Consider the following 51,312-nt stretch of genomic DNA (forward strand, 5'->3'; position numbering starts at 1 on the left):
AGCCCGGTCGTCGAGGCGGTCGCCAGCCAGAGCGGTGAGGCGACGGAGGTCGCGAGGCCGACCGCGGCCAGGCTTCCCGCAGCGACCCGCGCCGCACGCGAGGTGCGCGGGACCGGGGCCGGCCAGAGCAGCACCAGGAGCCGGGCGAGGAGGAGCAGCACCGCCGCGATCGCCAGCCCCGAGAGCAGCAGCCGGCCGAGCGGCTCGAGCGTGTCGTCGCGGAACTCCGCCCAACCGCTCTCCTCACGCCCCGCGTCGTCCAGCGGGGTGTCGTCGTCGAGGTGGCGGGCGGCCCGCTCGAGCAGCGCCTGGGCTTCCTCGGTGTCCGCGTCCGCGGCGAGCGCGGCCTCGGCGTTGCGCCGGACGAACTCCCAGTCCGCGAGGTGCTCGTCGGCCTCCAGCGAGGCCCGGGCCAGCGCGTTGGACGCGATGCGCATCGCCAGCCCGGCGTCGGCGCCCTCGTCGTAGCAGAGCTGCGGCTGGCCTGTGGCCCTCCGAGCGGCGACGACGAGGTCGAGCGCGCGTTGCGGTCGGTCGTCGAGGAGCTGGGTGCGCGCCGCCTCGCACAACGCGTCGGTCGGTGTCGTCGACGCCGCGACCGGAGAGCTCCCGGCGAGCGCGAGCACGCCGACGGTAGCCAGTGCCGCGCCCCCGCGCAGCACGGACGGCACAGCAGATGACGCTGATGACATGACCCCGCACCCCTCGCGTGCCGCCCCGCCCCACCCCCACGATGGGAGCCGGCACGCTCCGTGGCGCATTCTCCACGGGACCGTTCCGGTCCGGCAAGTCCGGGTACGAGGGGTGGACACTGATCTGCACCGATCTGGTGCGGACGAGCGCAGGGGGGGTCGATGGTGCGGTTGGTGCTCGTCGCCGATACCCACGTGCCCAAACGGGCACGCGACCTGCCGGACGAGCTGTGGGCTGCCGTCGAACAGGCCGACGTCGTCCTCCATGCCGGCGACTGGGTCGAACCCGCGCTGCTCGACGAGCTCGAGCGCCGCTCGCGCCGGCTCGTCGCCGTCCACGGCAACAACGACGGGGCCGAGCTGCGGCGCCGGCTGCCGCTGGTGGCCCGGGCCGAGCTCGGCGGGGTGCGGTTCGCGGTGGTCCACGAGACCGGGGACGCCAAGGGCCGGGAGCGCCGCTGCGAGGAGGAGTACGACGACGTCGACGTGCTCGTCTTCGGGCACAGCCACATCCCGTGGGACACCACGACCCCGCGCGGGCTGCGGCTGCTGAACCCCGGGTCGCCGACGGACCGGAGACGCCAGCCGCACTGCACCTACATGACGGCCACCGCCGCGGACGGTCGGCTGTCCGACGTACGGTTGCACCGGCTGCCGCCGCGGACCGCCGCGCCGCGCCGATCTCGTCCTCTCGGGTGAGGCGGCCGCCGAGCCGGCTTGCGACGATGCAGCCGTGAGGACGACTGCGCCGCCGGGCACCCCCGAGGGGCGGCTGCTCGACGCCGCCGTGGCGCTCGTGGTCCTCGCCCTCTGCTGCCAGCCGCTGGTGCTGGAGGGGGACGCGCCGTGGTGGGGGTACGCCCTCGTGGCCGCGCAGAGCGTGCTGCTGCTCGGCCGGCGGGAGCTCCCGGTCGTCGCCAACCTGCTGGTCGCGGCACCCTCCGCGGCGTACGGCCTGACCGACCTGCCCGACCCCGCGGTCCCGTTCGGCGCGCTCGTCGCGGTCTACAGCACGGCCGCCTGGGCGGGGCGAAGGGCGGTGCACGTGACCGCCGTGCTGGTCGTCCTGGTGCTCACCGTGGTGCTCTTCGTCGACCGCGGCAACGACGTCGGCGACGACGTGCTGGTCCTCTACCTGACGTTCGCGACCGCCTGGCTCCTCGGCTACAGCGCTCGCACCCGGCGTGAGCGGATCGCCGAGTCCGAGGAGCGGGCCCGCGAGCTGGAGCGCACCCTGGAGGCCGAGTCGCGGCGGCAGGCGCTCGAGGAGCGGCAGCGGATCGCGCGCGAGATGCACGACGTGCTGACCCACTCGGTGAGCATGATCGCGGTGCAGGCCGAGGCCGGCCCGCTGGTCGCGCGGAAGGACCCGGAGGCGGCCGCGGCGATGTTCGAGACCATCAGCGGCAGCGCCCGGCAGACGATGACCGAGCTCCGCGGGCTGCTCGGGGTGCTGCGCGGCGACGACGGCGAGCCGGCCGCGCGGCTGGCCCCGCAGCCGACGCTCGAGCAGGTGCCGGCCCTCGTCGAGGAGGTACGCGCGGCCGGGCTCCCGGTCTCTCTGCAGGTCGAGGGCGATCTCGCCGGCGCGGCGCCCTCGACGGGGGTGGCGGCGTACCGCATCGTGCAGGAGGCGCTGACCAACGCGCTGCGCCACGGGGACGGCTCCGGTGCGTCGGTGGCTCTCCGGCTCGACGGCGACGGGCTGGAGGTCGAGCTGGAGGTCGAGGTGGTGAGCGCCGGAGCGCCGCGGCCTGGGAGCGTGGAGGGACGAGGGGTGACGGGGATGCGCGAGCGGGCGGCCGCGGTCGGCGGCACGCTCGAGGCCGGGCCCGCGCCCCCGGGCTGGGCGGTCCGCGCCCGGCTGCCGCACGGCCGGCAGGAGCACCGGTGACCCGGGTGCTGCTGGTCGACGACCAGGCGTTGGTACGCGCGGGGTTCCGGCTGATCCTCGAGGCGCAGGACGACCTCGAGGTGGTCGCGGAGGCGGCCGACGGGGCGCAGGCCCTGGCCCTGGCCGAGGAGCACGGTCCCGACGTCGTGCTGATGGACATCCGGATGCCGGTGCTCGACGGGATCGAGGCGACCCGGCGGCTCGTCGCGTCGCAGCCGGGGAGCCGGGTGCTGGTGCTGACGACGTTCGACCTCGACGAGTACGTCTACGACGCCCTGCTCGCCGGTGCCAGCGGGTTCCTCCTCAAGGACGTGAGCCGCGACGAGCTGGTCAGCGCGGTGCGGGTGGTCGCCGCGGGCGAGGCGCTCCTCGCGCCGACGGTGACCCGGCGGCTGCTGGCCGACTTCGTGCGGAGCCGGCCACCCGCCGCGCCGACGCCCTCCCCCGGCGTGGCCGGGCTGACCGCGCGCGAGCAGGAGACGCTCGAGCTGCTGGCGCGCGGGATGTCGAACGCAGAGATCGCCGCCCGCTTCGTGGTCAGCGAGAACACGGTGAAGACCCACGTCGGCAACGTGCTGATGAAGCTCGGGCTGCGCGACCGCGTCCACGCGGTCGTCTACGCCTACGAGCACGGGCTGGTCCGCCCCGGCACCTCCTCCTGAGGGGCGAGCGCTCGGCGTCCTCACCCGTGAGGACGAGGCCGGAGACCGTCACCGCGGGGGAGTCGCCGGGGTGCGCCGCGCACCTAGCGTCGGGCCGTCCGTCCGATCCAAGGAGCCCGCCATGGTCCTCTCCCGCCTGTCCCGCTGGTGCCACCGGCACCCGGTCGTCGTGGTCGCCTGCTGGGTGGCGGTGCTCGTCGGCGGGGTGCTGTCCGCGCCCGCCCTCTTCGAGCGGCTCTCCTCCGACGCCGGCGACCTGCCGGGGAGCGAGGCCACCGGCGCCGAGGAGCTCGTCGACGCCGCCTCGCCCTCCGGCGACACGATCAGCGCGGTGCTCGTCGACGACGACCCCGCCGAGCTCCGCGGCGAGGTGCAGCGGGTCGCGGCCGAGGTCGCCGGGCTGCCGGGCGTGGCCGGGGTCGCCCACCCGTGGAGCGCCGACCGGCTCCCGGCCGCCGAGGACGGCACCGCAGCCCTGGTCTCGGTCGAGCTCGGCGGCGCCGAGGTCGAGGAGGTCGCCGAGGAGGCGGCCGGGCTGCTGCGTGGTGCCGACGTCGGCTCCGTCGAGGTCGGCGGCGGGCCGCTGCTCGACCTGGAGATGGAGGAACAGGCCGCGAAGGACCTCGCCACCGCCGAGGCGGTCTCGCTCCCGGTCGCGCTGCTGATCCTGGTCGTGCTGTTCGGCGGCATCGCCGGCGCCTCGGTGCCGGTGCTCGCGTCGCTGACCGCGATCGGTGGCACGTTGCTGACGCTCCTGGCGGTGAGCGCGCTGACCGACGTCTCGGTCTACGCGGTCAACGTGGTCACGATGCTGGGGCTCGGGCTCGCGATCGACTACGCGCTGCTCGTGGTCTCGCGCTACCGGCGCGAGCTGGGGCTCGGCTCGTCGCCGGCCGACGCGGTGGGCACGACGTTCGCGACGGCCGGCCGCACCGTGGTCTTCTCCGGGCTCACCGTGGCGGTCTCGCTGGCCGGGCTGCTGGTCTTCGCCGACCCGTTCCTCAGCTCGATGGGCGCGGCCAGCCTGGCGGTGGTGCTCCTCGACGTGGCCGCGGCGACGACGCTCGTCCCCGCGCTGCTACGGGTCTTCGGCCGCCGGATCAAGGCCGCCCCGGCCCCGCGCGGTGCGGGCCGCTGGGCGGGGTGGGCGCGCCGGGTCCGGCGTACCCCGGTGGTGGCGGCACTCGCCGCGGCCGCCGTGCTCGGGCTGACCGCCGTGCCCTTCCTCGGCGCGACGTTCGAGGACCCCGACGCCCGGTCCCTGCCGGAGTCCTCCGACTCGCGCCAGCTGGTGGAGACCGCCGAGCGGCACCTGCCCGGCGTCACCACCGAGCCGGTCACGGTCGTGGTCCGGGAGGAGCTCGGCCGGCAGGAGGCCACGGCGTACGCCGACCGGCTGGCCCACGTCGACGGGGTGGCCTCGGCACGGCTGCGCGAGGGCACTCCGGGGCTCACCGTCGTCGACCTCCTGCCGTCCGGCCCTACCCAGGGAGCCGTCGCCCGTCAGGTCGTGGAGGAGGTCCGGTCGCTGCCCTCGCCCGGGACGACGCTGGTCGCCGGCCCCGCCGCGGAGCTCGTGGACTACGGGGCGATGGTCCGCGACCGGCTGCCGCTGATGCTCGTCGTGCTCGGGGCCGGCACGTTCGTCCTGCTCTTCCTCTTCACCGGCTCCGTGCTGCTGCCGGTCAAGGCGCTGCTGATGAACACCCTGAGCCTGGCGGCCGCCTTCGGCGCGCTGGTCTGGGTCTTCCAGGACGGCCACCTGGCCGGGCTGCTCGGCACCGAGGCGGTGGGCAGCCTCAGCATCACCACCCCGGTGCTCGTCCTCGGGATCGCCTTCGGGCTCTCGATGGACTACGAGGTGTTCCTGCTCGGGGCGATCGGCGAGGCCCACCGGCAGACCGGCGACACCGACCTGGCCGTCGAGCAGGGGCTGCAGCGCACCGCCGGCATCATCACCGCCGCCGCGCTGCTGATGGTGGTCGTCTACGGCGCCTTCCTGCTCGGCGGGTTCGCCCCGGTCCAGCAGGTCGGCCTGGGGCTCGCGGTCGCCGTGGCGGTCGACGCGACCCTGGTCAGGCTGGTGCTGGTGCCGGCGGTGATGACGATGGCGGGGCGCTGGAATTGGTGGGCCCCCCGGCCGCTGCGGTGGCTGCACGACCGGGTCGGGCTGGTCGAGGGGTCACCCACCCTCGACGCGCGGTGAGGCGTCCTGGAGCTCGTCGATGAGCCGTGACGCGTCGGCCTTGCTGAGCCGCTCGGGCACCTCGGTGCCGCTGTCGGTGGCCAGCGTCTGCAGGTAGGACAGCTGGCTCGCGGTGGCCGGCTCGTCGCCGGTCACCCACTGGTCGGGGTCTTTCGCGGCCGCACCGGAGGTCTTCGGGTTCTCGTTCGCTTCGCTCATGTGTTCGAAGCTACCCAGGGACGTGGCGGACAACCTCGCGGTGCCGGATCAGTTCGAACGGCACCCTCGCGGCGCCGCCGAGGTGCAGCTCGAGCTGATCGATGATTCCGCGGCGGCCGGCACGTCCACAGCGCATGAGGACCTTCGTGCTCGTCCCCGGCGCCGGCGGGGACCAGTGGTACTGGAGCCGCGTCGTACCCCTGCTCGAGCGGCGCGGCCACCGCGCGGTCGCGGTGACGCTGCCCACAGGTGACGAGGGCGCCGGGCTCGAGGAGTACGCCGCAGCGGTGGTCGACGCGGCGCCTGACGGACCGGTGACCCTGGTCGCCCAGTCGATGGGCGCCTACGCCGCGAGCATGGCCGCGACACGGCTCGACGTAGTCGACCTCGTGCTCGTGAACGCCATGGTCCCGGCGCCGGGCGAGACGCCGGGGGAGTGGTGGGACGCCGTCGGGCAGGAGGATGCCGCGGCCCGGCATGCGGCGGCGGAGGGGCGCCCGCCGGAGTTCGACCCGATGGGCGACTTCTTCCACGACGTGCCCGCCGAGGTCGTGGAGGAGGCGATGCGGCGGGGCGAGCCGCGGCAGGCCGAGCGCCCCTTCGGCGACCCCTGGCCGCTGGAGCGCTGGCCGGAGGTGCCGACCCGGGGCCTCGCCGGCGCGGACGACCGGCTCTTCCCCGCGGAGCTCCAGCAGCGCGTGGCCCGGGAGCGGCTGGGGCTCGCGCTCACCGTCGTGCCCGGCGGCCACCTGCTCGCGCTCGCGCAGCCGGAGGCGGTCGCCGACTTCCTCCAGGGATCAGGCGGTCCGGCCGCCCAGCCGCGGGAACTGGCTCAGCGAGAAGACCACCTCGACGGGGACCTCGAAGAACTCCGCGATCCGTAGGGCGAGGTGCAGGCTCGGGCTGTACTCGCCGCGCTCGAGGTAGCCGATCGTCTGGTAGTGCACGTCGAGCGCGTCGGCCAGCTGGCGACGGGAGATCCCGCGCTCCGCCCGCAGCATGGCGATGCGGTTGTAGACGGTGTCGTTGCCCAGGGCCACCGGTCAGCTCCACGCCTGCAGGGCGGCCTGCTTGCGGCTCTCGACGGCCGAGCCGGACTCCTTGCGCGCCATCGCCAGCAGGATCCGTGGGGCGAGCGCGAGGCCGACGACGCCCCACAGCCCGAGGACGGCGAACGTCTCCCAGGTGTGGAACTCGCCGCCGAGCTCGGCCGCAGCGGCGGACTCGGGCAGGATCGCGTCGCGCATCCCCGCGCCCAACCAGTAGACGGGAAAGACCAGCGCGATCGGCTGGACCCAGTCGGGCATCCCGGTGATCGGGTAGAAGATGCCGGAGATCGCGACGAGCACGACCATCGGCAGGAAGCTGAGGCCGAACCCCGCGCCCGACGACTTCACCAGGGCGCCGACGATCGCGCCCCACGGCATCGTGGCCGCCATCCCCAGCAGGAAGACCGCGAGCAGCATCAGCCAGCCGCGCAGCGGGACGTCGGCGACCCCGGGCACCAGGAACAGCCCCGCGACGACGAAGATGACCAGCCCCAGCAGCGTGCCGAGGATCGCGAGGACCACCCGGGCGACGAGGTAGCCGACCATCCCGTTGGGCGTCGACTTCGCCCGGAGCAGCGTCCCGTCCTCCCGCTCCACGGCGAGCGTCTGGGCGGTGGCCATCCAGCCGCCCATCGCGACGTTCATGCCGATCAGCCCGGGGACGGTGGCGAGCGCCAGCGAGAACCCGGTGCCTGACAGGTCGGAGTCGCGCTGGAACCACAGGACCGCGACGAACGCCGCGTTGACGGTGACGATCCAGACCTGGTCGGCGCGGTTGGTGAGGCTCTGGGCCATCTCGATGAAGCCGCGGCGCACCCCGAGCCGGGCGGCCACGACGACCGGGTCGGCGGTCGGGCTCCTCATCGGACCACCTCCAAGCCCTGGGCGGTCGCATCGCGCTCGCCGGACTCGAACCTCTGCACCAGGGCCATGTAGCTGTCCTCCAAGGTCGCCCGTCTCACCTCGAGGTCGGCGACCTCCTCGCCGTACTGGGCGAAGAGCTCGCGGACGAACGCGGTGGCCGCGTCGGTCGCGTGCACGAAGAACTCGCCGTTGCGGCTCCACCGGACCTCGGTGCGCCCCTCGACCTGGCGCGACAGCTCGGCGGCGCTGCCGTCGGCGACGATCCGGCCGCCGGCCAGGATGAGGATCCGGTCGGCGAGCTTCTCGGCCTCGGCCAGGTCGTGGGTGGTGAGCAGGATCGTGGTGCCCTCGAGGTCCGCGAGCCGGTGGACCACGTCGTGGAAGTCCCGCCGGGCCTGCGGGTCGAACCCCGTCGTGGGCTCGTCGAGGAAGAGCACCTCCGGCCGGCCGACGATGCCGATCGCCACGTCGAGCCGGCGCCGCTGGCCGCCGGAGAGCGAGCCGACCTTCTTGTCGGCGTGCTCGGCGAGCCCCACCAGCGCCAGCAGCTCGTCGACGTCCATGGGGCGCGGCGACCCCGGGGTCGAGTACGGCACGTAGTAGGCGGCCAGGTGCTGGAGGAGCTGGCGCACCCGCCAGCGGCCGTGGTCGCGCCACGACTGCATCACGACGCCGAGCCGGGCGCGCCAGGCCTCGTCGCCGCGTGCCGGGTCGGTGCCCAGCACCCGCACGTCGCCGGCCGAGCGGATCCGGAATCCTTCGAGGATCTCGATCGTGGTGCTCTTGCCCGCGCCGTTCGGGCCGAGCACGGTCAGCACCTCGCCCCTGCTGGCGTGGAAGGAGACGCCGTCGAGCACCTCGACGGAGCCGTAGCGCATGCGGAGGTCGTGGACCTCGATCACCGGGTCGTCCGACACCATCGTCGGAATGTAGCACTTCTGCTACATCCTGGAACAGATATGCGTCCTGGTTGTGTCGAGCCGCCCCTCGTGGCGCGCGGAGAGGTGTTGAGCCGCCCCTCGTGGCGGGGGTGACCTAGCGCCGGGTCGTGTAACGCAGGACCACCGCGCCCGAGGAGAGCTCGCCCCGCTCGGCCAGGTCCAGGTCGACGTGGCTGGACAGCCCGGCGAACAGCGTCGGGCCGTGGCCGGCGAGCCGCGGGTGCACGACGATCTCGTACTCGTCGATCAGCCGCCGCTCGGTCAGCGCCTGCGCGAGCTGCGCGCCGCCGACGAAGATCCCGCCCGGGTGCGCGCGCCGGAGCCGGTCGACCACCTCGCCGAGGTCACCGTTGACGACCTCGGCGTTCCAGTCAAGCTCCTCCAACGTGCTGGAGACGACGTACTTCTTTGCGGCGCTGATCGTCCGGGCGAACGGCAGCGTCCACTCCGGCAGCGCCGGGTCCGGCGACCGCCAGCCCTCCTCCATCATCTGGTAGGTCACCCGGCCGAACAGCAGGGCGTCCGCGCGCTGCAGGCTCTCGGTCGCGTTCCGGTGCAGATCGGCGTCGGCGACCATCGCGGTGTGGTCGTAGCACCCGTCGAGGGTGACGTTGATCGAGAAGCGGACCGGTCCCATCGGCCGAGGGTAGCCACCGCGGGCGGTGCCCGCACCGGCTCAGATCGTCACGGGCTGCCCGCCGGTCACCCCGATCACCTCGCCGGTGATGAAGCTGGCGTCGGCCGAGGCCAGGAAGACGTACGCCGGAGCCACCTCGGCCGGCTGGCCGGCGCGACCCAGGGGTGTCTGCGTGCCGAACGACTCGACCTTCTCCTCCGGCATCGTCGCCGGGATCAGCGGTGTCCAGATCGGCCCCGGTGCCACGGCGTTCACCCGGATCCCCTGCTCGGCGACCATCTGCGCGAGCCCGCGCGTGAAGTTCACGATGCCGGCCTTCGTGGTGGCGTAGTCGAGGAGCTCCGGTGACGGCGAGGACGACTGCACCGACGAGGTGTTGATGATGCTGGACCCCCGCGGCATGTGCGGCAGCGCCATCTTGCTGAGCCAGAACATCGCGTAGAGGTTGGTCTTCACCACCCGGTCGAACTGCTCGGTGGTGATGTCCTGGATGCCGCCCGGCTGCGCCGTCTGGTACGCCGCGTTGTTCACCAGCACGTCGATGCGGCCGAACTCGTCGACGGTGCGCGAGACCAGCGCCCGGCAGGACGCCTCCTCGGTGAGGTCGGTCGGCACGGTGAGGGCGCGACGGCCGGCCCCCTCGACCAGCTCGGCGGTGACCCGACCGTCCTCGTCCTCACCGGGCAGGTAGGCGATCACCACGTCGGCGCCCTCGCGTGCGAAGGCGAGCGCGACCGCCCTGCCGATGCCGGAGTCGCCGCCGGTGACGACGGCGACGCGGTCGGCGAGCCTGCCGGTGCCGCGGTAGCTCTCCTCGCCGTGGTCCGGCTCGTCGCGCATGCGCGGGGTCACCGAGCCGGGGGACCCCGGGGCGGGCAGCTGCTCGCCCTCGGTGTCCGGCTGCTGGTGGAGCTCGTGCGGGTCGGTGGACTCCGGCGTCTGGCTCCCCATCACTGGTCCCACCGGAGCAGCGCTGCGGCGGCGGCGCCGCCGAGAACCGCGCTCGGCACCGCGGCGACGGCCGCACTGGTGAGGGCCGCGGCCGCGACCAGGGCCTGGTCGGCGCGCACCGGCCCGGAGGGCAGCTCGGGGCCCAGTGTCAGGCCCGGATGCTGCCCGGGATCCAGGGTCAGCTCGGCCGTGGCGGCGGTGTCGAGGAGCAGCGTCTCGACCTGCCCGCGGACGAACGCGTCGGCGACCTCGCGTACGCCGGTGGCCACCGCCCGGTCCTGGCCGAGCCGGTCCTTCAGCTCGTGGTGGAACCCGAGGCGGCGTTCGACCACCTGCGCCATCAGGGCCTCGCGGACCGCCTGCTGCTGGGCCTCGTCGCCCCCGTCCTCGTTGCGGGTGCCCGTCTCGAGCACCACGACCGTGGCGCCCTGGACGTCCGCGAGCTCGTCGCGGACGATCCCGATCGACTGCGGGTCGCCGGCCAGCAGGACCAGCTCGATCCCCTGGTCGACGTGCTCGCGGACCTTCGCGGCGACGTCCTTGCCGTTGCGGATCCACACGTTGTCGGTGACGTGCTGGTAGCGCAGCGCCGACCAGCCGCCGACCGGCACCTTGTGGACGTGGTGGGTCTCGCCCCCGGCGCTCGTCTCCTCCTCGGGCTCCGGCACGTCGGAGTCGTAGACCGCGACGTCGCCGCCCTCGTGGTCCACGAGCGCGAGCACGAAGGTGGTCACGCCGTCGCGGTGGTCGATCCACCGGCCGAGGTCGGGGAGGGGGCCGTACGACGCCACGGGCTGCTCGACCCGGAACCCCGAGACCTCGTCGAGGAGGACCCCACCGGCGTTCGCCACCACCAACCGGGCCACGGGGGCGGGGCGGTGGACGAGGTCGGAGAGCCGTTCCCGGAGCGGTCCGACGACCGCCTCGTCGGCACCCTGCTCGGTCAGCGCGTCGACCGCCGCGCGGACCCGGAGCTCATGCTCCTGCTCGGCGTTCTCGTTCTCGTGGCTCACGTCCACGAGGACGGTCGCGAAGGGGCCGGGGGCGTTGAAGACGTCGGTGAGCGGTGCGGTTTCCATGCCTGGGCCGTTACCCGGTGCCCACGCCAGGAAACCGGGTCCCGGTCAGGCCGCCGGGCCCCTCCGGCGTACGTCGGCGACCGCGCCCATCGCCTCGCGCAGCTCGGCCAGCCAGTCACCCTCGTGGCGCCCGACCAGCCGCACGCACCAGGCCAGGGCCTCGGAGCGGGAGCGGGCCACGCCCGCGTCGACCAGGGTGTCGAGCACCAGCCGCTCGGGCTGGCGCAGCCGGGTCATCACCGGCGCCGCGACGTGGGTGAACAGCTCGCGGTGGGCGTCGTCGCCGCTGCCGAGGACGGCGCCCCAGGACACCTTGCGGTCGTAGCGGTGCTCGGCCTCGCGGGCGATGCCCACGCGACGGTCCCGGGTCTCCTCCCGGAACGCCTTCGCCCTGCCGGCGCGGGCTTCCGCCCGCTCCACCTCGCTCGCCTCGCCGGGCAGCTCCACGTCGGGCAGGTGCAGGAGCACGGTGATCTCCTCGCGGTCCACGGTGATCTCGGGCTGCTCCGCCTGCCACTCCTCGGGGAGCCGGCCGGTGAACCACCCGCGCAGCCGCTCCCGCGCCTCGTTTGTAATCATGATTACAGCGTTGCTCGTCTTTCGGCTCTGCTCAACCCCTGGACCGGACAACCGCCGGATCTGGTTGAGCCGCCCCTCGTGGCGGCAGACGTTGACCGCCCCTCGTGGCGGGCGCGGGAGACGTTGATCCGCCCCTCGCGGCGCGCGCGGGAGACGTTGAGCCGCCCCTCGTGGCGCCAGGCCGAGGCCCCGGCGCGTCGTACGTCGAAGTCCGCGCACGTGCGCAGCTGTCGACGCGAAAACCGTCGGATCGCGTCAAAGCCCGTTCACCTGAACGGCTGCCTTCGCCACGAAGGGCGGTTCAACAACAGGAGCCCGCGTGACGAGGAAGGTTTTCTCGCTCGCAGAAGGAAACCCGGTGCGTGTCGCGGACACGCAGGACGATCCGTGCCCCGAACGTCTAGGGTTCGAAACCCAAGTAGTTAACTCGACTTCATAGGAGACGCCGATGATCCTCCTCGCCCGCGGTCGCTTCGGCCCGACGGCCACCCGGGTCATGGAGCCCCTCCGGGTCCACGGCCCGCTCCCGCGTGAGCAGGTGGCGCAGCAGAGCGGGCTGAGCGTCGCCACCGTGGCGCGCACCGTCGCCGTGCTGGTGGAGGAGGGACTGGTCCGCGAGCGTCCGGACCTCGTCGAGCCCGGGGCGGTCGGGAGGCCCCGGGTGCCGGTCGAGGTCGACCCGGTGCACTACAGCTCCCTGGGGGTGCACGTGGGCCGGCTCGCGACCACCGTCGCGCTCGTCGACCTCACCGGCCGCCCCGTCGCCCAGCTCCGGCTGCCGACCCCGGTCGGCGCGTGCGGCGCGACGCCGGACGACGTCGTCGGCGCGGTCAGCAGGTCGGCGGCCGAGCTGGTGCGCCGCCACCCGCGTCGCACGGTGCTGAGCGCCGGCATCGTCGCACCCTGGTTCGACGTCGGCCTCCCGATGGAGGAGACGCGGCGCCGCCTCGAGCTCGCCACCGGGCTGCCGGTCGCGGCCGGTGACCACGTGGCGGCGGTCGCCGCGGCGGAGTACGTCGCCCGCGGGACCCACCTCCCGGGCTGCACCATGTACGTCTACGCCCGCGACACCGCCGGCTTCGCGCTCGCCAACGAGCAGGAGCTGCGCACCGAGATCTCGCGGGTCGGACGGCTCGCCCACTTCCCGACCGGCTCCGACACGCCCTGCCACTGCGGAGCGACGGGCTGCCTCGAGGCGACCGCGAGTGACGAGGCCCTGGCACGCCGCGCGTTCGACCAAGGCGTCGTCACCGAGCCCGACATCGACGCGGTGCGCGTCGCCGCGAGGCGCGGCGACCTCGCCGCCCACGGGCTGCTGCTCGACCGGGCCACCGTGCTCGGCCGGACCGCCGCGATCGTCCGCGACATGGTCGCGCCCGACCGGGTCGTCCTGGTGGGCCAGGCGTTCACCGGCTACCCGCAGGGGATGGACGCCGTGCGCGAGGCGCTGCTCCGCACGACGACTCTCGGCCTCGTCGACATCTCCTTCACCCGCTTCGGTGCCGGGGTCCAGGCCGCCGCCTCGGGCGCGGTAGCCCTCGGCCCGGTCTACGAGGACCCGCTCGGGCTGGTCCGCGGGGACCGCGACCCCGTGCCCGCCGAGCCGACTGCGCCCACCGCGCCCCCGAGGGGCGCTCCGGTGCCCGCCTCATGACCGCGCGGCCCCGGGGGGCCGCCGTCACACCTGCCGGTGCTCCTCCACGTGCCGGGTCTTGTTGCGCTGCTGGTTCATGACCAGCCCGAGGACGAGCGTGAGGACGCCGGCCGCGAGCAGGATCCAGCCGAGCGTCTGGTCCTCGACGAAGCTGATGTCGTACTCGATGACGCCGGTGACGAAGACCAGCCCCAGCACGATCAGCGTGATTCCCAGTCCGAGCCCCATGACAGTCCCTTCTCCCGGCGTACGGCTGAGGGCAGGGTCCCCCGCGACACGCCGGGCGAACCCTCACCCGGGACCGTCCTCGGCAAAATCGGAATTTTAGGTACAAAGTCCCGCGACCCCGGCAGAATGTCCTGCGTCGGTCGGTCCCGGGAGGTGGCCCGACCCCGCGCAACGGGAGGGCGCCATGGCGATCGCGGGTCCCGCTCCGCGCAGCCTCGCCCGAGGCGCGCGCCGGCCCGGGGTACCGCCCGCGCGCGGCCGCCGCGGCCACGCCTCCACCCCGGTTCCCACCGCCCGCGAGCTGCACCTGCTCAACCGGTTCGGGTGGGGGTTCTCGGCCTCCTCCTTCGCGCAGCTCCGCCGCGCCGGCGGCGCGGTCCACTGGTTCGCGCAGCAGCTCGACCCCGCGTCGGTGCAGGAGAGCTCCCGCGCCGAGGCCCTCGACTCGTGGTTCCCGGCGCTCCAGGAGGAGCCCGCGGTCGTCTGGCGCCGCCACCACGACGGCTGCCGGCGGGCCACCGACCACGCCCGTGACCTCTCCAACCGCACGCTGCTGCGCCGGATCTACTCCACCCGCTCGGTGCTCGAGAGCCTGACCGACCTGTGGAGCAACCACCTCCACGTCGAGTCCACCTCGATCCCCGCCTTCACCCAGCGGGCTGCCTACGACGACGTGGTGCGCGCGCACGCGCTGGGCCGGTTCGACGACCTCCTCGTCGCCACCGCCCTGCACCCGGCGATGCTGCTCTACCTCGACGGGTGGGGCTCGCCGGCCCGCGAGGCCCACGAGCACCACGCGCGCGCGCTCCTGGAGCTGCACACCGTGGGTGCCGGTCCCACCACCCCCGCGGCGGTGCGCGAGGCGGCCCGGCTGCTCTCCGGCCACACCGTGGTCCCGACGACCTGGACGGCCACCTTCGACGCCGGCTCCGCCGACCGCGGTCCCGTCGAGGTGCTCGGGTTCCGCCACCAGGGCGGGGAGCCGGACCCGGAGACCGCGCGGGCGTTCCTGCGCCACCTCGCTCGCCTGCCCGCCACCGCCCGCCGGGTGGCCCACCGGATCGCGGTCCGCTTCGTCTCCGACACCCCCTCCGGCCACCTCGTCGACCGGCTCGCCGCGGTCTACCTCGCCAACGGGACCGACGTACGGCCGGTGCTGCGCGCGCTCCCCGACGAGGACGAGTTCTGGGGGTCGGCCGGCCGCAAGGTGCGCACCCCTGCCGATGACGTCGTGGCCACCTGCCGGGCGCTCGGCGTCCGCGCGGAGGCCCCCACCGGCCCCCGCTCCTTCGCGCACGAGCTGTCGTGGTCGCTGGGCAGCATCCCGGTCCACCAGTGGCCGCGCCCCGATGGTGCTCCGGACACCGCCGGCTCCTGGGGGTCGGCGAACCGCACGCCGAGCTCGTGGCGGCTGCATTGGGGGAGGGCCGGCGACGCCCACCCCGACGGCCGGGTCCGGTTCCTCGAGCCGACCGACTTCCTGCCCCGCCGGCGGCTGCGGTTCGACGTCTTCGTCGACCACCTGAGCCGGCGGCTCCTCGGCCGGCCCGCCACGGAGGCGCTGGTCGCCGAGGCCTGCCGCAGCTGCGGCGTCACCCCCGACGACGTGGTGACCCGCCACCACCCCGCCGTACGCACCGAGTTCCACGACCTGGTGGCCGTCCTCCTCGACTCCCCGGCCCACACGACCCGCTGAAGCCACCGCTTCCCGACGCCGATGAAGAGACCATGACGCAGACGATCGTGTCCCTCGCCCGCCCGCTCGCGAGCCGCCTGAAGCCGCGCAAGCGCCGCGGCAAGAAGCGGCAGCGCCGGCGCGAGAAGGGCAAGGTCGTCCGGGGTCGCAAGCCCAAGAAGCCGAAGAAGCCCAAGAAGACGAGGAAGCCGAAGCCGCCGAAGCCGGTGAAGGTGCCGAAGTCGACGACGCCCACGGCGCGCGAGCTGCACTACCTGAACCGGCTCGGGACGGGGTTCTCGACGGAGTCCTTCGCGCAGCTGCAGGCGGCGGGCGGTGCCGACGAGTGGTTCGAGCAGCAGCTGGACCCGGGCTCGGTGCCGGAGAGCGCCACCGGCAAGGCGGTGCCGAACTGGTTCCCGTCGCTGTTCCGGCCCGCGAAGCAGATCTGGGACATGGACCAGGCGGGGGAGTACCCGGCCTGGGAGGTCGCCCGGGACCTGTCGAACTACTCGCTGCTGCGGCGGATCTACTCGAGCCGGACGGTGTTCGAGAACATGGTCGAGCTGTGGAGCAACCACTTCCACGTGCAGGCCGAGCACTTCCCGACGTTCGCGCACCGCCCCGGCTACGACGCGACGATCCGCCAGCACGCGCTGGGGAAGTTCTCCGACCTGCTGGTCGCGGTGTCGCTGCACCCGGCGATGCTGCTGTACCTGAACAACTACCGGTCGGTGAAGAACGCCCCGAACGAGAACCAGGGGCGTGAGCTGCTCGAGCTGCACACCGTCGGTGTCGGGGCCGGCTACACCGAGCAGATGGTGAAGGACTCGGCGAAGATCCTGTCGGGCCACACGGTCGCGGCGCACTGGAACAAGCCGATGACGTTCGAGTACTCCTACGACCCGACGCGGCACACCACCGGCGCGGTGTCGGTGCTGGGGTTCACGGACGCCAACAAGGACGCCGCGGCTGCGGAGGGGCTGGCCGAGCGGTACCTGCGGCACCTGGCCAAGCACCCGGCGACCGCGCGGCGGGTGGCCCGCAAGCTCGCGGTCCGGTTCGTCTCCGACGACCCCTCGGACTCGCTGCTGGACCGGGTCGCGCAGGCCTATCTGAACAACGACACCGACATCAAGGCGACCCTGCGGGCGCTGGTCGCGACCGACGAGTTCAAGGTCTCGGCCGGGCAGAAGTTCCGCACCCCCGCCGACGACGTCGTCGCCACCGCGCGGGCCCTGGGCGTCGTCGCGAAGGCGCCGACCAGCAACACCTCCTTCGCCAACGCGCTGTCGTGGACGCTGAGCAGCACCCTGCTCTACCAGTGGCCGCGGCCGGACGGCATGCCCGACCGGGCGTCCACCTGGGCGACGACCACGCGGCTGCTCAACTCCTGGGCGATGCACTGGAACATGGGCGGCGGCTGGTGGCCGAACCAGCGGGCCACCTTCCGCACCCCGGAGTCCTACCTCCCCGCACCGGCGGTCCGCTTCGACGCGCTCGTCGACCACCTGTCCCGCACGATCCTCGGGCGCCCCGCCTCGGCGACCGTGCTGGAGGCCGCCGTCGACGCGATCGGCCGGCCGGCCGACGAGGTGATCACGGCCGACAGCGGGCTGGTCCGCTGGGAGTTCCCGCCGCTGCTGGCCGTGCTGCTCGACGGCCCCGAGCACCTGCACCGCTGACCCCCGCCGCTTCAAGCGAGAGCGTTGAGAGACCGATGACTGACGTGATGACTACTTCTCCTGGTTCTTCTGCTGCTGGTGACTGCTGCGAGGAGTTCGCCAAGGCTGCGCGGCTCTCGCGGCGCCGGTTCCTCGGCGGCGTCGCGGCCGCCGGCGCGGTCGGGGTGTCCACCAGCGTGTTCGGCGACGCGGTCCGCTCGGCCTCGTTCGCCGCGACCCGGGGCGGCAACGTGCTGCTGGTGATCTCCTTCCGCGGCGGTATCGACGGCATGGGCGTCGTGGTCCCGCACGGCGACCCCGTCTACGCCACCGCCCGCAAGACCATCGCGGTGCCGAAGAACCAGCTCGTCGCCGCCGACGGCTACTTCGGGCTGCACCCGAAGATGGCGCCGCTGGCGCCGTACTTCGCCTCCGGTGAGCTCGCCGCGGTCCACGCGGTCGGGATGACCACCCCCAACCGCTCGCACTTCGAGGCCATGGAGCTCATCGAGGACGCCGACCCCGGCTCCAGCCTCCGCCAGGGCTGGGTCAACCGGATGGTCGGCCTCTCGGGCAACCCGACCGCCTCCGACACCGTGCACCTGGGCACCTCCACCCCGCCCACCCTCGTCGAGGGCCCCACCCCCAGCGTGGCCACCGAGTCGCTGGCCGACATCAGCCTCTCCGCCTTCGACGGCAAGCAGTGGCAGGCCCGCCGGGTCAAGCACCTGCAGCGCTCCTGGGCCGGCGTCACCGGCCCCGCCGGCGCCGCCGCGAAGTCCGCGCTGACCACCGTCGACACCCTCGCCCCCCTCGGCAAGCAGCCCTACACCCCCGCCGACGGGGTGACCTACCCCGACGACTGGTCCGCCAAGGGGCTCGCCGAAGCACTGCGCGACACCGCCAAGCTGATCAAGGCCGACATCGGCACCGAAGTCGTCTCCATCGACTTCGGCACCTGGGACTTCCACGACGGCTACGGCAAGATCGACTCCGGCAACATGCAGCGGATGATCGAGTCCTTCGCGACCTCGCTCGCCGCGTTCCTCGCCGACCTCGGCCCGCTGCGGAGCCGGGTCACCATCGCCACGATCAGCGAGTTCGGCCGGCGCACCGTCGAGAACGGCAACGGCGGCCTCGACCACGGCTGGGGCAACATGATGCTCCTCGCCGGCGCCGGCATCGACGGCGGCAAGTACCACGCCACCTGGCCCGGCCTCACCACCGGCGGCGACGCCGACCTCACCGTCACCACCGACTACCGCCAGGTCCTCGCCGAGCTCATCCACACCCGCTTCCCCGACAAGGACGTCACCAAGGTCTTCCCCGGGATCTCCTACAACCCCATCGGCGTCACCAAGCCCAGCTGACCTGACAGCGACCTCGACCCCGGAGTCATCCCATGGCCCTTGCGCGCCTGCTCGCCGCCGCCGTTCTCGTCTCCGCCGGCATGGCGACGGCCGGTCCGCCGGCGGTCGGCGCCGACGCGGCCTCCCGCCCGACCGAGACCTCGAACGGGTTCCGCTGCACCGTGCTCGGCACGCCCCGGGCTGACCGGCTGGTGGGCACGGAGAAGCGGGACGTCATCTGCGGGCTGGGTGGCGACGACGTGATCGTCGCGCGTGGTGGCGACGATGTCGTCGACGCAGGAAGCGGCAAGGACGTCGTACGAGCGGGTGCGGGTGATGACACCGTCCTCGGGGGCGACGACGCCGATCGCATCGCCGGAGGGACCGGGCGTGACACCGTGACCGACTCGATGGGGCGCGACCTGATCCTCGGCGGTCCCGGCGCCGACCACCTCGACGGTGGGTACGGGCACGACCGGGTCCTCGCAGGGCCGGGCGCCGACGTGCTCGTGGGTGGCTCCGGGGCCGACTCCCTCCTGGGTGGCCCCGGGAACGACGACCTGGTCGGGGACGGTGGCGGTGACCTCCTCGACGGTGGCAGCGGGACCAACTGGTGCAGCGTCGACTCCCGGGACGTGGTCCGGGGATGCGTCGCGGACGTGGCTCCGCCCGGCATCCACGAGCTCTCGCTGTCCGCCGGGAAGGTCGACATCACCGACGCCGCCCGTACCGTCCGGATCCGGGTGCACCTCACCGACGACACAGGTGTGGCAAAGGCCGAGCTCTCGGTTGCAGGGCCCAGCGAGCTGGGGCGTGCGGCAGGGGACGGCGTGCTCGCGCTGGACGGTGGCACTGCCCGCAACGGGTGGTGGGCGACGACTGTGACCGTGCCGCGATGGGCTCAGGGGGGCGAGTACACCGTGCAGCTGTCCGTCCGCGATCGCCAGCACAAGACCGTCCGGCGAGGTTGGGAGTCGCCGAGCCTGCAGGTCGTCGACCGCGAGCCTGACGTCGCGCCGCCGGTGGTCGAGGAGCTGTCCGAGCCGCTGATGTCGACCGTGGTCGACGCACGAGGATCGCGCCAGGCCTTGTACGTGCGGATGCGGCTCTCGGACGTCGGATCCGGTGTGGGCGGCGTCGATGTCTGCCTCATGCAACCCACGGCCACCGGTTACTCATTCCCCTCCTGCTCGGTCGTCGGGTCGTGGCGTGGCGGCAGCCGCTATGACGGCTGGTGGGACGCGAAGGTCGCGGTGCCTCGAGGCGCAGCCGGCGGTGTGTGGAACGTCGCGGTCGTGATGGCGGATCGTGCCCGTCCGGATCAGCGCCACTTCTGGATGGCGTCCGAGGGGTACGGGTACTGGGTCGACACGTGGGCGAAGCCGAACCTGCACATGTTCCCGGACGGGGCCGGTCGGTTCCGCGTCCTCGGCGCGAGGGACTAGGGCAACGGCCCTGCGTCGCGCGGCGGGCCGTTCACGTGAACGAGCTTCGACGTGATCCGGCGGTTTCGGCGTCGACATCCGCGCACCTGCACGGACCTCGACGTACGACGGGCCCGACCACGTCCACGTCGTACAGTGGCGCCATGACCACCACCCACGACGACGTGCTCGCACGTGTCTGGGTCTCCCTGGTCAGCACGGTCGGCGTGGTGCTCGCCGTGCTCCTGCCGCCGATGCTCGCGGCCGAGGGGTCGACGAGCGCGGGCGGTACGGCGCTGGTGGTCCTGGCACTCTCCCTGCTCCCGCTGGGGCATCACTTCTCCGCGTCGGCGGTGCTGCGGGTCGGTGCCGTCGGTCCGATGACCGGGGATGAGGTGTGGCCGCGCCCGAGCGAACAGGCCACCGACCCGGTCCACCACCCGCTGCGTCCGCGCGCTCCTGGGCTCGCCTGACGCTCGCACCTGCGAGCTGACGGCGTTCCCTTCTTCATCCCACCCAGGAGCACCCGTGTCTGTCCTCGACCCCATTTCCCATGCCCTCGCCGCCGTCGTCTGGGCGGCCCACTCCACCCTCACCGCACTCGGGCTCGACCCCTCGAGCGGCTCGACGTGGTTGCTGTCCGTGGCGGCGGTCGTCGTCGCCGTACGCCTCGCTCTCCTCCCGTTCGTCGTCCACGGCGTCAAGCAGGCGCACGCGTCGGCCCGGGCGCGGCCGGCGATGCGCGCTCTGACCGAGCGGTACCGTGGCAGGCGCGACCAGGACAGCATGCGCGCGCTGATGGAGGAGCGCCGCCGCATCTCCGCCGAGCACGGCCTGTCGCGGTGGGGGTGCTTGCCGATGCTGGTGCAGCTGCCGATCTGGTTCGCGTTGTACCACCTGCTCTCCGACGCCGCCGCCGGTCAACCGGTAGGCGCGATGGACAGTGGGCTGGTGGCGTCGTTCGCCGGCGCGACGGTCTTCGGCGTCCAGCTGGCCGCGCGCGGGTTCGCCGGCTCCGGCGTCGGCGTGGTCCTGGTGCTGGCGGTGACCGCGGCGGCGCTGAACTACGTGACGCAGCGGTACCTCGTGGCGCCGAACACCGTCCGCGACGGCATGCCCGACGCGATGCTGCGGGCGCAGGAGCTGGTGCCGCTCCTCTCCGCGGGCGGGATGCTGCTGGCTGCGGGCGCGGTGCCGGTGGCGTTGCTGACCTACTGGGTCTTCAGCGCCACCTGGACACTCGGCCAGTCCGCCGTCGTGTGGCGGTGGTTCCCGACGCCCGGATCAGCGGCTGCGCTTCGCCGGGCGTGACCGCATCACGCTTTGCGGCGGGCGAGCAGCGTCGAGTCCGCGATGTCGATGTGCCGGCCGTCGCGGACCACCGTCCGGGGGCGTTGCTCGACGACCACCGGCTCGAAGTCGTCGGGCAGCCCCGGCAGCAGCTCCTCGGCGTCGAACATCGCCCGCCGGTGGCTCTCGCTCAGCTGGGTGTGGTGCGCCGACGGTGAGTGGCCGACGACGAGGAGGTGGCCGCCGGGCGCGACGGCGGCGGAGAGCCGGCGAGTCACCTCCACCATGCCGCCGTCCGGCGGGTGCAGGAAGTGCGTGGTGACGAGGTCGTACTCGCGGCCCTCCGCATCGAAGCTCCGGGCGTCGACCTGCCACCAGTCGACGCTGTCGGCGACCCCGGCGTCGTCCGCGTGCTTCGCGGCGCGGTCGAGGCCGGCCCTCGAGAAGTCGGCGCCGGTGACCCGCCAACCGTTCTGCGCCAGCCAGATGACGTCGCCGCCCTCGCCGCACCCCACGTCGAGGGCGGTGCCGGGGGTGAGCCTGGACGCCTCGGTGACCAGCTGTGGGTTGGGGTTGCCGCTCCAGATCGATCCCGTGCCGGAGTACCGCTCGTCCCACGCGTCCGGCTCGAACATCTCGGGCTGCTCGTGGGGTGGGTCCTCGCGGGTGTGCATGTGCGTCATGTGACCAGGGTGGACGCCCGCCGGGCGCATAGCAAACCTCTTTGCCGATCCGGCAAACCACAAGTTCTTGTTGATCCGCCAAGAACTCGATCGGACCGAGTTGCCGTCGCGACAACGTCGGTCTGGACGGGGGACTCCGGCACGGACGAGTGCACAATCTGCCACCTAGCGTCGACGGTCTGCTTGAGCACCGACGAGAGGCATGGTCATGCGACGACATGCGACTGCGGCCTGGACGACGGCAGGGATCCTGGTGATGGCGGGATGGGGGGTGCCGCCAGCTCGGCCGATCCCCTCCCGGACCTCGACGAGCGTGAGTGCGCACCCGGGTTCGAGAACTACCACCTGCGAGGCAACTACCTGAAGGAGCGCCACGACGAGGGGTACTGCGGCCAGGACCTGCTGGAACGAGAACGCCGGCCCCGGAGTGACCGGCGGGGCTGAGCCTCCGCGCCACGAGGGGCGGCTCGACAGGCCTCAGCCGACGGCGGTGGGCGGGTCGTCCCGCAGCTCGGCGGGGCGCACCGGCACCGGCCCGTCCACGGCAGGCAACGACCGCGGCACCTCGGGCTGTGCCGAGCCGGACGTGTCGCCGATCGAGCCGAGCACCGAGAACCCCACCCACACGACGGCCCAGGCGACCAGGAACCGCACGAGCGCGGTCTCGAGCGCCAGCGTGCCGTCCACGACCGCCGCGTAGATCGCCGGCGAGCTGACCAGCCCGGCGCCCAGGAGGACGAGTCCGGAGAACGGGTTGCTCACAGCGACACCGCCGCGAGGCGACCGGTGACGACGCCGACCGAGCGGACCTGCGCGGTGCCGGAGAGCTCACGGTAGGAGACGACCGGGAGCCGGCCCAGCGACGGCTGGACCATGCGGCGCACGGCGGGCCGCAGCTGCGGGGCGCAGGCGACGACCGGGGTGAGGTTGCGGTTCTCGGCCTCGGCCATCATCCGGGCGAGCTCGGTGAGGACGACCTGGCCGGTCTCCATGTCGAACGCGACGACGCTGCCCTCCTCGGTCGGGCGCAGCGCCTCGAGCATCCGCTGCTCGAGCTGCGGCTCGAAGCTGATGACGTGCACGGCGCCCTCGTTGAGGTGCGGCTGGACGATGGCGGCGCCGAGCGTCCCGCGGGCGAACTCCACCAGGGACTCGGGGTCCTTGGTCTCGCGGGCCTTGAGCGACAGCGCCTCGAAGATCCGGACGAGGTCGCGGATCGGTACCTGCTCGTCCAGCAGCCCCTGCAGCACCCGCTGCACCTCGCCGAGGCTGAGCTGCGCGGTGAGCTCCTCGACGACGACGGGGTGGCTGCGCTTGACGACGTCGGTGAGCAGCTTGACGTCCTCGCGGCTGAGCAGCCGGGCCGCGTGGTGGCGGACGACGTCGGCGAGGTGGGTGGTGACCACGGAGCTGCGGTCGACCACGGTGATCCCGCTGATCTCGGCCTGCGCCCGGAGCTCGGCGGGGATCCACTTGGCGTCGAGCCCGAAGACCGGCTCCTTGACCGGCGTACCGGGGAGCATCGAGAGGAACTCGCCGATCGCGAGCACGGTGCCGGGCGGAGCCTCGCCGCGCGCCACCTCGACGCCGAAGAGCGTGATGGCGTACGTGCGGAGCGGCAGCTCGAGGTTGTCACGGGTCCGCACCGGCGGCATCACGATGCCGATGTCCGAGGCGACCTTCTTGCGCAGCGCCTTGACCCGGTCGAGAAGGTCACCACCGGTGGCCGGGTCGACGAGGTCGATGAGGTCGGCGGAGAGCTCGAGACCGATCGGGTCGAGCAGCGTGTCCGCGAGCATGTCCTCCGGCGTCTCCGCCGGCGGGGTCAGCTCGGCCGCGGCGACGGCCTCCGGCGACGGGGTCTCGCCGTCCTCGGTGATCCGCGACGAGGCGAGCAGGATGGCGCCGCCGACGACGAGGAACGGAAGCTTGGGGAGTCCCGGGATCAGGCAGAGCCCGATGGCGGCGGCGCCGGCGACCCGCAGCGGCAGCTTGTGCTGGCCGAGCTGGCGGATGATGTCGGAGCCCATGTCGCCCTCGGACACCGAGCGGGTGACGACGAGGCCGGTGGCCACCGAGAGAAGCAGCGCGGGGATCTGGGAGACCAGCCCGTCACCGACGGTGAGCAGGCTGTAGGTGTGCATCGCGTCGTTGAGGGTCATGCCCTTCTGCGCGACGCCGATCGCGAACCCGCCGATCAGGTTGATCAGCGTGATGATGATGCCGGCGATCGCGTCGCCCTTGACGAACTTCGTGCCACCGTCCATCGCGCCGTAGAAGTCCGCCTCGGCGGCGACCTCCTTGCGGCGGCGGCGCGCCTCCTCGTCGTCGATCAAGCCCGCGTTGAGGTCGGCGTCGATCGCCATCTGCTTGCCGGGCATCGCGTCGAGGGTGAACCGCGCGCCGACCTCGGCGACGCGGCCGGCACCGTTGGTGATGACGACGAACTGGATGATCACCAGGATCAGGAAGACGACGAGCCCGACGACGAGCGAGCCGCCGACCACGAAGCCACCGAAGGTCTCGATCACCTTGCCGGCGTAGCCGTCGGTCAGGACCAGCCGCGTCGAGCTGATGTTGAGCGCCAGCCGGAACAGCGTCAGCACCAGGATGACCGCGGGGAACGCCGCGAAGTCGAGCGGCTTGCTGACGAACATCGCCGTCAGCAGGATCAGCACCGACAGGCTGATGTTGAACGCGAGCAGCAGGTCGAGCAGCACCGCGGGCAGCGGGACGACCAGCATCACCACGATGAGGACGACGCCGACGGGGACCCCGAGCTGGGTCATCCGCTTCATGGACACGTGGACGGTCCTTCCGGGTACGTGCGAGGCTCGACCGTCCGTGGCGAGGTGAAGGGCACCGTCCTGGTGTCCTGGGAAGTCATCGGCAGTGGGGTGCCCGACTTGAGGGGTTTCGGCCGGCCGGACGCGCCGGCTCGGGTCACGCGGTCGCGCGGCGGCGCCGCCTGACCCGCGGTACGGCGGGCAGCTCGACGCTCTTGCGGGGCGTGTCGTGCGTGCCGCCGCGCTGGCCGTGCGTACGGCGGCCGATGACGAACGCGAGCACCTGGGCCACCGCGGCGAACAGCTCTGCCGGGATCTCCTGTCCGACCGTGCAGGAGGTGTAGAGCGCCCGGGCCAGCGGCACGTCGCGGACCAGCGGCACGTCGGCCTCGGCGCCGACCTCCCTGATCCGCTGCGCGATCGCGCCGGCCCCCTTGGCGACGACCCGGGGTGCACCCGCGGCCGGGTCGTAGCGGAGCGCCACGGCGACGTGCGTCGGGTTGACCAGCACGACGTCGGCCTGCGGCACGTCGGCCATCATCCGGTTGCGGGCCGCGGCTAGCTGGCGGGAGCGGATCGCGCTCTTGACCAACGGGTCGCCCTCGCTGTTCTTGTGCTCCTGCTTGACCTCCTGCTTGGTCATCTTGATCTGCTTGCCGACCTTCCGCCGCTGGAAGGCGTAGTCCGCCCCGGCCATGACCAGCCCGGCGAGGGCGACGACCCGGAGCAGCGAGGAGATCCGCTCGTGGGCGATCTCCAGCGTCGCCCCCAGCGGGACGAACCCTCCGATGAGCGGCACGACGGCCTTGATCGCGGAGTAGCAGAGCAGGGCGACGACGGAGGCCTTGACGAGCGTCTTGGTGCCCTCCCACAGCGCCTGCGGGCCGAAGATCCGCTTGGCTCCCTGGATCAGGTTGAGCTTCGACCACTTCGGCTTGACGGCCTTGGACGCGATGTAGAAGCCGCCCTGGGCCAGCGACGCCGCGACGCCGACGACCATGATCACGCTGCCGAGCACGACGGTCACCAGGGCGGCGTGGGTCAACCCCTGGCCGAGCACCTCGATCGCGGCGGCGGGGGTGGGGTTCTGGGCGGCCCGCAGGGCACCGCCCATGAACTCCTGCAGCGACGTCAGCTCACGGCTCGCGGCGAGGTCCAGGAGCAGCGCGAAGATGAGCATCGTCGACCACCCGCCCAGCTCCTGGGTGCGGGGGACCTGCCCTTCCTTGCGGGAGTCCTTCTTCTTCTTGGCTGTCGGAGCCTCTGTCTTCTCCTCGCTCACCTAGCCACCTCCCCCAGCGATCGCCGCCGCGGACTGGTTGACCAGGTCCACGAGCCGCTCGGTGGCCTCGGGAAGAACCGGGAAGGAGAGGCCGACCAGCAGCAGCGTGAGGCCGATCTTGGCCGGGAACATGACGTTGAGCGCGTTGAGCTGCGGGGCGACCTTGGTCAGCAGCGCGAGCCCCATGTCGGCGATGAAGAGCACCGCGATCATCGGCAGCGCGATCTGGAGGGCGGTCATGAAGAACTTCGTGAACGCCGTGATCAGCATCTCCGGACCGAGGTCCAGCGACGGGCTCCCGCCGAGGGGCAGCAGCTCGAAGGTCTTCAGCAGCCCGCCGATGACGAGCAGGTGGCCGCCGGTCGCGAAGAGCAGCATCGTGGCGAGCATCGAGTGGAACTTGCCGAAGACGGTGTTCATCTGCATGGCCAGCGGGTCGAACGCCTGGGCCATGGCGAAGCCGCCGAAGACGTCGATCAGCGACCCGGCCGCTGCGATGGCCGCGAGCAGCAGCATCGCCACGAATCCGAGCGCCAGCCCGATCGCCACCTGGGTGACCGCGGAGGTGATCAGCTCGACGGTCCCGGTCGGTACGCCGGCCTCGAGCACGGACGGCGCGATCGCGAACGAGAGCCCGACGGACAGCACGACCTTCGCCATCACCGGGATGGTCCGGCCGGCGAACGGCGGGACCACCACCAGCCAGGCCACGATGCGCAGCGAGGCGAGGAGGTAGCCGATGGCCGGCTCCGCCGCGATCGAGATGGTCACAGGGCTGCCCGGGGGTCCGAAGGGTCAGGAGAGGAGGGACGGCACGCGGTCGAAGAGGTCGACCGTGAAGTCCATGAGGGTGTGCAGCATCCAGTTGCCCGACACGATCAGGGCCACGCCGACACCGATCACCTTGGGGACGAAGGAGAGCGTGAACTCCTGGATCTGCGTCATCGCCTGGAACAGCGAGATGGCGAACCCGATCACGAGCGAGGTGACGAGGATCGGCGCCGACAGCTGCAGCGCGACGAACATCGTCTGTCGAGCGATGTCGAGGATGGCGGAGTCGGTCATGTCGGCCTACCCGTAGCTCGAGACGAGGGATCTGATGACGAGCGCCCAGCCGTCCACCATGACGAACAGCAGCAGCTTGAAGGGCAGCGAGACCATGACCGGCGGCATCATCATCATGCCCAGCGCCATCAGCGCGCCGCTGACGACGACGTCGATGATCAGGAACGGCACGAAGATGATGAAGCCGATGATGAACGCCTGCTTCAGCTCGGTCAGGATGAAGGCCGGCACCAGCGTGGTCATCGAGACGTCGGCACGGGTCTCCGGGAGCTCGCGGTCCGCGACGTTGGTCAGCAGCTCGAGCTCGCCGTCGTCGGTGTTGTCGAGCATGAACTCCTTGAGGGGCTCGATGCCGTCGTCGAAGGCGACGCTCGCCTTCTTGTCACCGTTGAGATAAGGCTGGACGCCCGCGTCGTTGATCTGGCCGAGGACCGGCGCCATCACGAAGAGGCTCAGGAACAGCGCGAGCCCGGCGAGCACCTGGTTCGGCGGCGTCTGCTGGAGCCCCAGCGCGTTGCGGGTGAGCCCGAGGACCACCAGGATCTTGGTGAAGCTGGTGCAGGTCAGCAGGACCGCCGGCGCGAGCGAGAGCAGCGTCAGCCCGAGGATCGTGACGACCGGGGTGCTCGGCTTGTCGGTGAGCCCCTCGAGCTCGACCGTCACGGTGTCCGGGCTGCTGGGCCCTTCGGGGCCCTCCGGGCCGGGGGTGTCGGCGGCGAACGCCACCTGCTCCAGGGGAGCCGCCTCGGCCGGCGCGCTGAGGAGCGCGCCGAGCACGAGCCAGCCCGCCACCGCGAGGAGCGCGGTGAGGAGCAGCGCCGGTCCGCGTCGCAGCGGACGGTGGCTGAGGGTCACGAAAGATCCATCCCGCGGCCCGTCGCCGCGGCGAGGGCCTGCTTCCAGGTCTGGGCAGAGAGGAGCGAGCCGGCCAGCGGCCCGTCGGTGACAGGAACCGGACGGGGAGCGGCGGCCTGCTTCCGGCGTACCTTCGCCTTGCGCTGCACCGGCGCGTCCTCGACGGACGCCGCGAGCGCGGCTGCGGGCGCGAAGGTGGCCGGCTCGAAGGTCCGAGCGGCGACGGGGGCCGGGGCAGCGGCCGGGGCGGCGACCACCGGCGCGGCGAGCTGGTCGAGCTCGGACTCCAGGGTCGGGTCCATGACCTCGAGCTCCTCGGGGTCCAGCTCGGTGAGGAGCTGCACCTGCTGCTCGGTGGTGCCGAGGACCAGCACCCGCGACCCGACGGTTACGACCGCGACCGACGAGCTGCGCGACAGCGGCTGGCGGTGCAGCACCTTGATCGGTGCGTTCGCGCCGCCCTTGAACCGCTTCGCGCTGAACCGCGCGATCAGCAGGAGCATCCCGATGACGACGGCCAGCGAGAAGACCAGTCGTACGACGAGCTCGACCATGGGGGTTCCTGTCAGGCTGCGGAGGCGTCGTCGACGATCTCGGTGACGCGGAGACCGAAGTCCTCGTCGACCACGACGACCTCGCCCCGGGCGATGAGCCGGCCGTTGACCAGCAGGTCGGCCGGGCTGCCGGCGGCGCGGTCGAGCTCGAGGACGGTGCCCGGCGTCAGCGCGAGCAGGTCGCGGACGCTCATCCGGGTCCGGCCGAGCTCGACGGTGACGTCCATGATCACGCCGTGGAGCATCTCGAGCCCGCGGCTGACCACGGGGGAGCCCATCGGCGCGCTCGGGGCGCCCTGGCCGTTGGCGAAGTTCGGGGCGCCGCCGAAGGCGGGGACCGGGGCGTCCGGCGCGGCCACCGGCTCCGGCTGGCTCGCCTGGGCCGCGAGGGCGCCGAGCGACTCGTCGAGGACGAGCAGCGCGGCCGCGGCACCGGCGCCGACCAGCGGCACGACGGTGAACGGGAAGCCGAGGTCGTTGATCACCAGGTCGACCGGCACGGAGCGCGCGGCGCCGACGTGGCCGCCGAGGGCCTTCGCGGCGGCGTCGAGCGCGGGTTGTGCTGCCGCGGCCAGGTCGAGCGAGCCCAGCGGGCTCGACTCCAGCGCGGTGACCAGCTCGGGGCCGACCAGCACCGCGACGGCGCCGGGGATCGTGCCGCCGAAGTCGGCCATCGCCGCGCCGGCGAACCCGGCGGTGGAGCCCAGGTCACCCGGCTTGGGGGTGGCCGGCGTGAGCGCGGCGGGGGAGGGCAGCACCCCGGCCACGGCGCTCGCGGCGGTCAGGAGCGACTCGGTCGCGTCCTGGGCGACCGGCGAGAGCGGCTCGGGCAGGATGGTCATGGAAGCTCCTTCTGCGGGGTGGCGACGATCTGGGCGGCGAGGCGTTTGCCGTGGGCACCCGGCATGGCGTGGGCGAAGACCTCGTCGTCGACGGTGACGTCGAGCGGCGCGGCGGCGGGGTGGGACAGGCGCAGCACGTCGCCCACGGCGAGGCGGCCGATGCGCTCGGGCGCCATCGGGGTGCGGCGCAGGACGACCTTGACCTCGACGGGCACGTCGCGGAACTGCTCCTGGAGCAGCTCGGCGGCCATGGCGCGCTTGGCGCGCTCGCGGTCGGAGGCGGGGACGGGGGCCGAGGCCTTGACCAGGTGCGGGTGGAGGCCGGAGAACGGCAGGCAGAGGGTCAGCTGGTGGGCGCCGTCGTCGACCCGGAGGTCGAAGGTGGCCACGACCATGATGTCGGCGGAGCCGGCGGCCTGGGCGAACTGCGGGCTGTACTCCACGCCGGTCACCAGCGGCTCGATGGAGACGACCTCCTCGAGCGAGTAGCGCAGCTCGCGCAGCAGCCGCTCGACCAGGCCGCGGGCGACCACGGACTCGATCTCGGTGAGGGGCCGCTCGGGCTGCGACGGACCGCCGGGGCCGCCGAGCATGTGGTCGATGCACTCCATCGTGGCCCGGATCGGGACCTCGAGGATGCCGGAGCCGCTGATCGGCTCGGCCGAGAAGAGCGTCATGTACGTCGAGCTGCCGAGCGACTGGACGTACTCGCCGTACGACCGCTGCTCGACGCGGGCGAGGGTCAGCGAGCTGACCGTGCGCAGCGAGGAGGTGAACACCGTCGTCGCCTGGCGTGCGAAGCCGTCCAGCGCGATCTGGAGCGTCCGCGAGTGCTCGCGCGACAGCTGGATCGGTCGCCGGAAGTCGTACGGCACGGGTGCCGCCTGGGCACGCCTGCGCGTGCGAGGGCCTTCCATGAGGCCGCGTCCGAGTCCCGTCACGTAGCCAGGTATCGGCCACGCGACGGGACCCTTGAGGGAAACGCCTTTACTTTCTTCCCAGCCGGTCCCAGGTCGGCTGGAGGGCGCTCCGCTACTGCGTCACGAAGTCGGTGAAGTACACCCCCATCACGTCTCCGTGGTACGCGTGCTCGAGCTCCTTCTCGAGCTCGTGCTTGAGCTTCTCGCGGGACTCAGCCCGGGTCAGCTCGGACATCTCCCGGCCGCTGAACAGGTCGATCGTGGCGTCCAGGGCGGCGGAGCCGTCCGCCTCATGGGCGGAGGCGGTCAGCTGGAGGGCGATCCCGATCTTCAGGTAGTGCCCACCGGCCAGGTTGACCTGGATCGGCTCCATCGTCACGACCTCGCCGGGCTCCGGCTCGACCGGGCCGGGGGCGGGCTTGAGGAAGAACCAGTAGGCGCCCCCGCCGATGGCCAGCAGGGCCACCAGCATGATGATCAGCTTCTTCTTCCCGCCCTTTTCGGGGGCGGCGGCCTCGGCGGCCGCGGCGGCCGGCGCCGCCATCGTCGACAGGCTCATCAGTGGTCCTCTCCCGCGCTCGTGTCGTGCGCGGTCTCCTGGTCTGCGTCGGTGACGGTCCCCGACGCGCTGTGGTTGCTGGTCGTCTTGCCGGACGTGCCGCCGGTCCGGCCGGCGTCCCCGCCGCGGCCGGCGCGCTCACGCTCGTAGAACACCTGGTCGAGCAGCGAGCTCGAGCCGGCGGCCAGGCGGGACATCACCACGATGTCCACCCGCTTGTTCAGCTCCTGCGAGCCGGGCTCCGAGGGGTCGACCAGGGGCTTCACGTGGCCGTACCCCACGGCGGCGAGCCGGTCGGTCTCGAGCCCCCGCCTCTCGTCGAGGTAGCGCAGGACGGTGACCGCACGGGCGGCGGCGAGGTCCCAGTCGCTGTCGTAGTACTTCGGCTTCCCGGGGGCCTGGTTGGTGTGGCCCTCGATCTGCAGCTTGTCGTCGATGCCGGCCAGGATCGGGGCCAGCGTGTCGACGACCCGGCGGCCGCGGGGGGTCAGCTCCGCGAGGTTCGCCTGGAAGACGATGTGCTTGGAGACCAGGCTCACCGTGAGCCCCCGGCCGTCCAGCTTGGTCCGGACGTCGTCGGCCAGCCCGGCCTTCTCGAGGGCCTTGTGGACCTTGTCCTCGAGGGCGGCCAGCCGGTCGGCCTCGCCGGCCGCCTCGGCGTACTCCTGGGCGTTGCGGGTGCGCATCGCCTGTGAAGCGGCCTGGACCTTGAGCTCCTGGATCTCCGGGCTGTCCTCGACGCGGTTCGGGTTGATCGGCTCGGCGGCCGACGTGCCCGGCTCCTCGAGGATCGACGACGAGCCGTCGAGGACCGACGTGGACTGCCCGAAGCCGGCGGCCATGCCCTCCTTGAGCGCGTTGAACTTCTTCTGGTCCACCGTGCTCATCGCGAACATGACGACGAAGAGCACCATGAGCAGCGTCATCATGTCCGCGTAGGAGACGAGCCACCGTTCGTGGTTCTCGTGCTCCTCGTGCTCCTCGTGCTTCTTCTTGCCCATGTCAGGCCGCCTCGGCCTGCTGCTGCTCGTGGACGGGCAGGAGCGCGGAGAGCTTCGCGGCGACCACGCGCGGGTTCGCGCCGGCCTGGATCGCGAGGACGCCCTCGATCACGACCTCCATGCGGGCGACCTCGAGCTCGCCGAGCCGCTTCAGCCGGCTGGCGATCGGGAGGAAGAAGACGTTGGCGCTCAGCACGCCCCAGAGGGTGGCGACGAACGCGCCGGCGATGAGGTGGCCCAGCTTCTCCGGCTCCGACAGGTTCTCGAGCACGTGCACGAGCCCCATCACGGTGCCGACGATGCCGATCGTGGGGGCGTAGGCGCCCGCGTCCGCGAACCACTTCGCGCCCTGCTTGGTGGCCGCCTTCTTGGCGACGACCTCACCCTCGAGGATCTCGCGCATCTCCTCCGGGTCCGTGCCGTCGACCGCCATGGTGACGCCCTTGACCAGGAACGGGTCCTCGATCTCCTTGAGCGAGTCCTCCAGGGCCAGGAGCCCCTCCTTGCGGGCCTTGTCGGCCAGCGACACGACGACCGGGACGACGTCCGCGCAGGACTCCGCCTTGCCGGAGAACGCCTTGACCAGCGACTTCGGGACCGCCTTCGCGTCGGCCATCGTGCCGCCGGCGAACGACACGAAGATCGTGCCGCCCCAGACGAGGATCATCGGAGGGATCAGCAGCAGGCTCATCGGGCTGCCGCCCTCCATCACGTTCGCCACGAGGATGGCCGCCAGACCGCCGCCGACGCCGATCACTGTGATGGGGTCCATCACTGCTCCCTGGAGACGTCGTTGGCCAGCTCGGTCACGACCGCGAGGCGGCGTACCGGGGCGGGGGGCTCGTCGTGGACGTGGACCCGCGCGCTCTCGGCGATCACGGCGCCGCGGTAGGCGCGGATCGCGGCGACGACGGCGGAGAGCTCCTCGAGGACGACGTACTTCGTGCCGTCGACGAGCGTGATGACGGTGTCGGGCGTGCTGTCGACGCGCTCGATCAGGTCGGAGTTCAGCGCGAAGACCGACCCGCTGAGTCGGGTGAGCGTGATCACGGGTGCACCATCCTTGTGCGGGTTCGTGGCGGACCGTCCGTGGTCCGTCGGGTTGTCAGATCGGCAGGGGAGGTCTGGACCTGAGGCGGTTCGGGGGCCGAATCACGGCGACTTCGACCCGCGCCTCCCGGACTCTGCTAGGGGAACGTGGCGCGCGGGGCTGGTGTCGAGCCGCCCCTCGTGGCGCGCGGGGGCGGTGTTGAGCCGCCCCTCGTGGCGCGTGATCCAGTGCAAATGGGCTCTCCGCGGGCCAGTTCTCAGCCCGACTGCACGGTATGAACGAGCACGCGCGCCACGAAGGGCGGTTCAACACCACCCCGGCGCGCGCCACGAAGGGCGGTTCGACACCGTCTGACGCGCGCCACCAGGCCGGCCCACCAGCAACGGAGGGCCGGCCTCGCCTCATCGGACTAGCGCTTGATGTTGACGAGGTCCTCGAGGACCTGGTCGGAGGTGGTGATCACGCGCGAGCTGGCCTGGAAGCCACGCTGCGCGAGGATCAGGTTGGTGAACTCGGCCGCGAGGTCGACGTTCGACATCTCCAGGGCCCCACCCATGAGGTTGCCGCGACGGCCCTCGCCGGCGACGCCGAGCTCCGGGTTGCCGGAGTTCGCCGACTCCCGGAACGAGGTCTCGCCGACCTTCTCGAGCCCCATCGGGTTCGAGAAGTCCGCGAGCGCCAGCTGGCACAGCTCGCGCTGCACGCCGTCGCTGTAGATGCCGCGGATCTTGCCGTCGCCACCGATGTTGTACGACGTCATCTCCACGCCCGCCGGCACGGCCGGGACCGCGTTGGCGTCGTCGAGCTGGATGTCGACGAGGCCGCCGGTGGCGTTGCCCGCGGCGTCGAGGAGGTACCCCTGGACCCGGTTGCCGGTCGGGGTGACGAGGGTGCCCTCCTCGTCGAAGGTGAACGAGCCGGCGCGGGTGTACAGGTTCTCCCCGCCCTGGCGGACGACGAAGAAGCCGTCGCCCTGGATCATCAGGTCGGTCGCGCGACCGGTGGTCTGCGCCGAGCCCTGGTTGAAGTTGGTCGAGGTCGCGGCGAGCTGCACGCCGAGCCCGACCTGGAGCGGGTTCGTGCCGCCGGTGTTGGCGTTGGCGCCCGCAGCGCCGGTGAGCATCTGGCTGAGGGTGTCCTGGAAGACGGTGGTGCTGCCCTTGAAGCCGATGGTGTTGGCGTTGGCGATGTTGTTGCCGGTGACGTCGAGCATCGTCTGGTTCACGCGGAGGCCGCTGATGCCGGAGAAGAGCGAACGAAGCATGGTGGGTCCTTGGGGTTCTAGGTGGGGAAGGGGTCAGTCGAGGAGGTTGCGCAGCTCGGGCGAGAGCTCGGCGGAGGACTCGGAGTCCCCGGTCGACCCGGTGCCAGTGCCGGTGCCAGTGCCGGCGGTGGAGCCGGTGGTGGAGCCGGTCGTCGAGCCGGTGGGCGTCCCGGTGGAGTCGCCCGTCGAGGTGTCGGAGCCGGCCGGGGCGGCGTTCGCCTCGCCGATGCTCTTCACCAGGCCGAGCGGCACGTCGGTGCCGTCGATGGTGAGCACGGGGCCGGTCGCGTCGAACCGGACACCGGTCACCACGCCGGTGAGGGTCGCGCCGGTGGCGTCGGCGTACGACACGGTCTGGCCGACCATGCCGCCGGCGCCGAAGGCGGTCTGGAGCCCGACGAGCTGCTGGGTCTGGTCGGCGACCGCCTGCATCTTCTCGAGCGCGGTGAACTGCGCGGTCTGGGCGAGGAACTCACTGGAGTCCGTCGGGTTCGACGGGTCCTGGTAGCGCATCTGGGCGACCAGCAGCTGGAGGAACAGGTCCTTGTCAGCGCTGGTGCTCGTGGTGGTGGTCGGCTTGTCGGTCACCTCCGTCACCGCGTTTCCGCGGAACGGACCGTAGCTCGACTCGACAGCGGAGACTGTCAACTCGTTCTCCTCACATGGTCACGTCGACACCCGGGCGGGTGCGCGTGGCGGGTTCCGTGGAGCCGTGCGACCGAGTCCGCACTCCTCCGGTGGCGCCGTCCGTGGCCATGGGGTTCTCGCCAGCCCGCTTCCGTGCGGTCTGGTGGTCATGGGTGCCCTGCTCCTGGGCCAGGTCGGGGGCGTGGTCCCGACGGCCCCCGTCGAAGGTGCTGCGCGCGTCGCCGATCTCCAGCCGGCTCGACGTCGCACCGGTCGCCTCGAGAAGGCGGTGCAGCTCGGGGGCGCCCTGGAGGAGCGCCTGCTGGGCGGCCTCGCCGCCGGCCATCCGGACGTGGACCTCGCCGCCGCGGACGGTGAGCACGACGCGCACGTCGCCGAGCGCCTCGGGGCTCAGCTTCAGCGTGATCCGCTGGGTGCCGTCGCCGCGGCTGACGAGCCGGCTGACCTCGGGGAAGACCTGGCCGGTCACCTGGCTGCTGCCCTCGGCGCCCGAGGCGGACGCGGCGGCCGGGGCGGTCGTCGACGACAAGGTCACCGCGGAGGTACCGGCGACCGCGGGGGCGGCCGGAGCCGGTGCGGCCTCCTGCCGGGTGGCCGGGGCGTCGTCGCGCGGAGCGGCGGTCGCCGGCGGCTGCGCGACGGGCTCGCCGTCCGCGACAGGGGCGGCCGGGAGCGCCGCGCGCTCGGCGGCCGGGAGCGGCTGCACGTCCGCGGCCTCGGCGCTCGCGACGGCCTCGGCCGGCTGGACGCCCGGAGCGGTGCCGGTCACGCCGGTCACGCCGGCGTCGGCGTCCGCACTGCCCTCGACGGCGGTACGGGCGGCAGCGGCGACCGCGGCCGCGGCGGCGAGCAGCGGGGCGATCGGGGTGACCTGCGCGGCGGCGATGATCTGGGCCGCCGACACGACGGGGCTCGCGGAGCCGGGGGTGGCCTCGGGCGTCTCGCCCTCGGAGAGCCCGTCCTCGCCCGGCAGGGTCGGGATGGCCGGCGACTCGACCGGCACGGTGCCCGGCTGAGCCACGCCGGCCGGGAGCGGGCCGGCCTGCACGTCGGCGGGCACGTCGGCGGGAACGGCGGGGACCACCGCAGCGGGCGCCCCGTCCGGCGTACCGGCGGCAGCCTCGCCCGTGGCCCCGCCGAGCAGCCCGGCGAACGCGTCGGCCGAGCCCTCGGCACCGGCACCGGCGCCGGCACCGGCGGCGTCGCCGCCCGGCGTCGCCGTGCCCGGGAGCCCGGGCAGGGTGGGGAGGACGGAGACGGTCATGCGGCACCTCCCAGTGCGGCCATGATCTTGCGGACGTAGTTCTGGGTCTCGGAGTACGGCGGCACCCCGTTGTACTTGCTGACCGCACCCGGCCCCGCGTTGTACGCCGCGAGGGCGAGCTCGGTCTTCCCGAACTGCTGCAGGTGGCTCTTCAGCAGCCGGGCCGCACCGTCCACGGCCTGTGCCGGGTCGAAGGAGTTGGTCACGCCGAGCCCGCGTGCGGTCGACGGCATGAGCTGCATCAGCCCCTGGGCGCCGGCGTGGCTGACCGCGCGCGGGTTGAAGGCCGACTCGGCGCGGGCGACCTCGGCGAGCAGCTTGGCGGAGACACCGTGCTTGGCGGCGGCGCTCTCGAAGAGGTTCTTGTAGGGGGTGTCCGCCGGCAGCGCGCCGCCGGTCGACGCCACCGAGCTGACCGTGCTGCCCTCGGGCAGGATCCGTCGGATCACGTCCGGGGTCGAGGGGACGTCGATGATCCGCACGTCGAGCCCGGTGCGCGGTGCCTCGATCATCTTCCCGTTGCCGATGTAGATCGCGATGTGGTCGACCCCGTTGTTCCGGCTGGAGTTGTCCCACGCGATCAGGTCGCCCGGCTGCGCCTGCGCCATGCTCGCGACCGGCCGACCGGCCGCCGCCTGCTGGTAGGACACCCGTGGCAGGTCGTAGCCGAGGTTCTTGTAGACCAGCTGGACGAGCCCGGAGCAGTCGAGCCCCTTCTTCGGGTCGGTGCCGCCCCAGAGGTAGGGGATGCCGAGGTACTTCTTGGCCTCGGCCACGACGGCGTCCCCGCCGACCGGGCTGCCGGCGATGGTCGCGGTCTCGTCCGCGAGCGCCTTGGCGAAGCCGGCGGCTGCCGTGCCGGAGGTGCCGGCGGTGCGGAACCCTGCCACGGCGGGGGTGAGCATGGCCAGCTGCGAGTTGATCTGGGAGATGCGTGCCTGCACTTCGGTGACGCTCACGAGGCACTCCTCTCCTGCTTGTTGTGCGACTGACCAGAACGGTGGGCGTGGAGGGCGCCGACGACGTCGTCCACCTCGCGGACCTCGGCGCGACGGCGCTCCTCGGCGCGGCGGGCTGCGCGCTCCTCGAGGAGCAGCTCGACAGCGCGGACCTTCGCCTTGTCGTCCTGCCAATGCCGGTGCGCCTCGGCGGCGGCGGTGCGGGCCTCGGCGAGCAGGAGCTCCTCGGCGCGGACTGCGGCGGCCATCCCGGCCAGCAGCTGGCGCGACACGACGAAGTCGGCGACGGTGCCGTCGGCGGGACGGGCGGCCTCCTCGAGGGCGTGCTGCAGCCGGGCCACCTCGGTCTCGTGGTGGCGCACGGCGTCGAGCGCGTGGACGAGGGTGATGCGGCTGTCGCGCTCGCGGACGCCGCGGACTCGGAGCACCGCGTTCATCCCGCGGTCGGTGGTGGTGCGGCTCATGAGGCGAGCTCCTGCAGGGTCTGCCAGGTCTCATCGAGCGCGCTGGGGGCGTCGACGTCCTGGCGGAGGAACCCGTCGATCTGCGGCATCAGGGCGAGCGCGCGGTCGGCGGTCGGGTCGCTGCCCGCGGCGTACGCACCGATCTCGACGAGCTCCTTGACGTCGCGGTGCGCGGCGAGGAGGCGGCGGAGCTGGGTGGCGGCGGCGCGCTGCTCGGGCGTGGTCACCGCGCTGGTGACGCGGGAGACCGACTCGAGCACGTCGATCGACGGGTAGTGCCCCGAGGTGGCGAGCCGGCGGCTCAGCACGACGTGGCCGTCGAGGATCGAGCGGACGGTGTCGCCGATCGGGTCCTGCATGTCGTCGCCCTCGACGAGCACGGTGTAGAGCCCGGTGATGCTGCCGACGTCGGAGTTGCCGGCGCGCTCGAGCAGCCGGGGGAGGAGCGCGAAGACGCTCGGCGGGTAGCCACGGGTCGCCGGCGGCTCGCCCGCGGAGAGGCCGACCTCGCGCTGCGCCATCGCGACGCGGGTGAGGCTGTCCATCATCAGCACGACGTCCTCGCCCTCGTCGCGGAAGTGCTCTGCGATGCGGGTGGCGACGAACGCCGCGCGCAGCCGCTCGACCGGCGGCGCGTCCGAGGTGGCGACGACGACGACGGAGCGGGCGAGCCCCTCCGGGCCGAGGTCGTTCTCGATGAACTCGCGGACCTCGCGGCCACGCTCACCGACGAGCGCGATGACGGAGAGCGAGGCCTCGGTGCCGCGGGCGATCATCGACAGCAGCGTCGACTTGCCGACGCCGGAGCCGGCCATGATCGCCACGCGCTGGCCGCGGCCGCAGGGGACGAGCGAGTCCAGGGCGCGGACGCCGAGGCCGAGCTGGCGGTCGATGCGCGCGCGGCTGAGCGCCGGCGGGGCGGTGTTCTCGACCGACACCCGGGGGAGGGCGTCGAGCGACGGACCGCCGTCCATCGGGCGGCCGAGCCCGTCGAGGACCCGGCCGAGCAGCTCGCGGCCGACCGGGACCGCGAGCGGGCCGCCGGTGCCGCGGACGTGCATGCCGGTGCGGAGCCCGGTGGTGGCGCCCGTCGGGAGGCAGACCAGGCCGTCGGGGCCGCTCGCGGCGACCTCGGCGAAGACGGGGGTGGGGGCGAGCACCTCGACGACGTCGCCGACGGCGGCGTCGACGCCGCGGACGAGCACGTGCAGGCCGAGGAGCTCGACGACGGTGCCGAGCACGCGGGGCTGCGCCTCGGTGAGCGCGCGGGAGACCAGGGTGGGGTCGATCAGCGTGGTCACGGGGCGAGCACCTCCCGGACCCGGGCGAGGGCCTGCGAGGCACGGACGTCGACGACGCGGGTGTCGGTCTCCACGAGGGCCTCGCCGCGGTGCAGCGTGGGGTCGGGGACGACGACCGCGGCGCCGGCGAGCCGCGCGAGCTCCGGGTGGTTCGCCTCGGCGGGGGTGACGCGGATCTTCACGACCGGCTCGCCGGGCATCAGCGCCAGCGCCCGTCGTACGGCGTCCACGCCCGGGGCCTCGGCGACGGCGAGCTCGTGGCCGAGCAGCGCCTCGGTGAGCTGGAGGGCGACCGTGGTGGCCTGCGACTCGACGCGCTCGGTGGCGGCGGCGAGCGCCTCCTCGAGCTGCACGGTCGCCCGGACGAGCGCGGCGACGGCGGCGCGGTGCTCCTCCTCGCGACGCTGCTCCTCGGCGGCGATGTGGGTGGCGACCTCCGCCCGCTCGACGGCGGCGCGCTCCTCCGCGGCGCGGCGCCCCTCGGCCCAGCCGGTGGCGTAGCCCTTGGCGCGCGCGGCGCTCTCGGCCTGGGCGGCGAGCCCGGAGAGGGCGTGCTCGGTGACGCGGTCGCCGAGCACGGAGCCGCCCGCGAGGCGGGTCCAGCCGCCCTCGCGGAGCTCACGGTCGGCGAACGCGACCTCGCGCACCACCGGCGCCACGTCGGGCTCAGACCACGAAGTCGTCATCGTTGCCCCGTCGCACCAGGATCTGACCCTGCTCCTCGAGCTGGCGGATCACGCGGATGATGTTCTGCTGCGCCTCTTCGACCTGGCTCAGCCGCACGGCACCGAGGAGCTCGACCTCCTCGAGGAGGTTCGCACCGGCCCGCTCGGAGAGGTTCTTCGTGATCTTCTCGCGGACGTTGTCGGCGACGCCCTTGAGCGCCAGTGCCAGCTCGGCGGTGTCGACCTCGCGCAGGACCAGCTGGATCGAGCGGTCCTCGAGGTTCACGATGTCCTCGAACATGAACATCTTGCTCTTGATGACGTCGGCCAGCGACGGGTCGAGCGCCTCGAGCCCCTCGACGATCTGACGCTCGGTCGACCGGTCGGAGCGGTTGATGATGTTGACCAGCGGGTCGACGCCGCCGACCTGCTTCATCTCCGCCGGCATCAGCATCGAGGAGAGCCGTCGCTCGAGGGTGCTCTCGACGGCGCGGACGACGTCGGGCGAGGTGCGGTCCATGACCGCGATGCGGTGGGCGACCTCGGCCTGCATCTCCGGCGAGAGGCCGGAGAGGAGCAGCGACGCCTTGTCGGCGGTCATGTGGGCGAGCACCATCGCGATCACCTGCGGGTGCTCGTCGATGATGAACGAGCGCAGCTGGGCCGGGTCGGCGCGGTGCAGGAACTGGAACGGCATCTGCACGGCGGCCGCGTTGAGCCGGCTCATGATCTCCGCGGCCCGGTCGGTCCCGAGGCTCTCCTCGAGCAGCTGCTGGGCGAAGCTGAGACCGCCCTGCGCGATGTGGGCGCGCGCGGTCATCATGTCGCGGAACTCGCGGAGCACCGCGTCGGACTCGGCGCCGCTGACGGCTTCGAGGCGTGCGACCTCGGAGGAGACCGCCTCGACCTCCGCCTCCGAGAGGTGGCTGAGGACCGAGGCCGCCTTCTCGCGGCCGAGCTGGATGATGAGGATGGCCGCCTTGCGGACGCCCATGTTGGCGGTGAGCGTGCTCATCGGTTCTCCACCAGCCAGCCACGCAGCAGGGCCGCGACGTCCTCGGGCTGCCGCTCGACGAGCGACGAGATCTCCTCGCGGACCAGATCCTCCTCGGAGGCCTCCGCGGTCTCGAGGGCGAGCATCGCAGGCGCCTCGAGCGCGGCGCGCTGCTGCCGCTCGAGCTGCTCCTGGCGGAGCTGCTCCACGACGTACTCCGTGGCCTGGGCGCGGGCCTTGGCCCGGCGGCGGCTCTGGATCCAGGCGACGAGCGCGATGAGCACCAGCAGTCCGGCGAGGCCGCCGTTGCGGATCAGCGTCCAGGTGGCGGCGCTCTTCTCGGCCTTCTCGCTGGCCTCGAGCTCGGCCGCGGCGGCCTCCTCCGCGGTGCGGTCGAAGGCGAGCTGGCTCACCTCGATGGTGTCGCCGCGCTCGGCGTCGATGCCCAGGGCGGCCGTGACGAGGTCCTGGATCTCGGCCGCGTCGGCGCTCGGGGAGCGCGGGTCGACCACGATGCCGACGTGGATCCCGTCGACGCCGCCCGGGGCCGCCTCCACGGTGGAGACCTCCTTGTTCACGGCATTGTCGGAGGTGCGGCTGGACTTCTCGTAGTTCTGACCAGAAGTCCCGCCGGTCGTCCCGGTCTCCATCTCGCTGTCGGGGCCGACGATGCCGCCGGCACCGGCGTTCGGGTCACCGCCCTCGAGGATCTCGGTGGTCTCGCTCTCCGAGAGCGCGGTGTCGGCGTTGCCGAAGTAGCGGGTGGTCTCGGTGACCGACTTGTCGAACGACAGGTCTGCGCGGACCTGCACCGCGCTGTTGCCGGGGCCGAGCACGCGGTCGAGCAGGCTCTGCACCTGGGTGTTGAGCCGGTTCTCGAAGTCGGTGACCTGCTGGGTCCGGGTGCTGGCCGCGCCCTCGCCCCCGGGGGCGGAGAGCAGCTTGCCGGTCGAGTCGGTGACGGTGACCTTCTCGGTCGTGAGCCCCTCGACGGAGGAGGAGACCATGTTGACGACCGCCTGGACCTGCTCCGGAGCGAGGGTCGAGCCGAGGCGGGTCTTCACCATGACGCTCGCGGTGGTCGGGGCCTGCTCGGAGGAGAAGACCTCCTTCTGCGGCATCGCCAGGTGGACGACCGCGGTCTCGACGCCGTCGATGGCCTCGATGGTCTTGGCCAGCTCGCCCTCCATCGCCCGCTTGTAGCTGGTCTGCTCCTGGAACTCCGAGGTGGAGAGCCCCTGGTCGTCGAGGAGCGAGTAGCCGCTCTCGCTGCCGGTGGGGAGCCCCTCGCCGCTCAGGCTGATCCGGGTCGAGTACACCTGCTCGCGCGGCACCATGATCGTGGCCCCGCCGTTGCTCAGCTCGTAGGGGACGCCCTGGGCGTCGAGCTCCTCGACGATCGCGCTGGCGTCGGCCGCCGCGAGGTTGCTGAAGAGCGGGGCGTACGACGGGGTGGCGGCCCACTTGAACACCATGAAGCCGGCGAGCAGCAGCGCGCCCGTGCCGATGACGGCGACGAACTTCTGGCCGCTGGTGAACCCCTGGAAGGTGCTCTGGAGCCGCCCCAGCACCCGGGTGACGTTGTCCTTCATCAGCCGACCTGCATCCGCATGATCTCGGTGAACGCCTCGACGGCCTTGTTGCGCATGGCCACGGTGAGCTGCGTCGCGACGCTCGTCTCGCTCGCGGCGATCGTGTAGTCGTGGATCGCGCCGAGGTCACCGGTGGCGGCCTGGACGGCGAGGTTGTCGGTCCGGTCGTTCATCGCCTCGAGCTGCTCGAGGCCGTCGACGACCAGCTTGCCGAACGACGGCCCCGAGGGACCCTCCGTGGCGGCGGGGGGAGTGGCGGTCGCGGTGGGCGCGACGTACGGCGTGAATCCGAGGGACTCGATACCGGAGACGCTCACGTCACTTTCCGATCTGCAGCGCGCTGCTGTAGGTGTCCTGGGCGTTCTTGGTGACCTGCACGGAGGCCTGGTAGCCGCGCTGCGCCATCACCAGCTGGGTCATCTGGCTGCCGAGGTCCATGTCCGGGCCGCGGACCATCCCGTCCTCGTCGGCCAGCGGGTGGTCGGGGGAGTACACGAGCCGGCCCTCGCCGTCGCTGAGCTCGATGCCGTCGACGTCGACGCCGCCGTCGGCGCGGGACTGGGCGCGGACGAGCTGGGCGCGGAACGCCTCCTCGTCGGTGCTCTTCATCGTGTTGACGTTGCTGATGTTGTGCGCGAGCGCGTCCAGCCAGGTCTGGTGCATGCCGAGGCTGGTGTTGGCGATGCGCAGCATCTCGAAGGCGCCCATCAGAAGGCACCCGCTGCCGTGCGCATCCGCTCGTGGCGGTCGGAGACCGAGCGGCTGACCATCTGGAACTGGTACTGCGACTGCATCGCGGCCAACGTCTCCTTGCGCAGGTCGACGTTGTTGCCGTTGACGCCGACGGGGGTCTCGGTCGGCGTGGCGACGAACTCGGCGGACGCGCCGGTCACGTCCCCGCTCGCGATCGCGGCGCGGAGGGGCGTCTCGAAGTCGACGCTGGTGGTGCGGAACCCGGGGGTGTCGACGTTGGCGATGTTGTCGGCGATCACGTTCTGCCGGAACGTGATGCCGTTCAGGGCCCGGTGCAGGACCGACCCGACGCCGTCGGTGGCGAAGATGGACAACAGACCGTCTCCCGTTTCAGGTGACCGTCGGTCTCCTGCACGCCGAGGCGTGGCCGGTGCCGAAGGTCAGAGGGGGTGCCGGTCCATCGGCGGTTTCTCCCAGGTGAGCTGTCCCTGCTCGGAAGAGTTGTCGGCATCCGAAGGCCCTACTTGAGGACTTCTGCCCGGTTTTACCGAGCTGTCCCCGGAGCGTGTCGAGCCGCCCCTCGTGGTGCGGGTCTGGGGTGTTGAGCCGCCCCTCGTGGTGCGGGTCTGGGGTGTTGAGCCGCCCCTCGTGGCGGTCTCTCGCCCGGCCAGCCCCGGCCGCCGCCACAAGCGGCGGCTCAACGTCGCCTGGGCGCGCCACGAAGGGCGGTTCAACACCACGAAGGCGCGCCACGAGGGGCGGCTCAACACCACGAAGGCGCGCCACGAAGGGCGGCTCGACGAGGAGACAGGGGTCAGGCGCGGAGGTCGACGTACACCGGGATGTCGACGGCGGCGTTGTTCCGGACGGCGGTGGTGTAGCGGCGGTGCCGGCCGTTCTCGGTGAGCCGCTCGGAGAGCCGGTGGGCCACGGCGAGCTGGCGCTCGAGGACGAGCCGGGCCCGGGGCTGCAGGTCGGAGGGGAGCGGGCTCCGCATCACCGGCGGGGTCCACGGCGCGGGCGGCTCGAGGACCTCCTGGCCGGCGGCGAGGAGCGCCTCGGCGGTCTCCACGTCCACCTCGAGCTGCTCGAGCGCCGCCACCCACTCCGCGTGGAAGTCGGCGGCCTCGAGGTCGGCGCCGGGCTGGCCCGGGGTCGGGGTGTCCACCGGTTACCCGGCGAGCGGGGCGCCGGCGAGCTGGAGGGCCGCCTGCCGCCACGCGTCGGCGAGGTCGTTGACCATCCCGAGGCAGGACTCGGTGATCGAGGCGTCCTTGCGGATGTTGGCCTGGATCAGCTGCGTGTGGAGCCAGTCGTACACCGACGCGAGCGCAGGGCCGCCGTCCCAGGCCTCCACCTTGAGGGTGCCGCGGAGGTGGATGACGATCTCCTGGGCGTGCACGAGCTGGGCGTGCGCCTCGGGGACGTTGCCCGCCTGCTGGGCGGCGAGGGCGCGCTGGAGGTCGAGCACGAGCCGGTCGTACAGCATGACGAGCAGCCGCGCAGGGCTGGCGGTCTCCACCGAGCTCTGCACGTAGGCGTTCTTGGCGCTGTTCGCGTACATCAGGGGTCCTTAGCTGTCGCTGTACGAAGGCAGGGAGGAGATCTGGCCGGCGAGCCAGGTCGACTGGCTGTTGAGCCGGGAGAGGGCGGTCTCCATCGCGGTGAACTGGCGGATCAGGGTGTTCTCGCGGAGCTCGAGCCGGAGGTCCCAGGCGTCGATGTTGTCCTGGAGCCGGTCGATGGTGCTGGTGCGCCCCTTGATCGCCGAGGTGAAGGTGCCGTCGACGGGGTCGCTGGCGGTCTTGGCGACCGACCGCACCCGCTCGGCGAAACCGTGGCTCGTGGCGCTGGCGCCGGCGGTGAAGGCGGCGGAGACCGCGGCCGGGTCGTCGGCGAGGGCGGTCCGGAGCTTGTCCTCCTTGAGGACGAGCTTGCCGTAGCGGTCGGTCTCGATGCCGAGGGCGGCCATCGAGGTGCCGTCCTGCGGGTAGATCGCGTTGAGCAGGGCGTTGCGGACGCTGCGCACCTGGCTGTCGCCGGCCAGGGTCCCGGACTTCGTCGTGGTCCCGGCCGCGCCGTACGCCGTCGCCTTGTCCATGTCGCCGATCAGTGCGTTGACGGCGTCGACGAGCTCCTTCACGGCCGTGACGATGCCGTCGGTGTCCTGCGCGACGGAGAGGTCGACGGTCGAGCCGACCTCGACGCCCTGCTGGAGGGTGATGTCGAGCCCGGTGACGACGCCCGCGAAGGTGTTGCTCTTCGAGGTGAGGACGTCGCCGCCGACCGTGATCTGGGCGTCCTGGCCCTGCGCGAGGACCGTGGAGCCGCCCAGGATGGTGCTGCCGTCGGAGGCGGCGAGCGTGAAGGCGCTCTCCTGGCCGGTGGAGGTCGAGGTGACCCGGAGCCGGTAGGTGCCGTCGTCGAGCTTGACGAGCCCCGCCTTGACGCCGGTGCCGGCCGCGTTCAGCCCGCCGACGAGCTGGCCGAGCGAGCCGTCGCCGGCGTTGATCTCCTTGACGGTCCCGTCGACGAGGGTCAGCTGCACCTTGGTCGGGTCGCCGCCCACGACCACGTCGGTCATGGCGGCGGTCGTCGCGAAGGAGACCGAGTGGGCCGCGGCGAGCCGGTCGACGGTGAAGCTGATCGGGCCGGTCGTCGCGCTGGCCGTGCCGGTGGCGGTCACCTTCTCCGAGGAGCTGGTGATCGTGACCGGGTTCCACGCGTCGCGCTTCGACAGCTTCTCGGCGAGCGTCGCGAGCGACGAGGTCTTGGTGTTGAGCTCCTGGAGCGTCTTGACGTTGGACTGCTCGGTGCTCAGCTTGGTCTTCAGGAGCGTCTGGGAGTTCCGCTCGATCGCCATCAGCTGCGACACGATCGTGCTGGTGTCGAGGCCGCTGGCCAGCCCGCTGACGAACGCCACGGCGGAGCTCCCTTCAGGTGGTGGAACGGATCGGGCGGAGGGCGAGTGGCTCGCCCTCCGCCCGGATCACAAGGTGGTGCTGGGTGTTGCTAGTGGTGGTGCTGAGCGGTACTCAGGTCACCGGAGCAGCTGCAGGACGCCCTGGGTGGCCTGGTTCGCCTGCGCCAGCATGGAGGTGCCGGCCTGCTGCAGGATGTTCGAGCGGCTGTAGTTCACCATCTCCTGAGCCATGTCCGTGTCGCGGATCCGGCTCTCCGACGCGGACAGGTTCTCCACCGCGACGTTGACGTTGTTGATGGTGTGCTCGAAGCGGTTCTGGATCGCACCGAGCTCCGCGCGCTGCGTGGAGATGGTGGTGATCGCGGCCTGGACGGTGTTGCTGTCCGTGATGACCGCCGACGAGACGTCGAAGTCCGCCAGGGCCGTCGCCGAGACCTCGATCGTGTCGGCGCTGTCGTAGCCGACCTGGAAGGTCAGGGCCGCGCCGCCGAAGAGCTCCACACCGTTGAACTTGGTGTTGTCCTTGATCCGCGTGATCTCGGTGTGGAGCTGGTCGAACTCCGCCGAGAGGGCGTCCTGGGACTCGGTGCTCTGGGTGCCGCTGTTGTACTGCACCGCGAGGTCGTTCATCCGCTGGAGCATCGCGTGCACCTCGGTGAGGGCACCTTCAGCGGTCTGGGCGACGGAGATGCCGTCCTGGGCGTTGCGGACGCCGACCTTGAGGCCGCCGATCTGCGAGCGCAGCCCCTCCGAGATCGCGAGGCCGGCCGCGTCGTCGGCGGCGCGGTTGATGCGGAACCCGCTGGACAGCTTCTCCAGCGACTTCGACATCTGCGACTGGGTGGTGCTGAGGTTGCGGTACGCGTTGATGGCGTCGGTGTTGGTGTTGACGCGAAGACCCATGGTGGTTCCCTCCTGGAATGATTAGGTCTGGTGTTCTGGAGTCCGTCCGTGGACTCCGTCGGGGGTACTGATCGGCCCCCGGGATCGTGGTCTGAGGTTTTCCTCGGACTTTTTCTCCGGCTCCATGAACCGGGTCCGCAGGGCTCCCCTCAGGCGGAGCGCAGGCCGGCGGCTCCGGAGCCGGAGCCGGAGCCGGCCCCGGACAGCCGGGCGGACGCCGTACGCCGGGACGCGACCGCGGCGAAGTAGGCGTCACGTCGCCGGGCCGCGCAGCCGTCGGGACGGGCGTGCGGGGCGACCAGGTCGGGGTCGAGGGCGCTGTTCATCGCGTCCTTGAGCAGCACGAGCGCCTCGGCCCGCATCTGGGAGATCCGGGACTCGGAGACCCCGAGCTCCGCCGCGATCTCGGCCATCGGCCGCTCGGCGAAGAAGTACCCCTCGATCACCGCGCGGAGCCGCTCGGGGAGCAGCGCGACCGCGTCGACGAGGTAGGCGACCCGCTCGTTGTGCTCGACGCGCTCCTCCGGGCTCGGCACCCGGGTGGGGAGCACCTCGTCGATCGGCGTCTCGCCGAACCCCTGGAGGCTCATCACCGACGCGCGCGAGACGTCGTCGGCGTTGCCGGCGATCTCGTCGACCGACAGACCGGTGGCGGCGGCCAGCTCCTGGTCGGTGGCCGGGCGGCCCAGCTCGGAGGCGAGCCGCGAGCGGGTCTCGTCCAGCTCGCGGGCCCGGCGGCGCACCGAGCGGCTGGCCCAGTCGACCCCGCGCAGCTCGTCGATGATCGCGCCGCGGATCCGGGTGGTCGCGTAGCGGGTGAACGGCACGCCCCGCGACTCGTCGTACGAGCGGGCGGCCTGGACGAGGGCGGCGAGCCCCGCGGACGTCAGGTCGTCACGGCTGACGTGCCCGGGGAGCCGGGACAGGGACTCCCGGACCAGGTGGCCGACCAGGGCCATGTGGCTGGTCACGAGGTGGTCGGCGTCGTGGATGCTGCTCGGCTGGGTCACGAGGACGACTCTCGTGGCGCTGAAAGCCGCGCTTTACCCGTTTCGGGCGATATGGCAAGAAAGGACATAGGTCATGGCCTTCCAGGTAGTTCGGCGCGTAGTCCCCCTGCGCCTCCTGGACTAGTCCCTAGGGGTCCGAACGGCTGATCTCTCGCCGTTCCGCTGCGGGAACCGCGCGCGACGTGCGTGTGCGGGAGAGAAGTTCCGGCGAACCGCTCAGCCTTGCGGTCCGGCTGCCGATCCTTCCCCTGTCGGTCACCGGCGACGACCCATGACGAGCCGCTGACCCGACACCCCGACGTGATCCCGAGTCCGAACTGCCCAGGAAGGAGGCCGGCCGATGGAGGACCTTTCGCTGATCCTGTGGCGTGAGCGGGAGCTGCTGGAGACGCTGCTGTACCGGTTGGAGGTCGAGAAGCTGGTGCTCGCGAGCGGCAGCAGCCGCTGGCTGGCCACCTCCGCCCGGGAGGTCGAGCAGGTGCTCGACGCGCTCCGGGAGACCGAGCTGGTCCGCGCCGTCGCCGCCGACGAAGCCGCCGCCACCATCGGCATGGCCTCGAACCCCAGCCTGCGAGCCCTTGCCGAGGCGGTCGACGAGCCGTGGCGCTCGATCCTGCTCGACCACCGGGAGGCGTTCGTCAACTACATGCAGGAGATCACCGCGATCGCCGCGGCGAACCGTGAGCTCCTCACCTCCGGCCAGATGGCGGCGCGCGAGACGTTGCTCGGGCTGACCGAGGGCGGCTCCTCGACGTACTCCCACGACGGCAGCGCCGTCGCCCACGACCCTGCCCGTCGCCTCGTCGACCAGAGCATCTGACCCGGGTCCGTCATGAGCTTCTCGTCGATCAACACCGCACTCTCGGCACTCCGGTACAACCAGGCGGCGCTCGACACCGCGAGCAACAACATCGCGAACGTCGGGACCGAGGGGTACACCCGGCGCCGGGTCGAGGCGACAAGCGCCGGGACGCCGACCACGACCGCGATGTGGTCGCGGAACCAGCACCCTGGTGGCGGGGTGCGGGTGACCGGCGTGACGCGGATGACCGACCCGTTCCTCGACGCCCGGGTGCGCACCGAGCACGGGAAGCAGTCCTACCTCGACACCCGCCAGGCGATCCTCGACCGGCTCGAGACCGGCATCGGCGAGCCGGGGGAGAACGGGCTCTCCGCGGTCATGGCGGAGTTCCGCCAGGGCTGGGCCGACCTCGCGAACAACCCTTCGAGCGACGCCGCCCGCAGCCAGGTGCTGGCCCGCGGCGCCTCGCTCGCCGACGCGGTGCAGATCCAGGCGCGGAACTTCACCACCGAGGCCGGTGACCAGCGGGCCCGGGTGAACGTGCTCGTCGCCGAGGTCAACACGATCGCCTCCGACCTCGCCGCCACCAACAAGGCGATCCAGGTCGCGCAGCTCGACGGCTCCGACGCCGGCAACCTGCTCGACCAGCGCGACCTCCTCGCGCTGCGGCTCTCCGAGCTGACCGGCGGCACCACCAAGGCCAACGGCACCGGCGGGCTCGACGTCGCGGTCAACGGCGTGAACCTCGTCACCGGCGGCATCGCCGGCAAGTTCGAGGTCGCCTCCGGCGTCACCCCGACTGGCGAGGCCGACGGCAACCCCGTCACCTTCCGGGTCGTCCACCCCGTCGAGGGCACCTCCGACGTCGGCGACGGCGTCGGTGGCGAGCTGGGCGCGGTGCGGGACGTCCTCGACGTGACGATCCCCGGCTACCTCGCCAGCCTCGGCCAGGTGGCCAAGGGGCTGGCCGACGCCGTCAACGCGCTGCACCAGGGCGGGTACGACGCGGCCGGCAACCCGGGGGCGCCGTTCTTCACCTACGACCCCGCCGACCCGGCAGGCAGCCTCGCCGTCGCGATCACCGACCCGGCCGCCGTCGCCGCCTCCTCCGTCGGTGGCGGGGCCGTCGAGGGCTCGGTCGCCGACGCGCTCGCCGAGATGACCTCGCCCGAGACGGCGTACCAGCAGCTGGTCAACGGCTTCGGCACCCAGGTCGCCTCGTCCCGCCGCCTCGCGGACAGCCAGATGATGCTCACCCAGCAGGTCGACGGCGCGCGTGACCAGCTCGCCGGGGTCAGCCTCGACGAGGAGATGCTCTCGATGGTCGAGTACCAGCGGGGCTACGAGGCCGCGGCCCGCGTCCTCACCACGATCGACTCGATCCTCGACACCCTCATCAACAGGACGGGGCTGACGCGCTGATGGCCATCACCCGCATGACCCAGAGCATGATGCTCGACCGGTCGTACCTCACGCTGCAGACCGTGCAGGGCCGGCTGGCCAAGACGCAGGAGCAGCTCACGACCGGGCGCGTCCTGAACCGGCCCTCGGACTCGCCGACCGGCACCACGTCGGCGATGCGGATCCGCGCGACGATCGCCGACGAGACCCAGTACCAGCGCAACGCGCAGGACGGGCTGGGGTGGCTCGGCCAGATCGACTCCGCGTTGACCTCCTCGCTCGACCAGCTCCGCCGCGCCCGCGACCTCGGCATCCAGGGCGTCAACGCGACCAACGCCGGCGCCGGCGCCCGCGAGGCGCTCGCCGTCGAGGTCGAGCAGCTCCGCGAGAGCCTGGTCGGCGTGGCCAACACCACCTACCTCGGCCGCCCTGTGTTCGGCGGGCTGACCAACGGCTCCACGGCGTACGACGAGAACGGCGCGTTCGTCGGCCAGGCCGGCGACGTCAAGCGGACCGTGGCGAAGGACGTCAAGGTCGACGTCAACGTCAACGGGCCGGACGTCTTCGGCCCCGACGGCGACAACCTCTTCGACAGCCTCACGCGGCTCGCCGACGCGCTCCGGGCCGGCGACACCACCGAGATCGGCACCCAGCTCGACGCGCTCGACGCCGCCCAGAAGCGGATCACCGCCGTCGTCTCCGACGCCGGCACCCGGTACAACCGCGTCGAGCGCGCGGCCACCGCCGCCGCCAACGCGGTGTTCGACCTGACCACCTCCCTGTCGGAGATCGAGGAGGTCGACCTCGCGAAGGCGACGATCAACCTCACCGCGCAGGAGGTCGCCTACCAGGCGGCGCTGTCCGCCACGGCTAGGCTGGTCCAGCCGTCGCTCGCGGAGTTCCTCCGATGAGCGCCGGGACCATGGAGGCCCCCAGGGCGAGGAGCAGCGTGACCGACACCGGTGCCGAGGTCGAGGAGGTCCCGGTCCTCTCGATGGTCGAGCCGATGCCCGGTTTCCCCGAGCTCCGTGAGTTCCACCTCGAGCGGCTCGACGTGGAGGGGATCCTCTTCGCGCTCCGGTCGGTCGTCGAGCCGGCGATCCGGCTGCTGGTGGTCCCGGTGCACCGGTTCTTCCCGGACTACGCCCCCGAGATCTCCGACGAGACCGTCGCGGCGCTGGGGATCACCCCGGAGTCCGAGGTCATCACGTTCGGCGTGGTGAACCCGGGCGAGTCCGTCACCGCGGCCACCGTGAACCTGCTCGCTCCGGTCGTCGTCGACGTCTCCTCGGGCCGGGCGGCCCAGGTGGTGCTGGACGAGGACCTCCCCCTGAGGGCGCCCCTCTTCGGCTGACGGTCTTGCGCCGCTGGGGTGGTGTTGAGCCGCCCCTCGTGGCGCGGCGGGGTGGTGTCGAGCCGCCCCTTGTGGCGCGCCATTTGCGGGTCGCGCAGATGAACGAGCTTTGACGCCGTAGGACGCAGGACGGTTGAGAGTTCGTTCAGGTGCACGTCGTACGACGGGCGCGGCGTGGGTGGTGTCGAGCCGCCCCTCGTGGCGCGCCGGGGTGGTGTCGAGCCGCCCCTTGTGGCGCGCCGGGTGCAGGTCTCGCACATGAACGAGCATTGACGCCGTACGACGCTCCTCGGGGTGTCGGCTCGGCGCCACGAGGTCAAGTCCCCGGGAGTGGTGTAGCGCTGCGTGATCCGGGTGGGGTCAGGCGGTGAGTGCTGGCATGGTGTCAGCTCCGATCTCGGTGTCGTTGGTGGCGACGATGTTGATGCGGCAGCGGGCCAG

58 protein-coding genes (1 of these 58 only partly in view) are annotated in these 51,312 nt (G+C 72.4%); 17 read left to right on the forward strand and 41 right to left on the reverse strand.

Features of this window, described 5'->3' with window-relative positions; all coding sequences use genetic code 11:
* Positions 1–671, reverse strand: the 5' end (the start) of a protein-coding gene (locus tag FIP57_RS20655; RefSeq protein WP_162529906.1) for a helix-hairpin-helix domain-containing protein. It extends 1,798 nt beyond the left edge of the window; 671 of the gene's 2,469 nt are visible here — the first part of the coding sequence; it begins with the start codon at positions 669–671; its stop codon lies off the left edge, out of view.
* A gap of 183 nt (positions 672–854) precedes the next feature.
* Between FIP57_RS20655 and FIP57_RS20660 the strand changes: the two genes are divergently transcribed.
* The 4 genes from FIP57_RS20660 to FIP57_RS20675 all read left to right on the forward strand — a co-directional run bounded on the left by FIP57_RS20660 (position 855) and on the right by FIP57_RS20675 (position 5,454).
* Positions 855–1,391, forward strand: a complete 537-nt coding sequence (locus FIP57_RS20660; protein ID WP_238993638.1) for a metallophosphoesterase family protein — start codon at positions 855–857, stop codon at positions 1,389–1,391.
* Positions 1,392–1,425: 34 nt separating this feature from the next.
* A complete protein-coding gene (locus FIP57_RS20665; protein ID WP_148575449.1) occupies positions 1,426–2,586 on the forward strand; it encodes a sensor histidine kinase in 1,161 nt (386 codons plus the stop codon).
* The gene (locus tag FIP57_RS20670; protein WP_203231382.1) at positions 2,583–3,248 is read left to right on the forward strand and encodes a response regulator; all 666 of its coding nucleotides are present in this window, start codon (positions 2,583–2,585) and stop codon (positions 3,246–3,248) included. Before FIP57_RS20665 ends, FIP57_RS20670 begins: the two co-directional genes overlap by 4 nt.
* A 121-nt stretch (positions 3,249–3,369) precedes the next feature.
* Positions 3,370–5,454: an MMPL family transporter gene (locus FIP57_RS20675; protein WP_148575450.1), complete on the forward strand. Its 2,085-nt coding sequence runs from the start codon at positions 3,370–3,372 to the stop codon at positions 5,452–5,454.
* On the opposite strand, the gene FIP57_RS20680 is transcribed toward FIP57_RS20675, so the two are convergent.
* Positions 5,431–5,652, reverse strand: a complete 222-nt coding sequence (locus FIP57_RS20680; protein WP_148575451.1) for a DUF3072 domain-containing protein — start codon at positions 5,650–5,652, stop codon at positions 5,431–5,433. The genes FIP57_RS20675 and FIP57_RS20680 overlap by 24 nt on opposite strands.
* Positions 5,653–5,786: 134 nt before the next feature.
* Here FIP57_RS20680 and FIP57_RS20685 point away from each other — a divergent pair, with 134 nt between their 5' ends.
* Complete coding sequence (locus tag FIP57_RS20685) at positions 5,787–6,536, forward strand: alpha/beta fold hydrolase (RefSeq protein ID WP_148575452.1); 750 nt, start codon at positions 5,787–5,789, stop codon at positions 6,534–6,536.
* Here FIP57_RS20685 and FIP57_RS20690 read toward each other — a convergent pair.
* The 7 genes from FIP57_RS20690 to FIP57_RS20720 all read right to left on the reverse strand — a co-directional run bounded on the left by FIP57_RS20690 (position 6,450) and on the right by FIP57_RS20720 (position 11,752).
* Positions 6,450–6,692: a helix-turn-helix transcriptional regulator gene (locus FIP57_RS20690; protein ID WP_238993639.1), complete on the reverse strand. Its 243-nt coding sequence runs from the start codon at positions 6,690–6,692 to the stop codon at positions 6,450–6,452. The two genes, FIP57_RS20685 and FIP57_RS20690, sit on opposite strands and share 87 nt — an antisense overlap.
* Positions 6,693–6,695: 3 nt before the next feature.
* Entirely contained in the window at positions 6,696–7,565 is an 870-nt protein-coding gene (locus FIP57_RS20695; RefSeq protein WP_148575453.1) for an ABC transporter permease, read from the reverse strand.
* Positions 7,562–8,485, reverse strand: coding sequence for an ABC transporter ATP-binding protein (locus tag FIP57_RS20700; protein WP_148575454.1), 924 nt, complete (start codon positions 8,483–8,485; stop codon positions 7,562–7,564). Before FIP57_RS20700 ends, FIP57_RS20695 begins: the two co-directional genes overlap by 4 nt.
* A gap of 115 nt (positions 8,486–8,600) precedes the next feature.
* Complete coding sequence (locus FIP57_RS20705; RefSeq protein WP_148575455.1) at positions 8,601–9,143, reverse strand: dihydrofolate reductase family protein; 543 nt, start codon at positions 9,141–9,143, stop codon at positions 8,601–8,603.
* A 39-nt stretch (positions 9,144–9,182) separates the two neighbouring features.
* Positions 9,183–10,094 carry a glucose 1-dehydrogenase gene (locus FIP57_RS20710; protein ID WP_148575456.1) on the reverse strand — a complete coding sequence of 304 codons (912 nt, stop codon included), beginning with the start codon at positions 10,092–10,094 and terminating at the stop codon, positions 9,183–9,185.
* Positions 10,094–11,173, reverse strand: a complete 1,080-nt coding sequence (locus FIP57_RS20715) for a baeRF2 domain-containing protein (RefSeq protein ID WP_148575457.1) — start codon at positions 11,171–11,173, stop codon at positions 10,094–10,096. The genes FIP57_RS20710 and FIP57_RS20715 overlap by 1 nt, the downstream gene beginning before the upstream one ends.
* 45 nt (positions 11,174–11,218) lie before the next feature.
* The gene (locus tag FIP57_RS20720) at positions 11,219–11,752 is read right to left on the reverse strand and encodes a hypothetical protein (protein WP_148575458.1); all 534 of its coding nucleotides are present in this window, start codon (positions 11,750–11,752) and stop codon (positions 11,219–11,221) included.
* A gap of 448 nt (positions 11,753–12,200) precedes the next feature.
* On the opposite strand from FIP57_RS20720, the gene FIP57_RS20725 reads away from it, so the two are divergent.
* Positions 12,201–13,406: an ROK family transcriptional regulator gene (locus FIP57_RS20725; protein ID WP_148575459.1), complete on the forward strand. Its 1,206-nt coding sequence runs from the start codon at positions 12,201–12,203 to the stop codon at positions 13,404–13,406.
* A 24-nt stretch (positions 13,407–13,430) separates the two neighbouring features.
* On the opposite strand, the gene FIP57_RS20730 is transcribed toward FIP57_RS20725, so the two are convergent.
* Positions 13,431–13,634, reverse strand: a complete 204-nt coding sequence (locus FIP57_RS20730) for a DUF6458 family protein (RefSeq protein WP_148575460.1) — start codon at positions 13,632–13,634, stop codon at positions 13,431–13,433.
* Between the two features lie 184 nt (positions 13,635–13,818).
* Here FIP57_RS20730 and FIP57_RS20735 point away from each other — a divergent pair, with 184 nt between their 5' ends.
* The 6 genes from FIP57_RS20735 (at position 13,819) to yidC (ending at position 21,057) form a co-directional block, all read left to right on the forward strand.
* Positions 13,819–15,330, forward strand: a complete 1,512-nt coding sequence (locus FIP57_RS20735) for a DUF1800 domain-containing protein (RefSeq protein ID WP_148575461.1) — start codon at positions 13,819–13,821, stop codon at positions 15,328–15,330.
* A gap of 32 nt (positions 15,331–15,362) precedes the next feature.
* Entirely contained in the window at positions 15,363–16,994 is a 1,632-nt protein-coding gene (locus FIP57_RS20740; protein WP_148575462.1) for a DUF1800 domain-containing protein, read from the forward strand.
* Between the two features lie 35 nt (positions 16,995–17,029).
* Positions 17,030–18,343 (forward strand): DUF1501 domain-containing protein, encoded by a 1,314-nt coding sequence (locus tag FIP57_RS20745; RefSeq protein WP_148575463.1) that lies wholly within the window; start codon positions 17,030–17,032, stop codon positions 18,341–18,343.
* 32 nt (positions 18,344–18,375) lie between these two features.
* Positions 18,376–19,767, forward strand: coding sequence for a calcium-binding protein (locus tag FIP57_RS20750; protein ID WP_148575464.1), 1,392 nt, complete (start codon positions 18,376–18,378; stop codon positions 19,765–19,767).
* 143 nt (positions 19,768–19,910) lie between these two features.
* Positions 19,911–20,219, forward strand: a complete 309-nt coding sequence (locus FIP57_RS20755) for a hypothetical protein (protein ID WP_148575465.1) — start codon at positions 19,911–19,913, stop codon at positions 20,217–20,219.
* A 55-nt stretch (positions 20,220–20,274) separates the two neighbouring features.
* On the forward strand, positions 20,275–21,057 hold the full coding sequence (gene yidC / locus FIP57_RS20760; RefSeq protein WP_162529907.1) for a membrane protein insertase YidC: 783 nt from the start codon (positions 20,275–20,277) through the stop codon (positions 21,055–21,057).
* Positions 21,058–21,062: 5 nt separating this feature from the next.
* On the opposite strand, the gene FIP57_RS20765 is transcribed toward yidC, so the two are convergent.
* Positions 21,063–21,719, reverse strand: coding sequence for a class I SAM-dependent methyltransferase (locus FIP57_RS20765; protein WP_148575467.1), 657 nt, complete (start codon positions 21,717–21,719; stop codon positions 21,063–21,065).
* A gap of 264 nt (positions 21,720–21,983) precedes the next feature.
* On the opposite strand from FIP57_RS20765, the gene FIP57_RS20770 reads away from it, so the two are divergent.
* The gene (locus tag FIP57_RS20770) at positions 21,984–22,163 is read left to right on the forward strand and encodes a hypothetical protein (protein ID WP_148575468.1); all 180 of its coding nucleotides are present in this window, start codon (positions 21,984–21,986) and stop codon (positions 22,161–22,163) included.
* Between the two features lie 33 nt (positions 22,164–22,196).
* Here FIP57_RS20770 and FIP57_RS20775 read toward each other — a convergent pair whose 3' ends face one another.
* From FIP57_RS20775 to FIP57_RS20920, 30 genes are all read right to left on the reverse strand, one after another.
* On the reverse strand, positions 22,197–22,481 hold the full coding sequence (locus tag FIP57_RS20775) for a hypothetical protein (protein WP_148575469.1): 285 nt from the start codon (positions 22,479–22,481) through the stop codon (positions 22,197–22,199).
* Complete coding sequence (gene flhA, locus FIP57_RS20780) at positions 22,478–24,517, reverse strand: flagellar biosynthesis protein FlhA (protein ID WP_203231385.1); 2,040 nt, start codon at positions 24,515–24,517, stop codon at positions 22,478–22,480. The genes FIP57_RS20775 and flhA overlap by 4 nt, the downstream gene beginning before the upstream one ends.
* A gap of 145 nt (positions 24,518–24,662) precedes the next feature.
* On the reverse strand, positions 24,663–25,787 hold the full coding sequence (locus FIP57_RS20785; protein ID WP_148575471.1) for an EscU/YscU/HrcU family type III secretion system export apparatus switch protein: 1,125 nt from the start codon (positions 25,785–25,787) through the stop codon (positions 24,663–24,665).
* Complete coding sequence (locus tag FIP57_RS20790) at positions 25,788–26,558, reverse strand: flagellar biosynthetic protein FliR (RefSeq protein ID WP_148575472.1); 771 nt, start codon at positions 26,556–26,558, stop codon at positions 25,788–25,790.
* A gap of 24 nt (positions 26,559–26,582) precedes the next feature.
* Positions 26,583–26,852 (reverse strand): flagellar biosynthesis protein FliQ, encoded by a 270-nt coding sequence (gene fliQ / locus FIP57_RS20795; RefSeq protein WP_148575473.1) that lies wholly within the window; start codon positions 26,850–26,852, stop codon positions 26,583–26,585.
* Between the two features lie 6 nt (positions 26,853–26,858).
* The gene (fliP, locus tag FIP57_RS20800) at positions 26,859–27,707 is read right to left on the reverse strand and encodes a flagellar type III secretion system pore protein FliP (RefSeq protein ID WP_238993640.1); all 849 of its coding nucleotides are present in this window, start codon (positions 27,705–27,707) and stop codon (positions 26,859–26,861) included.
* Entirely contained in the window at positions 27,704–28,261 is a 558-nt protein-coding gene (locus FIP57_RS20805) for a FliO/MopB family protein (protein ID WP_148575474.1), read from the reverse strand. Before FIP57_RS20805 ends, fliP begins: the two co-directional genes overlap by 4 nt.
* Before the next feature lie 11 nt (positions 28,262–28,272).
* Positions 28,273–29,103, reverse strand: a complete 831-nt coding sequence (gene fliN, locus FIP57_RS20810; protein ID WP_148575475.1) for a flagellar motor switch protein FliN — start codon at positions 29,101–29,103, stop codon at positions 28,273–28,275.
* The gene (locus FIP57_RS20815; RefSeq protein ID WP_238993641.1) at positions 29,100–29,978 is read right to left on the reverse strand and encodes a flagellar motor switch protein FliM; all 879 of its coding nucleotides are present in this window, start codon (positions 29,976–29,978) and stop codon (positions 29,100–29,102) included. The genes fliN and FIP57_RS20815 overlap by 4 nt, the downstream gene beginning before the upstream one ends.
* A 157-nt stretch (positions 29,979–30,135) precedes the next feature.
* A complete protein-coding gene (locus FIP57_RS20820) occupies positions 30,136–30,582 on the reverse strand; it encodes a flagellar basal body-associated FliL family protein (RefSeq protein WP_238993642.1) in 447 nt (148 codons plus the stop codon).
* Positions 30,582–31,583, reverse strand: coding sequence for an OmpA/MotB family protein (locus tag FIP57_RS20825; RefSeq protein WP_148575477.1), 1,002 nt, complete (start codon positions 31,581–31,583; stop codon positions 30,582–30,584). Before FIP57_RS20825 ends, FIP57_RS20820 begins: the two co-directional genes overlap by 1 nt.
* A gap of 1 nt (position 31,584) precedes the next feature.
* Entirely contained in the window at positions 31,585–32,355 is a 771-nt protein-coding gene (locus tag FIP57_RS20830) for a motility protein A (RefSeq protein ID WP_148575478.1), read from the reverse strand.
* Positions 32,355–32,633, reverse strand: a complete 279-nt coding sequence (locus FIP57_RS20835) for a flagellar FlbD family protein (protein ID WP_148575479.1) — start codon at positions 32,631–32,633, stop codon at positions 32,355–32,357. Before FIP57_RS20835 ends, FIP57_RS20830 begins: the two co-directional genes overlap by 1 nt.
* Positions 32,634–33,043: 410 nt before the next feature.
* Positions 33,044–33,898: a flagellar hook protein FlgE gene (locus FIP57_RS20840; RefSeq protein WP_148575480.1), complete on the reverse strand. Its 855-nt coding sequence runs from the start codon at positions 33,896–33,898 to the stop codon at positions 33,044–33,046.
* A 33-nt stretch (positions 33,899–33,931) separates the two neighbouring features.
* A complete protein-coding gene (locus FIP57_RS23795; protein WP_203231383.1) occupies positions 33,932–34,546 on the reverse strand; it encodes a flagellar hook capping FlgD N-terminal domain-containing protein in 615 nt (204 codons plus the stop codon).
* Positions 34,547–34,556: 10 nt separating this feature from the next.
* Complete coding sequence (locus FIP57_RS20850) at positions 34,557–35,810, reverse strand: flagellar hook-length control protein FliK (protein ID WP_148575481.1); 1,254 nt, start codon at positions 35,808–35,810, stop codon at positions 34,557–34,559.
* Positions 35,807–36,769, reverse strand: a complete 963-nt coding sequence (locus FIP57_RS20855; protein ID WP_238993643.1) for a transglycosylase SLT domain-containing protein — start codon at positions 36,767–36,769, stop codon at positions 35,807–35,809. Before FIP57_RS20855 ends, FIP57_RS20850 begins: the two co-directional genes overlap by 4 nt.
* The gene (locus tag FIP57_RS20860; protein WP_148575482.1) at positions 36,766–37,233 is read right to left on the reverse strand and encodes a flagellar FliJ family protein; all 468 of its coding nucleotides are present in this window, start codon (positions 37,231–37,233) and stop codon (positions 36,766–36,768) included. The genes FIP57_RS20855 and FIP57_RS20860 overlap by 4 nt, the downstream gene beginning before the upstream one ends.
* On the reverse strand, positions 37,230–38,534 hold the full coding sequence (locus FIP57_RS20865; RefSeq protein ID WP_148575483.1) for a FliI/YscN family ATPase: 1,305 nt from the start codon (positions 38,532–38,534) through the stop codon (positions 37,230–37,232). The genes FIP57_RS20860 and FIP57_RS20865 overlap by 4 nt, the downstream gene beginning before the upstream one ends.
* A complete protein-coding gene (locus FIP57_RS20870) occupies positions 38,531–39,220 on the reverse strand; it encodes a FliH/SctL family protein (RefSeq protein WP_148575484.1) in 690 nt (229 codons plus the stop codon). The genes FIP57_RS20865 and FIP57_RS20870 overlap by 4 nt, the downstream gene beginning before the upstream one ends.
* Positions 39,201–40,214, reverse strand: coding sequence for a flagellar motor switch protein FliG (fliG, locus tag FIP57_RS20875; RefSeq protein ID WP_148575485.1), 1,014 nt, complete (start codon positions 40,212–40,214; stop codon positions 39,201–39,203). The genes FIP57_RS20870 and fliG overlap by 20 nt, the downstream gene beginning before the upstream one ends.
* Positions 40,211–41,785 (reverse strand): flagellar basal-body MS-ring/collar protein FliF, encoded by a 1,575-nt coding sequence (fliF, locus tag FIP57_RS20880; RefSeq protein ID WP_148575486.1) that lies wholly within the window; start codon positions 41,783–41,785, stop codon positions 40,211–40,213. The genes fliG and fliF overlap by 4 nt, the downstream gene beginning before the upstream one ends.
* Positions 41,785–42,102: a flagellar hook-basal body complex protein FliE gene (gene fliE, locus FIP57_RS20885; protein WP_148575487.1), complete on the reverse strand. Its 318-nt coding sequence runs from the start codon at positions 42,100–42,102 to the stop codon at positions 41,785–41,787. The genes fliF and fliE overlap by 1 nt, the downstream gene beginning before the upstream one ends.
* Position 42,103: 1 nt before the next feature.
* Positions 42,104–42,493, reverse strand: coding sequence for a flagellar basal body rod protein FlgC (locus tag FIP57_RS20890; RefSeq protein WP_148575488.1), 390 nt, complete (start codon positions 42,491–42,493; stop codon positions 42,104–42,106).
* Complete coding sequence (locus FIP57_RS20895; protein ID WP_148575489.1) at positions 42,493–42,852, reverse strand: flagellar basal body rod protein FlgB; 360 nt, start codon at positions 42,850–42,852, stop codon at positions 42,493–42,495. The genes FIP57_RS20890 and FIP57_RS20895 overlap by 1 nt, the downstream gene beginning before the upstream one ends.
* Before the next feature lie 440 nt (positions 42,853–43,292).
* Complete coding sequence (locus FIP57_RS20900) at positions 43,293–43,646, reverse strand: hypothetical protein (protein ID WP_148575490.1); 354 nt, start codon at positions 43,644–43,646, stop codon at positions 43,293–43,295.
* 3 nt (positions 43,647–43,649) lie between these two features.
* Complete coding sequence (gene fliS, locus FIP57_RS20905; RefSeq protein WP_148575491.1) at positions 43,650–44,042, reverse strand: flagellar export chaperone FliS; 393 nt, start codon at positions 44,040–44,042, stop codon at positions 43,650–43,652.
* A 9-nt stretch (positions 44,043–44,051) separates the two neighbouring features.
* Positions 44,052–45,401 carry a flagellar filament capping protein FliD gene (gene fliD / locus FIP57_RS20910; RefSeq protein ID WP_148575492.1) on the reverse strand — a complete coding sequence of 450 codons (1,350 nt, stop codon included), beginning with the start codon at positions 45,399–45,401 and terminating at the stop codon, positions 44,052–44,054.
* A gap of 117 nt (positions 45,402–45,518) precedes the next feature.
* Positions 45,519–46,304, reverse strand: coding sequence for a flagellin N-terminal helical domain-containing protein (locus tag FIP57_RS20915; protein WP_148575493.1), 786 nt, complete (start codon positions 46,302–46,304; stop codon positions 45,519–45,521).
* Positions 46,305–46,453: 149 nt separating this feature from the next.
* Positions 46,454–47,314, reverse strand: a complete 861-nt coding sequence (locus FIP57_RS20920) for a sigma-70 family RNA polymerase sigma factor (RefSeq protein WP_238993644.1) — start codon at positions 47,312–47,314, stop codon at positions 46,454–46,456.
* 340 nt (positions 47,315–47,654) lie between these two features.
* On the opposite strand from FIP57_RS20920, the gene flgN reads away from it, so the two are divergent.
* From flgN to fliW, 4 genes are read left to right on the forward strand one after another with little or no spacing between them, the layout of a single operon-like run.
* Entirely contained in the window at positions 47,655–48,134 is a 480-nt protein-coding gene (gene flgN / locus FIP57_RS20925; RefSeq protein WP_148575494.1) for a flagellar export chaperone FlgN, read from the forward strand.
* Between the two features lie 12 nt (positions 48,135–48,146).
* Positions 48,147–49,538 carry a flagellar hook-associated protein FlgK gene (flgK, locus tag FIP57_RS20930; RefSeq protein WP_148575495.1) on the forward strand — a complete coding sequence of 464 codons (1,392 nt, stop codon included), beginning with the start codon at positions 48,147–48,149 and terminating at the stop codon, positions 49,536–49,538.
* Between the two features lie 14 nt (positions 49,539–49,552).
* Positions 49,553–50,428, forward strand: coding sequence for a flagellin N-terminal helical domain-containing protein (locus tag FIP57_RS20935; RefSeq protein ID WP_162529908.1), 876 nt, complete (start codon positions 49,553–49,555; stop codon positions 50,426–50,428).
* A gap of 38 nt (positions 50,429–50,466) precedes the next feature.
* On the forward strand, positions 50,467–50,871 hold the full coding sequence (gene fliW, locus FIP57_RS20940; RefSeq protein WP_238993645.1) for a flagellar assembly protein FliW: 405 nt from the start codon (positions 50,467–50,469) through the stop codon (positions 50,869–50,871).
* Positions 50,872–51,312: the final 441 nt, after the last annotated feature.

This window comes from Nocardioides caldifontis (assembly GCF_008087345.1).
Classification (GTDB): domain Bacteria; phylum Actinomycetota; class Actinomycetes; order Propionibacteriales; family Nocardioidaceae; genus Marmoricola_A; species Marmoricola_A caldifontis.

Excerpts from the sequence above, each read along its gene's own strand:
- FIP57_RS20660 (WP_238993638.1), top strand. The coding sequence starts at position 855 with ATGGTGCGGTTGGTGCTCGTCGCCGATACCCACGTGCCCAAACGGGCA.
- FIP57_RS20675 (WP_148575450.1), top strand. The coding sequence starts at position 3,370 with ATGGTCCTCTCCCGCCTGTCCCGCTGGTGCCACCGGCACCCGGTCGTC.
- FIP57_RS20680 (WP_148575451.1), bottom strand. The coding sequence starts at position 5,652 with ATGAGCGAAGCGAACGAGAACCCGAAGACCTCCGGTGCGGCCGCGAAA.
- FIP57_RS20685 (WP_148575452.1), top strand. The coding sequence starts at position 5,787 with ATGAGGACCTTCGTGCTCGTCCCCGGCGCCGGCGGGGACCAGTGGTAC.
- FIP57_RS20695 (WP_148575453.1), bottom strand. The coding sequence starts at position 7,565 with ATGAGGAGCCCGACCGCCGACCCGGTCGTCGTGGCCGCCCGGCTCGGG.
- FIP57_RS20700 (WP_148575454.1), bottom strand. The coding sequence starts at position 8,485 with ATGGTGTCGGACGACCCGGTGATCGAGGTCCACGACCTCCGCATGCGC.
- FIP57_RS20705 (WP_148575455.1), bottom strand. The coding sequence starts at position 9,143 with ATGGGACCGGTCCGCTTCTCGATCAACGTCACCCTCGACGGGTGCTAC.
- FIP57_RS20710 (WP_148575456.1), bottom strand. The coding sequence starts at position 10,094 with ATGGGGAGCCAGACGCCGGAGTCCACCGACCCGCACGAGCTCCACCAG.
- FIP57_RS20715 (WP_148575457.1), bottom strand. The coding sequence starts at position 11,173 with ATGGAAACCGCACCGCTCACCGACGTCTTCAACGCCCCCGGCCCCTTC.
- FIP57_RS20720 (WP_148575458.1), bottom strand. The coding sequence starts at position 11,752 with ATGATTACAAACGAGGCGCGGGAGCGGCTGCGCGGGTGGTTCACCGGC.
- FIP57_RS20725 (WP_148575459.1), top strand. The coding sequence starts at position 12,201 with ATGATCCTCCTCGCCCGCGGTCGCTTCGGCCCGACGGCCACCCGGGTC.
- FIP57_RS20730 (WP_148575460.1), bottom strand. The coding sequence starts at position 13,634 with ATGGGGCTCGGACTGGGAATCACGCTGATCGTGCTGGGGCTGGTCTTC.
- FIP57_RS20735 (WP_148575461.1), top strand. The coding sequence starts at position 13,819 with ATGGCGATCGCGGGTCCCGCTCCGCGCAGCCTCGCCCGAGGCGCGCGC.
- FIP57_RS20740 (WP_148575462.1), top strand. The coding sequence starts at position 15,363 with ATGACGCAGACGATCGTGTCCCTCGCCCGCCCGCTCGCGAGCCGCCTG.
- FIP57_RS20745 (WP_148575463.1), top strand. The coding sequence starts at position 17,030 with ATGACTGACGTGATGACTACTTCTCCTGGTTCTTCTGCTGCTGGTGAC.
- FIP57_RS20750 (WP_148575464.1), top strand. The coding sequence starts at position 18,376 with ATGGCCCTTGCGCGCCTGCTCGCCGCCGCCGTTCTCGTCTCCGCCGGC.
- FIP57_RS20755 (WP_148575465.1), top strand. The coding sequence starts at position 19,911 with ATGACCACCACCCACGACGACGTGCTCGCACGTGTCTGGGTCTCCCTG.
- FIP57_RS20765 (WP_148575467.1), bottom strand. The coding sequence starts at position 21,719 with ATGACGCACATGCACACCCGCGAGGACCCACCCCACGAGCAGCCCGAG.
- FIP57_RS20770 (WP_148575468.1), top strand. The coding sequence starts at position 21,984 with ATGGGGGGTGCCGCCAGCTCGGCCGATCCCCTCCCGGACCTCGACGAG.
- flhA (WP_203231385.1), bottom strand. The coding sequence starts at position 24,517 with ATGAAGCGGATGACCCAGCTCGGGGTCCCCGTCGGCGTCGTCCTCATC.
- fliQ (WP_148575473.1), bottom strand. The coding sequence starts at position 26,852 with ATGACCGACTCCGCCATCCTCGACATCGCTCGACAGACGATGTTCGTC.
- FIP57_RS20805 (WP_148575474.1), bottom strand. The coding sequence starts at position 28,261 with ATGGTCGAGCTCGTCGTACGACTGGTCTTCTCGCTGGCCGTCGTCATC.
- fliN (WP_148575475.1), bottom strand. The coding sequence starts at position 29,103 with ATGACCATCCTGCCCGAGCCGCTCTCGCCGGTCGCCCAGGACGCGACC.
- FIP57_RS20820 (WP_238993642.1), bottom strand. The coding sequence starts at position 30,582 with ATGAGCCTGTCGACGATGGCGGCGCCGGCCGCCGCGGCCGCCGAGGCC.
- FIP57_RS20825 (WP_148575477.1), bottom strand. The coding sequence starts at position 31,583 with ATGGGCAAGAAGAAGCACGAGGAGCACGAGGAGCACGAGAACCACGAA.
- FIP57_RS20830 (WP_148575478.1), bottom strand. The coding sequence starts at position 32,355 with ATGGACCCCATCACAGTGATCGGCGTCGGCGGCGGTCTGGCGGCCATC.
- FIP57_RS20840 (WP_148575480.1), bottom strand. The coding sequence starts at position 33,898 with ATGCTTCGTTCGCTCTTCTCCGGCATCAGCGGCCTCCGCGTGAACCAG.
- FIP57_RS20850 (WP_148575481.1), bottom strand. The coding sequence starts at position 35,810 with ATGACCGTCTCCGTCCTCCCCACCCTGCCCGGGCTCCCGGGCACGGCG.
- FIP57_RS20860 (WP_148575482.1), bottom strand. The coding sequence starts at position 37,233 with ATGAGCCGCACCACCACCGACCGCGGGATGAACGCGGTGCTCCGAGTC.
- FIP57_RS20870 (WP_148575484.1), bottom strand. The coding sequence starts at position 39,220 with ATGACGACTTCGTGGTCTGAGCCCGACGTGGCGCCGGTGGTGCGCGAG.
- fliG (WP_148575485.1), bottom strand. The coding sequence starts at position 40,214 with ATGAGCACGCTCACCGCCAACATGGGCGTCCGCAAGGCGGCCATCCTC.
- fliF (WP_148575486.1), bottom strand. The coding sequence starts at position 41,785 with ATGAAGGACAACGTCACCCGGGTGCTGGGGCGGCTCCAGAGCACCTTC.
- FIP57_RS20890 (WP_148575488.1), bottom strand. The coding sequence starts at position 42,493 with ATGGGCGCCTTCGAGATGCTGCGCATCGCCAACACCAGCCTCGGCATG.
- fliS (WP_148575491.1), bottom strand. The coding sequence starts at position 44,042 with ATGTACGCGAACAGCGCCAAGAACGCCTACGTGCAGAGCTCGGTGGAG.
- FIP57_RS20915 (WP_148575493.1), bottom strand. The coding sequence starts at position 46,304 with ATGGGTCTTCGCGTCAACACCAACACCGACGCCATCAACGCGTACCGC.
- flgN (WP_148575494.1), top strand. The coding sequence starts at position 47,655 with ATGGAGGACCTTTCGCTGATCCTGTGGCGTGAGCGGGAGCTGCTGGAG.
- flgK (WP_148575495.1), top strand. The coding sequence starts at position 48,147 with ATGAGCTTCTCGTCGATCAACACCGCACTCTCGGCACTCCGGTACAAC.
- FIP57_RS20935 (WP_162529908.1), top strand. The coding sequence starts at position 49,553 with ATGACCCAGAGCATGATGCTCGACCGGTCGTACCTCACGCTGCAGACC.